Source organism: Tessaracoccus coleopterorum, assembly GCF_011174705.1.
GTDB lineage: Bacteria > Actinomycetota > Actinomycetes > Propionibacteriales > Propionibacteriaceae > Arachnia > Arachnia coleopterorum.
This window is the reverse complement of record NZ_JAANIJ010000002.1, coordinates 1-57,671: the sequence shown is the minus strand read 5'-3', so window position 1 is coordinate 57,671 and position 57,671 is coordinate 1. Positions and strand designations below refer to the sequence as shown.

The 57,671-nt window shown below is 63.4% G+C and carries 52 protein-coding genes, 16 pseudogenes and 1 other annotated feature (1 of these 69 running past the window's edge); of the genes and pseudogenes, 47 read left to right on the top strand and 21 right to left on the bottom strand.

What is annotated here, in order from left to right:
- On the top strand, positions 1-125 hold the 3' portion of the coding sequence (locus tag G7085_RS22760) for a hypothetical protein (protein WP_197513217.1). Its footprint begins 16 nt before the window's first position; only the last 125 of its 141 coding nucleotides appear in the window; its start codon lies beyond the left edge, outside the window; it ends in the stop codon at positions 123-125.
- 1,235 nt (positions 126-1,360) lie between these two features.
- Here the strand turns inward: G7085_RS22760 and G7085_RS22755 are convergent.
- Positions 1,361-1,612, bottom strand: coding sequence for a hypothetical protein (locus G7085_RS22755; RefSeq protein WP_197513216.1), 252 nt, complete (start codon positions 1,610-1,612; stop codon positions 1,361-1,363).
- Between the two features lie 133 nt (positions 1,613-1,745).
- Here G7085_RS22755 and G7085_RS36125 point away from each other — a divergent pair, with 133 nt between their 5' ends.
- Complete coding sequence (locus G7085_RS36125; protein ID WP_408647250.1) at positions 1,746-2,606, top strand: hypothetical protein; 861 nt, start codon at positions 1,746-1,748, stop codon at positions 2,604-2,606.
- A pseudogene (locus G7085_RS22740) lies at positions 2,536-3,098 on the top strand (hypothetical protein). The gene G7085_RS36125 and the pseudogene G7085_RS22740 overlap by 71 nt, the downstream one beginning before the upstream one ends.
- Before the next feature lie 607 nt (positions 3,099-3,705).
- Here G7085_RS22740 and G7085_RS36120 read toward each other — a convergent pair.
- Both G7085_RS36120 and G7085_RS22730 read right to left on the bottom strand, forming a co-directional pair.
- On the bottom strand, positions 3,706-4,329 hold the full coding sequence (locus G7085_RS36120; protein WP_197513212.1) for a radical SAM protein: 624 nt from the start codon (positions 4,327-4,329) through the stop codon (positions 3,706-3,708).
- A gap of 20 nt (positions 4,330-4,349) precedes the next feature.
- The gene (locus G7085_RS22730; RefSeq protein WP_331716067.1) at positions 4,350-5,420 is read right to left on the bottom strand and encodes a radical SAM/SPASM domain-containing protein; all 1,071 of its coding nucleotides are present in this window, start codon (positions 5,418-5,420) and stop codon (positions 4,350-4,352) included.
- A gap of 683 nt (positions 5,421-6,103) precedes the next feature.
- On the opposite strand from G7085_RS22730, the gene G7085_RS22725 reads away from it, so the two are divergent.
- Positions 6,104-6,283 carry a hypothetical protein gene (locus G7085_RS22725; RefSeq protein WP_197513210.1) on the top strand — a complete coding sequence of 60 codons (180 nt, stop codon included), beginning with the start codon at positions 6,104-6,106 and terminating at the stop codon, positions 6,281-6,283.
- A 191-nt stretch (positions 6,284-6,474) separates the two neighbouring features.
- Here G7085_RS22725 and G7085_RS22720 read toward each other — a convergent pair whose 3' ends face one another.
- The 8 genes and pseudogenes from G7085_RS22720 to G7085_RS28810 form a co-directional block, all read right to left on the bottom strand.
- Complete coding sequence (locus G7085_RS22720; protein WP_197513209.1) at positions 6,475-6,768, bottom strand: transposase; 294 nt, start codon at positions 6,766-6,768, stop codon at positions 6,475-6,477.
- A 325-nt stretch (positions 6,769-7,093) separates the two neighbouring features.
- A pseudogene (locus G7085_RS22715) lies at positions 7,094-8,211 on the bottom strand (type ISP restriction/modification enzyme); the annotation flags it as partial.
- 758 nt (positions 8,212-8,969) lie between these two features.
- Entirely contained in the window at positions 8,970-9,254 is a 285-nt protein-coding gene (locus tag G7085_RS22710) for a hypothetical protein (protein WP_197513285.1), read from the bottom strand.
- Positions 9,230-9,704 (bottom strand): annotated as a pseudogene (locus tag G7085_RS36115) (hypothetical protein). Before G7085_RS36115 ends, G7085_RS22710 begins: the two are co-directional and overlap by 25 nt.
- A 430-nt stretch (positions 9,705-10,134) precedes the next feature.
- Positions 10,135-10,269: pseudogene (locus tag G7085_RS33575) on the bottom strand (hypothetical protein); the annotation flags it as partial.
- A 170-nt stretch (positions 10,270-10,439) separates the two neighbouring features.
- On the bottom strand, positions 10,440-10,940 hold the full coding sequence (locus tag G7085_RS22690) for a DEAD/DEAH box helicase family protein (protein WP_197513205.1): 501 nt from the start codon (positions 10,938-10,940) through the stop codon (positions 10,440-10,442).
- Between the two features lie 41 nt (positions 10,941-10,981).
- Positions 10,982-11,209: a hypothetical protein gene (locus G7085_RS31660; RefSeq protein ID WP_269452277.1), complete on the bottom strand. Its 228-nt coding sequence runs from the start codon at positions 11,207-11,209 to the stop codon at positions 10,982-10,984.
- Positions 11,206-11,637, bottom strand: a complete 432-nt coding sequence (locus tag G7085_RS28810; RefSeq protein ID WP_331716061.1) for a restriction endonuclease — start codon at positions 11,635-11,637, stop codon at positions 11,206-11,208. The genes G7085_RS31660 and G7085_RS28810 overlap by 4 nt, the downstream gene beginning before the upstream one ends.
- A gap of 446 nt (positions 11,638-12,083) precedes the next feature.
- Between G7085_RS28810 and G7085_RS22680 the strand changes: the two genes are divergently transcribed.
- The 32 genes and pseudogenes from G7085_RS22680 (at position 12,084) to G7085_RS28800 (ending at position 36,874) form a co-directional block, all read left to right on the top strand.
- Positions 12,084-12,722 (top strand): hypothetical protein, encoded by a 639-nt coding sequence (locus G7085_RS22680; RefSeq protein WP_197513201.1) that lies wholly within the window; start codon positions 12,084-12,086, stop codon positions 12,720-12,722.
- A 146-nt stretch (positions 12,723-12,868) separates the two neighbouring features.
- Positions 12,869-13,042, top strand: a complete 174-nt coding sequence (locus G7085_RS22675) for a hypothetical protein (RefSeq protein WP_197513199.1) — start codon at positions 12,869-12,871, stop codon at positions 13,040-13,042.
- Between the two features lie 288 nt (positions 13,043-13,330).
- Positions 13,331-13,768: a conjugal transfer protein gene (locus G7085_RS22670; protein WP_197513197.1), complete on the top strand. Its 438-nt coding sequence runs from the start codon at positions 13,331-13,333 to the stop codon at positions 13,766-13,768.
- Positions 13,769-13,788: 20 nt separating this feature from the next.
- On the top strand, positions 13,789-14,067 hold the full coding sequence (locus G7085_RS22665) for a hypothetical protein (RefSeq protein ID WP_231980846.1): 279 nt from the start codon (positions 13,789-13,791) through the stop codon (positions 14,065-14,067).
- Between the two features lie 13 nt (positions 14,068-14,080).
- Complete coding sequence (locus G7085_RS22660) at positions 14,081-14,317, top strand: hypothetical protein (protein ID WP_197513196.1); 237 nt, start codon at positions 14,081-14,083, stop codon at positions 14,315-14,317.
- Between the two features lie 12 nt (positions 14,318-14,329).
- Entirely contained in the window at positions 14,330-14,800 is a 471-nt protein-coding gene (locus tag G7085_RS22655; RefSeq protein ID WP_197513194.1) for a hypothetical protein, read from the top strand.
- Between the two features lie 34 nt (positions 14,801-14,834).
- Positions 14,835-15,008, top strand: a complete 174-nt coding sequence (locus tag G7085_RS22650; protein ID WP_197513192.1) for a hypothetical protein — start codon at positions 14,835-14,837, stop codon at positions 15,006-15,008.
- Between the two features lie 47 nt (positions 15,009-15,055).
- Positions 15,056-15,382, top strand: a complete 327-nt coding sequence (locus tag G7085_RS22645; RefSeq protein ID WP_197513190.1) for a hypothetical protein — start codon at positions 15,056-15,058, stop codon at positions 15,380-15,382.
- The gene (locus tag G7085_RS22640; protein WP_197513188.1) at positions 15,379-16,206 is read left to right on the top strand and encodes a hypothetical protein; all 828 of its coding nucleotides are present in this window, start codon (positions 15,379-15,381) and stop codon (positions 16,204-16,206) included. Before G7085_RS22645 ends, G7085_RS22640 begins: the two co-directional genes overlap by 4 nt.
- Before the next feature lie 230 nt (positions 16,207-16,436).
- The gene (locus G7085_RS22635) at positions 16,437-17,330 is read left to right on the top strand and encodes an ATP-binding protein (protein ID WP_197513186.1); all 894 of its coding nucleotides are present in this window, start codon (positions 16,437-16,439) and stop codon (positions 17,328-17,330) included.
- A gap of 40 nt (positions 17,331-17,370) precedes the next feature.
- Complete coding sequence (locus G7085_RS22630) at positions 17,371-18,648, top strand: hypothetical protein (RefSeq protein ID WP_197513184.1); 1,278 nt, start codon at positions 17,371-17,373, stop codon at positions 18,646-18,648.
- Between the two features lie 735 nt (positions 18,649-19,383).
- Positions 19,384-19,959, top strand: coding sequence for a hypothetical protein (locus tag G7085_RS22625; RefSeq protein ID WP_197513182.1), 576 nt, complete (start codon positions 19,384-19,386; stop codon positions 19,957-19,959).
- A gap of 575 nt (positions 19,960-20,534) precedes the next feature.
- Complete coding sequence (locus G7085_RS22620; protein ID WP_197513180.1) at positions 20,535-20,924, top strand: M23 family metallopeptidase; 390 nt, start codon at positions 20,535-20,537, stop codon at positions 20,922-20,924.
- 280 nt (positions 20,925-21,204) lie between these two features.
- A complete protein-coding gene (locus tag G7085_RS22615) occupies positions 21,205-21,396 on the top strand; it encodes a hypothetical protein (protein ID WP_197513178.1) in 192 nt (63 codons plus the stop codon).
- 291 nt (positions 21,397-21,687) lie between these two features.
- Entirely contained in the window at positions 21,688-21,981 is a 294-nt protein-coding gene (locus G7085_RS22610; RefSeq protein ID WP_197513176.1) for a hypothetical protein, read from the top strand.
- A 95-nt stretch (positions 21,982-22,076) separates the two neighbouring features.
- Positions 22,077-23,375, top strand: coding sequence for a hypothetical protein (locus G7085_RS22605; RefSeq protein ID WP_231980845.1), 1,299 nt, complete (start codon positions 22,077-22,079; stop codon positions 23,373-23,375).
- 653 nt (positions 23,376-24,028) lie between these two features.
- On the top strand, positions 24,029-24,295 hold the full coding sequence (locus G7085_RS22600) for a hypothetical protein (protein ID WP_197513172.1): 267 nt from the start codon (positions 24,029-24,031) through the stop codon (positions 24,293-24,295).
- Between the two features lie 73 nt (positions 24,296-24,368).
- Positions 24,369-24,860: a hypothetical protein gene (locus tag G7085_RS22595; RefSeq protein ID WP_197513171.1), complete on the top strand. Its 492-nt coding sequence runs from the start codon at positions 24,369-24,371 to the stop codon at positions 24,858-24,860.
- 545 nt (positions 24,861-25,405) lie between these two features.
- Positions 25,406-25,636 (top strand): annotated as a pseudogene (locus tag G7085_RS22590) (transposase); the annotation flags it as partial.
- Between the two features lie 992 nt (positions 25,637-26,628).
- Entirely contained in the window at positions 26,629-26,946 is a 318-nt protein-coding gene (locus G7085_RS22585) for a hypothetical protein (RefSeq protein WP_197513169.1), read from the top strand.
- 667 nt (positions 26,947-27,613) lie between these two features.
- Positions 27,614-28,574 (top strand): annotated as a pseudogene (istA, locus tag G7085_RS28805) (IS21 family transposase); the annotation flags it as partial.
- 319 nt (positions 28,575-28,893) lie between these two features.
- Positions 28,894-29,657: pseudogene (locus G7085_RS22565) on the top strand (IS6-like element IS6100 family transposase).
- 321 nt (positions 29,658-29,978) lie between these two features.
- Positions 29,979-30,770: an ANT(3'')-Ia family aminoglycoside nucleotidyltransferase AadA2 gene (locus G7085_RS22555; RefSeq protein WP_001206356.1), complete on the top strand. Its 792-nt coding sequence runs from the start codon at positions 29,979-29,981 to the stop codon at positions 30,768-30,770.
- Positions 30,771-30,933: 163 nt separating this feature from the next.
- Entirely contained in the window at positions 30,934-31,281 is a 348-nt protein-coding gene (locus tag G7085_RS22550) for a quaternary ammonium compound efflux SMR transporter QacE delta 1 (protein WP_000679427.1), read from the top strand.
- Complete coding sequence (gene sul1 / locus G7085_RS22545; protein WP_197513275.1) at positions 31,275-32,114, top strand: sulfonamide-resistant dihydropteroate synthase Sul1; 840 nt, start codon at positions 31,275-31,277, stop codon at positions 32,112-32,114. Before G7085_RS22550 ends, sul1 begins: the two co-directional genes overlap by 7 nt.
- A gap of 187 nt (positions 32,115-32,301) precedes the next feature.
- Complete coding sequence (locus tag G7085_RS36545; RefSeq protein ID WP_456300424.1) at positions 32,302-32,571, top strand: hypothetical protein; 270 nt, start codon at positions 32,302-32,304, stop codon at positions 32,569-32,571.
- Complete coding sequence (locus G7085_RS36540) at positions 32,529-32,741, top strand: GNAT family N-acetyltransferase (protein ID WP_021598031.1); 213 nt, start codon at positions 32,529-32,531, stop codon at positions 32,739-32,741. The genes G7085_RS36545 and G7085_RS36540 overlap by 43 nt, the downstream gene beginning before the upstream one ends.
- 269 nt (positions 32,742-33,010) lie before the next feature.
- Positions 33,011-33,773, top strand: a pseudogene (locus G7085_RS22535) (IS6-like element IS6100 family transposase).
- 146 nt (positions 33,774-33,919) lie between these two features.
- Entirely contained in the window at positions 33,920-34,471 is a 552-nt protein-coding gene (locus G7085_RS22530) for a phage integrase N-terminal SAM-like domain-containing protein (RefSeq protein WP_197513161.1), read from the top strand.
- A complete protein-coding gene (locus G7085_RS22525; RefSeq protein ID WP_331716060.1) occupies positions 34,468-35,025 on the top strand; it encodes a tyrosine-type recombinase/integrase in 558 nt (185 codons plus the stop codon). The genes G7085_RS22530 and G7085_RS22525 overlap by 4 nt, the downstream gene beginning before the upstream one ends.
- The gene (locus tag G7085_RS22520; protein WP_064846257.1) at positions 35,022-35,354 is read left to right on the top strand and encodes a helix-turn-helix domain-containing protein; all 333 of its coding nucleotides are present in this window, start codon (positions 35,022-35,024) and stop codon (positions 35,352-35,354) included. Before G7085_RS22525 ends, G7085_RS22520 begins: the two co-directional genes overlap by 4 nt.
- Before the next feature lie 764 nt (positions 35,355-36,118).
- Complete coding sequence (locus tag G7085_RS28800; protein WP_231980844.1) at positions 36,119-36,874, top strand: hypothetical protein; 756 nt, start codon at positions 36,119-36,121, stop codon at positions 36,872-36,874.
- Positions 36,875-37,395: 521 nt separating this feature from the next.
- On the opposite strand, the gene G7085_RS22510 is transcribed toward G7085_RS28800, so the two are convergent.
- Both G7085_RS22510 and G7085_RS22505 read right to left on the bottom strand, forming a co-directional pair.
- Positions 37,396-38,343 carry an abortive infection family protein gene (locus tag G7085_RS22510; protein WP_081473272.1) on the bottom strand — a complete coding sequence of 316 codons (948 nt, stop codon included), beginning with the start codon at positions 38,341-38,343 and terminating at the stop codon, positions 37,396-37,398.
- A 3-nt stretch (positions 38,344-38,346) separates the two neighbouring features.
- Positions 38,347-39,357: a C-terminal helicase domain-containing protein gene (locus G7085_RS22505; protein WP_197513155.1), complete on the bottom strand. Its 1,011-nt coding sequence runs from the start codon at positions 39,355-39,357 to the stop codon at positions 38,347-38,349.
- 36 nt (positions 39,358-39,393) lie between these two features.
- On the opposite strand from G7085_RS22505, the pseudogene G7085_RS28795 reads away from it, so the two are divergent.
- Positions 39,394-39,858 (top strand): annotated as a pseudogene (locus G7085_RS28795) (recombinase family protein); the annotation flags it as partial.
- Between the two features lie 110 nt (positions 39,859-39,968).
- Positions 39,969-40,967, top strand: coding sequence for a recombinase family protein (locus G7085_RS22495; RefSeq protein WP_456300423.1), 999 nt, complete (start codon positions 39,969-39,971; stop codon positions 40,965-40,967).
- A gap of 700 nt (positions 40,968-41,667) precedes the next feature.
- Here the strand turns inward: G7085_RS22495 and G7085_RS22490 are convergent.
- Positions 41,668-42,258: a TetR/AcrR family transcriptional regulator gene (locus G7085_RS22490; protein WP_197513152.1), complete on the bottom strand. Its 591-nt coding sequence runs from the start codon at positions 42,256-42,258 to the stop codon at positions 41,668-41,670.
- A 566-nt stretch (positions 42,259-42,824) separates the two neighbouring features.
- Here G7085_RS22490 and G7085_RS22485 point away from each other — a divergent pair.
- The 6 genes and pseudogenes from G7085_RS22485 (at position 42,825) to erm (ending at position 50,189) form a co-directional block, all read left to right on the top strand.
- Positions 42,825-43,568: a GAP family protein gene (locus tag G7085_RS22485; RefSeq protein ID WP_197513151.1), complete on the top strand. Its 744-nt coding sequence runs from the start codon at positions 42,825-42,827 to the stop codon at positions 43,566-43,568.
- A gap of 793 nt (positions 43,569-44,361) precedes the next feature.
- Positions 44,362-44,643, top strand: coding sequence for a hypothetical protein (locus G7085_RS22480; RefSeq protein WP_231980843.1), 282 nt, complete (start codon positions 44,362-44,364; stop codon positions 44,641-44,643).
- A gap of 19 nt (positions 44,644-44,662) precedes the next feature.
- Positions 44,663-46,806 (top strand): annotated as a pseudogene (locus G7085_RS36110) (AAA family ATPase).
- Entirely contained in the window at positions 46,803-47,858 is a 1,056-nt protein-coding gene (locus G7085_RS31650) for a hypothetical protein (protein WP_197513148.1), read from the top strand. Before G7085_RS36110 ends, G7085_RS31650 begins: the two are co-directional and overlap by 4 nt.
- 249 nt (positions 47,859-48,107) lie before the next feature.
- Positions 48,108-49,370 (top strand): annotated as a pseudogene (locus G7085_RS22460) (IS3 family transposase).
- Positions 48,407-48,541, top strand: a sequence feature (AL1L pseudoknot). (Overlaps the previous pseudogene by 135 nt.)
- 60 nt (positions 49,371-49,430) lie before the next feature.
- A pseudogene (gene erm, locus G7085_RS36105) lies at positions 49,431-50,189 on the top strand (23S ribosomal RNA methyltransferase Erm).
- Positions 50,190-50,345: 156 nt separating this feature from the next.
- On the opposite strand, the gene G7085_RS22445 reads toward erm, so the two are convergent.
- From G7085_RS22445 to G7085_RS36100, 4 genes and pseudogenes are all read right to left on the bottom strand, one after another.
- On the bottom strand, positions 50,346-51,797 hold the full coding sequence (locus tag G7085_RS22445; protein ID WP_197513145.1) for an AAA family ATPase: 1,452 nt from the start codon (positions 51,795-51,797) through the stop codon (positions 50,346-50,348).
- Positions 51,787-52,698: a MobF family relaxase gene (mobF, locus tag G7085_RS22440; protein ID WP_197513143.1), complete on the bottom strand. Its 912-nt coding sequence runs from the start codon at positions 52,696-52,698 to the stop codon at positions 51,787-51,789. Before mobF ends, G7085_RS22445 begins: the two co-directional genes overlap by 11 nt.
- Positions 52,699-53,532: 834 nt before the next feature.
- Positions 53,533-53,733, bottom strand: a pseudogene (locus G7085_RS31645) (TetR/AcrR family transcriptional regulator C-terminal domain-containing protein); the annotation flags it as partial.
- Positions 53,637-53,861 (bottom strand): annotated as a pseudogene (locus G7085_RS36100) (TetR/AcrR family transcriptional regulator C-terminal domain-containing protein); the annotation flags it as partial. The pseudogenes G7085_RS36100 and G7085_RS31645, both read right to left, overlap by 97 nt.
- 276 nt (positions 53,862-54,137) lie before the next feature.
- On the opposite strand from G7085_RS36100, the pseudogene tet(33) reads away from it, so the two are divergent.
- Positions 54,138-55,360 (top strand): annotated as a pseudogene (tet(33), locus tag G7085_RS22430) (tetracycline efflux MFS transporter Tet(33)).
- A 226-nt stretch (positions 55,361-55,586) separates the two neighbouring features.
- Positions 55,587-55,892, top strand: a complete 306-nt coding sequence (locus tag G7085_RS22425; protein WP_197513141.1) for a hypothetical protein — start codon at positions 55,587-55,589, stop codon at positions 55,890-55,892.
- Positions 55,893-56,244: 352 nt separating this feature from the next.
- On the opposite strand, the gene G7085_RS28750 is transcribed toward G7085_RS22425, so the two are convergent.
- Positions 56,245-56,400: a response regulator transcription factor gene (locus G7085_RS28750; protein ID WP_331716064.1), complete on the bottom strand. Its 156-nt coding sequence runs from the start codon at positions 56,398-56,400 to the stop codon at positions 56,245-56,247.
- Between G7085_RS28750 and G7085_RS28745 the strand changes: the two genes are divergently transcribed.
- Positions 56,401-56,568 (top strand): hypothetical protein, encoded by a 168-nt coding sequence (locus tag G7085_RS28745; protein ID WP_231980861.1) that lies wholly within the window; start codon positions 56,401-56,403, stop codon positions 56,566-56,568.
- 38 nt (positions 56,569-56,606) lie between these two features.
- Here the strand turns inward: G7085_RS28745 and G7085_RS28740 are convergent.
- Both G7085_RS28740 and G7085_RS22415 read right to left on the bottom strand, forming a co-directional pair.
- A pseudogene (locus G7085_RS28740) lies at positions 56,607-56,834 on the bottom strand (response regulator); the annotation flags it as partial.
- An 82-nt stretch (positions 56,835-56,916) separates the two neighbouring features.
- Positions 56,917-57,087: a hypothetical protein gene (locus tag G7085_RS22415; RefSeq protein ID WP_197513278.1), complete on the bottom strand. Its 171-nt coding sequence runs from the start codon at positions 57,085-57,087 to the stop codon at positions 56,917-56,919.
- Positions 57,088-57,671: the final 584 nt, after the last annotated feature.

The following is a 57,671-nucleotide window of genomic DNA, read 5'->3' as shown; positions in this document are numbered from 1 at the left end:
TGCGCGACCCAGAGCTGAAGGACCTGACCGAGCTCCAGCACGTCACAACAGGCCAGGCAGCGACTGATGTCGTTGAGGTAGTCGTGAGACACAGGGATAACAACCAGGTCCGCCAGGGGACCTGATTCTCAGGGACGCGGTGATCTCGGATCCGGTCACCAACTCTGACGGAGTGACAACAGCTGAGGTCAACTACTGCTTCGACCCCCGACATCTTCGGATCGTCGATGCGACCACAGGGAACCTGCAGCCAATGCCATCAAGCCAGATCAGACCATGAAGGTCAAGGACCTCATGGAGAAGATGAAGGACGGCTCCTGGCGGGCCGCGCTGACTGACACCGAGCTGGCGAAATGTTGAAGCGACTCCTCACCGCTGCCGCGCTAATCATCCTTATCGGCGTCGTCTGGGCGCCGACAGCATCGGCGGCATGCCCACGGGAGGAATGCGATTTCGGTGGAAGCTGTTGGGTCGTCGAGTGTGAGCCTGGCGGAGGAAGCGACACCGGCGGTGGTGGTGCCGGTGACCCCAGCGGCGGTGGCGGCGCAGCGACGAAGTGCTTCTACCAGGGACGCGAGATCCCTGCTCAACGGCAGGCGGCGGCACATGGAGCACCGCAGTCAGCGCCTGGTGCTCACCCGCGAACCCCCAACCACCCCAGACCGATTCAGTCTGGGCAGGCAACACCGACGGATCCATCTACTACTGCGTACCACCACGCACAAACCAGGCCGACCCCGACTTCGGACTGGCCTTCTACCGGTGGCTCGCTGCTGCACCTGACCTTCCACCCCAGACCCAGAAGTCCTAGCCTGGCGCGCCATCGCGCAGGTGAACCTGCAGCCGATCGATCTAGGCATCGCACCCGAACCCCTCACCACCAACCCCAACTCGCTTGGCGCAGTGGGCCTGCCAGTGTGGCTATGGGCGGACTCAACGAGCCCCAACAGCACCGGTCCGATCTCAGACTCCGCGTCCGAACGCGGATACAGCGTCAGCATCACAGCCCGCCTGAAAGACATCACATGGAGTCTGGGGACGGCTCCGCGGCCATCACATGTGGCATCGGGCAGCGGTTCGACCCACGCTCAATGGGACCCCAAACACCGGTGGCCTGCGGCAGGCAAACGGGATACAGCAAACAGGGCGAGTACACCATCACCGCCACCTCCAACTGGGAAGTGACCTGGAACGGCATCGGTCGATCTGGGGTCATCCCCTTCCAACGAGAGATCAGCGGAACGGTCAGGATCGGCGAGATCCAAGTCGTTGTTAACCCGTAGACGGTTTGAGTGCCCCTACCAAGGGGGCCGGTTGTCAAGACGCAGTAGGGGTCCCGCGCTGTTGCGCGGGACCCCTACTAATGATGTGTTGGTTGTCTACTTGGGCTGGGTGGCCAAGGGTGGAGGGGCAGCGCGGCAACGGTGGCGAGCTCGGTGAGGCGCTTGGCGTCGATGGCCTCGAGACGGCGGTGGCGCTGCACGAGGACCTTGAGGTGGATGGGGTCAGTCTTGGGGATGCGGGAGTGGATCTTCCAGGTGTCGTTGGTCCTGGCCGGCGTGTTGATGATCGCGGCGAGCTCGTGCCGGGCCCGGCCATCGTCGCCGACCACGACGCAGAGTTCCCGTGGATGAGGGACGTGCCGGTGGGACAGGCACGATCCAGAGGAAGTCACAGCCAAAAAAGATCGAGGCTGGCCCCAACAACACCTCAGCTCCAAGAGGACAGCAGCATATGGTGGTTCCATGTCTGTGGAATTTGTCGCTATGGGGGCCAAACGGGCGGGGCACCTCCTACTAGGTTGGCTTGGGCCGTCACGAGGCTTGGGCACACTTCAATCCGCCTTTCTGGGTGAACTCGCAGGGCCAGTGCATGACCTATTGTCTGTGGATACAGACATGAGTCGAGCTGGCGTCATGCGCCGCCTCGATGTTCCTGCTGGCCCCTGGTCTTCCGTGAGTGCGATCTCCCTGAATGGAGGCGCGTCCCGCGGAGACATATGGCGAGCGATGGAGAAGGCATTGGGGACCTGCACTGGACGAGTGATGGTGACCGTTGCAGCGACATTGCCCGAGGACCAAGGCCTCCTCGAGGCGGTCTATACATCTGCGCTCTTGGCCGCATCGGCGCAGTCCGAGGAGAATCTGGGCTCTGTGTCGTTCCAGGTTTTGGTGGCGGACAACGTGCGGGCCTCAGGCACGGAACAGCACGACATGCGCACGCTCGCGAGAGCAATTGGTCGCGCACGCCTGTGGACGGACGCCCCTGGGAATCGCCTTGGGCCCACCGCCTTTGTTGACATGCTGAGGCAAGAAGCTGAGGCGGCGGGGTTGCACGTGGAGTGCGTGGGTGGTGAAGAGTTGGTCGCTCGCGGTTATGGAGGTCTAAGCGCGGTCGCTGGGGCATCGAGCGAATCGGGATGGCTTGTGCGGCTTGACTATTGCCCGACTGGCGTCGATTCCCTGGCGCCGGCGCTCGCATTGGTGGGGAAGGGGTCACCTTCGACTCCGGGGGTTGTCGTTGAAGAGTGCATCGATGATGTCCTCAATGAGGCGAGACATAGCCGGCGCCGCAGCGGTGGCGGCTGTTATGTTCGCGCTCCGTGACCTTCGCCTAGGCATCCCCGTTAGAGCGTACTTGCCAGTCGTAGAGAACATGCCTGGGGCTCGGCATACAGGCCTGGGGACGTGCTGGATTTGTTCGGAGGCCGAACTGTCGAGATCGACACGACTGATGCTGAGGGACGTCTGATTCTTGCCGAAGCACTGGCTACTGCGTTCAAGGATGGGGCGCAGACAGTTGTTGAAGTCTCGACCCTTAGTGGTGCCGGAGCACTAGGCAGATACGTCTCGGGCGTCATGGGCGAGGAGCAACTTGTTGGGAGACTCGCCGCCGCTGCGGCTGAAGTGGGGGAGGGACTTTGGCCATTGCCGATACCGGTGGAGGTTCGCGAGGGGTTGCGGGCCACGGTCGCGAATCTTCATCAGGTTTTGCCAGGACAGGAATGGGATTCACCGATGATCCAGGGCGGTGCCTTCTTGTCGCACTTCGTGCCTGATGGGTGTCATGGGCCCACATCGACATCGGTGGACAGGTAGCCCGCCCAACCGGAGAGAGGATGGCGGCCACTGGGATGCCAGTACGTACGCTCCTGCAGTTCCTCAAAGGCGAGGAAGAGTTGCGCCGTTTTGGGCACGAGTGACGCCCTCGAGGCTATCGGTGCAATACGTAGCTGTTTGACCCTTGGGAACTACCAGTAGCCTACTCACTCACCTCGATCCAAGGTGACTCCGAACAGATGTACCGTGCCGGGCATGTGACGCAGCGCACTGGAAGGTCCATGGTAGTCCCATACTGCCGCAAGCGCGCGCTCATCTGCACCGCTCCATCGGTCTCGATGTGGCCGAGGGGGCTCCGCTGAGCCCCGCCATCCACCAGCACTGGCCGTCGTAGGAGACGTAGCAGTAATGCTTCTCCAAGTTTCGGCAGCGCCTACCAGCCGGTGTGCCCCGCACCGCGTCGATCAGGTACCCATAGACCAGCAGTTTACGCGGCATGAGCGCGAATTCCTTGAGAGCAAATCTCGCCTCGGACAGAGATGGAACGAGAGAGGTGTCTGGTTCACGGTCCAAGTTAGGAAGCATCTCACGTAGCCGCCACCTGCGTACGCCAGCCGCCGCCAGTCGATCCTCGGTGGCCTCGAGTCTACCGAGCAGCCGACGGTGAGTACCGAACTTGCAGTAACCGTGATTGAGGTTCCAAGGGCGCCCACGAGTCGTTCAGCCGCTTCAATCCGTGCTCGAGCGTAGTCCGACCCCGTAGGTAGCTGTCGGCATCGTCCAGTGGGTCGTTGATACTCACGTCGATCTCGATGAGGCCGCGTGGTACGAGACGCGCAACCAAATCTGGGTCTGCCAACAGTCCGTTCGTGTTGATCTTAGACTCGATACCATGGGTTGCGAGTACGTCGTAGAGTGCCTCAATATTCTTGTGAAGGAAGGGCTCGCCGCCGGTTATGGACACCCGCGTTAGCCCGCGTGAAACCAAATCGGAAATCATGCGAGAGAAGCGTTTTGTGTCCCACTCCTGGCGCAGAGTTCCACTTGTCGTGACTGACACGGGGCAGTGCTTACAAGTCAGATTGCACACGTTGGTGATCGCGATTCCAGCGTAGAAGATCGGTTCACCCTTCACCACGCGCAGCCGAGCATTTCCTGGTAAGCGGTGTTGTGCGCTCTGCGGGCGCGGGCGGGGCTCATTCAGCGTCACTACGCTAGACGAGGCGAAGGAGTACAGGCGGTCTTCGTCGGTCACGTACACATGTTCCATGTGCGGCTCCTTCAGTCTCTTCAGCGGGTCGGTCGCGCTGCGATGGATCCGCAGAGCGACCGAGCGACGGGAAGGTACAAGCGTTCAGTGTGTAGGCGGCACGCACCTGGGTCTGGGCCGTCGAGGCCAGACCCGTCCCCTAATGCACCCACTCGGCAACCAGTGCCGCAGAACGATAGTAGGTTGCAGGATGAGCAGACGCCATTGGCTGAGGCGACATCAGAGATTGTGCGGGTCTTGAACGGTGCATAAGCCTCGTAGACATGGGCTAGGCCGTCCCGCAGCAGATTGCCGACAACAAACTCTCCCTCAGACAGGTCCTGGCACCATGACACGTCGGCGTTGGGCCAAATAGGGAAGGTCCGGCACGGACACACTGGGTCGTCTGGAGAGTAGGAGTCGAGGAAGTATAGGGTGTCGTCAAGGTACTTCAGTACATGCCCTGCCTCCAGTTCGAAAGGCATGCCCTGGCTGGCCCAGCGCCCCACAACCTCGGACAATAGGTCAATCGTGTATTCATCGGTAAGTGAGTCGCTTTCACGGTGGTCGATCCACGCCCCACCGTTGAACGGCGAATCCAACCGCCATCGCTCGAAGCCGTGACTTCCCACCACCTGGTGGAGCCGCTCAAGGCTATGCGTGTCCACGCCCGAGTGCAACATTGTGTTGATGAAGACCTGTTGGCCGAGTTTCTGAAGTCTGTCCGCTCCCTCTAACGCGGCACGGAAGGAGCCAGGACCGCGCAATTGATCGTGAGCCACTTCATCGCCGTCGAGGCTTACGTACCAACGCACTCGGCCGACGGCATCGATGATCTCATGCAGCGTACGATCACGGCGGCGAAGAAGAGTAGCGTTGGTGAACACACTCCCGATCGTGGCGCCCGCGGTCGTCAGCTCGCGTACTAAGTCCCCGAGATCACTCACCATGAATGGTTCGCCACCTGTCAGGTCGACAGGTTTGCCCATGGACGCCACGAGCGAGACCAGCCTGGATCGATCGACGGGAGCCAGACGGGATCCGGCGGGTGACCCGTCGATGTAGCAGTGTCGGCAGCGTAGATTGCACTTCAGGGTGACGTACAGGGCCACTCGCTGGACAAGAGGGTACTTGTCTTTCTCAAGCGCTTCTGCCCTCGCAGCCACGGGAGGGGCATCGGGTTCAGCCCCCGTTGTTTGAATTGATCGTAGGCTTGTGCGAAACGCTGACCGATCCGACTGACGCGAGAACGCCCGCGGTGTGGAGTTCGGAAAGCACAGCTTCGAGGTCGCTGCGCAACTCCTCCTCAGTGGCGGGAATGGTCAGCACAGCAGAGTCAGGGTCTGGAAGGAGTGGCGTTCGTGAATGCTGGAAGTCCATGGTTTCCTCCGGTGTGATGGTCCTGAGGGCAGATTATCAGGCAGCACTTCGTCGCGGTACCGCCCCACCGTTGCCTTGGTAGCACCCCGGAATTGGGGGCTCCTCTGACTTGAGCGTGGGTTTGATGCGTAGACCGCCGCCGATGAGGAGCATGCGGAGGCGGTACTTTGTCGGGTTCGCGGAACCCTCTGGCGATACGTCGGGCGAGTTCGATCAGGCCGTTGACCTGGAGTATTCACAGGGCGGGGTCAGAGGTGCACGTTTGGACGCGGAAAGGTGCTCTGACCTGGGAGAATACGAGTTGCTAAGGCTTGTAGTCGTCCAAGGATCGGAGCACCTCGTGGTGAAGCGTACCGCTGCTGGTGTGGTTCGGGGATCGGGCGTGCGGGATGCCGCGCTGGGATGGTCGAAACGGTTGAAGATCGGCACGGGCGGGCAGGGCCTGGTCGCTCATGCCGGGGTGGTGCTGCCTCGGCTGATGGCGAACCGGGTCGGGCTGACCGCGGGGCTGCGGGAGGTGGTTGGCCGACGCGATCTTCCATGCTGTCCGGTGCGACATCGCCTCACCGGCGTGGCGGGCCTCGTCGGCGAGTAGCCGGTGCCCGAACTCGGGGTCATCGCGGTGGGCGTCGAATAATGTGTTGGCCTCGCCGCGGACGGGATCCCCGTCACGGTGACGTGCCGGGTCCTGAAGCTCGCCCGCCAGCCCTACTACCGCTGGCTGAACACCCCGATCAGCAACGCCGACATCACAGCGGCATACCGGCTCTGTCACGAGCGGGTACATCATTTTCCCGGCAGGTTCGCCTGCGCGAGGTAGGCGGCGGCTTTCCGCAGGACCTCGTTTTCCTGCTCCAGCAGGCGGTTGCGTTTGCGGAGCTCGCGCAGTTCCGCAAGCTCAGAGCTGGTCCCGCCGGGACGGGTCCCGGAGTCGAACTCGGCTGCTTTGAGCCAGTTCTGCAGGCAGGTCTCGCTGATCCCGAAGTCGGTAGCGATCTGCCGGATCGTGACGCCGTCGTCGCGTTGACGGGCCACCCGCACGAGATCGTCGCGGAACTCACGCGGATAGGGCTTGGGCATGATGACATCCTTCTCTATTGGTACCACTTGGCACTACAAGTCAGTTGTCACTTATCCGTGCAGCAGTCCCCCTGTCTCCATGTTCGCCCTCGGTGCCCTGCGGCAGGAGGTGGGGAATCGGGAAGAGGCCGAACGCTGGCACAACCGAGCAGCAGAGGCCAACCACATCAAGAGTGTGCGTGCACTGGTCCACCTTCTAGAGCAGGCCGGGCGCTACGACGAGGCTCAGGTTTGGAGAGACCGCCTCAGCGAGCTGGAGGGTGATGGACGCCCATCACTTGCGCAAAGTGGTGGGCCGTCCCTGTCTGAACGGGTCAAGGGATACTTAGTCCAATGGGAGTTGAGGTAGGGCCGTAACGATCCTCACGGTCTCGACGGAGACTGTCACCACGCGCTTGATCAGGTCGACGATGTACCGCGGATCTCCCTGTTCACGGGGCCAGGCGTTGGGGTCGTTGACGATCCCAGAGGGCTTGTCGGGCTTGATGTAGTAGCGGTCGATGATCCATTCCAGGGCTGAGCGGGAGCCGAGCTGGTAGGTGTGGGCGTCGTCGGGGATGCCTCGCAGTGTGATGTGTGGGTTGTAGATGAGGGTGGACTTGTCGGTCTTCGAGGCGAACCTCATCTTCTTGTCCGTGACGGCAAACAGTTCGTACTCGTCCAGGCCGGCGGCCGGTGCCACCAGTTCCTCGAGCGGGTAGGGCTCGACCGTCTCATAGTTGATGTGCAGGTCCATGAGCTGCTGGCCGGCGGAGGCGAAGGCGTAGAAGTCGTCGGTGGTGGCGGCGAGCGGGATGCGGGGCAGCATCTTCTTCAGGTCGGCTTCGAAGCGTTCCCTGTACTGCGGGGAGTGGAGGACGCCGTAGACATAAGTGAAGATGTCGTTCTTGGTGACCTTGGGCCCGAAGGCTTCGCGGTACTGCAGCAGGGCGGTGTCAGTGATGTTGTCGATCCGGCGGTAGCCGTCGATCAGGTCGTCTTGTTCACCGCCGAAGAGCATGCCGGAGTCCTCCGCACGCTTTGCACCGGGCTCGTAGGTCCAGCGTGGGAAGAACTGCGATGTTATGACGAAGGTGGCACAATCCACGAGTTCACTTGAGGCCAAGACAGAGAAGTGGGCCTGCGAATGAGGACTGATAACTTGGAATCCGAAATTTTGTGTTACAGACGTGGGGAAGTACTGACGGTTCTTCCCGGGGCGGTGGTTGAAAACATCATCGAAGTAGAGCGCCTGCTTGGTAAATGGCCGGTAGAGGCTGGGACGGGCGCACCCGTGAAGGAATGCTGCTCGCCTCGTAGTGCCCGTGGTTTGAGACTGCTTGACCACTTGATCTGACGTGGGTCGTCAAGCAGGTCGGCTTCCGTGGTGAAGCGCTTGGCGGCTTGGGAGTTGTAGGTGTCGATCATGCGGCGCATGTTGCTCTCGACGGCGGTTGTGTCGAAGTTGTAGCACCAGGCATCGCGCGTCGTCTCCACCCCACGTCCGTGGGTGGTGAAGATCTCGCTGACCGGGGTGAACTGGGTGAAGGTGTCGTCGCGTTGGTTCAGCCAGTCGCCGTGGTTGTTGGGTTGCAGTTCGGTCCAGGGGTCGTCGTGGAGGGTGGCGGTGGTGAGGATGTTGAGTTTGGTGGTGCGGTCGAGGTAGTCGCCGATGTCGCGGTAGTGGATGGTGGCGGGGCCTGTGTGGGCCGGGTCTTTGATGCCGAGGGTGATGGCTACGGTGTTGCGGCTGCCGGAGTCGAAGATCTTGCCGCCTTCCTTGCGGGAGAGCTCTCCGGCTGTCCGCTGGTTTCCGCGGAGGTTGAAGATCCAGATGTGGCTGAACTCTTCTTGCAGGGTGAGGCGCATGCCGTCGGCGGTGTTGCCGTCGAGCCAGCCGCCGTTGGAGACGTAGGCCATGATTCCGCGTTGGCCGAGGCGGTCGGTGGCCCAGCGGTGGGCGCGGATGTAGGAGTCGTAGAGGCTGTTCTTGTTGGTTGCGGTGGAGCGGGCGGCGTAGGTGTCGCGGATGCTGGTGTCGAGGGTGGGGTAGCCCAGGTTGGCGTTGTTGTCGTTGGCGCTGGTCTGTCCGACGGAGTAGGGCGGGTTACCGATGATGACTGTGATGTCGGTGGCGAGCTGTTTGGTGATGCGTTCGTTGTTGGCGGGTAGCAGGCTGGTGTCTGACCGGTCGCCGTGCTCGCTGATCTGGAAGGTGTCGGTCAGCGTTGCGCCGGGGAACGGGATGTAGCTGCTGGTGCCGGTGACGGATTCGTAGGTGGCTTCGATGTTGACGCAGGCGATGTAGTAGGCCAGCAGCATGATCTCGTTACACAGCAGTTCGGAGGTGTATTTCCGGGCCAGGTCCTCGGGCGGATGATGCCTGATTCGAGGAGCCGGACGATGTAGGTGCCGGTGCCGGTGAACGGGTCGAGGATGGTGACGCCTTCGTCGGTGAGTCCCTGGTCGAAGTGGGCGCGGCTCAGTTCGTCGGCGGCGCGCAGCATGAAGTCGACGACCTCGACGGGGTGTAGACGATGCCGAGGGCTTCGGCTTGTTTGGGGAAGGCGTTCTTGAAGAACTTCTCGTACAGGTCGTGGATGACGGTCTGCCGGCCGGCGGCGTCGGTGACCTGGGCGGCGCGGGTCCGGACGGAGTCGTAGAACCGGACGAGGTGTTCGGTCTCGCTCTCGAGGCCTTGGCCTTCGAGGACGTCGAGCATGGCCTGCATGCCGATGGAGACGGGTTGGAGGCGGCGAACCCGGACCCGCCGAACAGGGCGTCGAAGACGGGTGCGGTGATCAGGTGCTGCGACAGCATGGAGATGGCGTCGTCGCGGGTGATGGAGTCGTTGAGGTTGGCGCGTAGCCCGCCAGGAACGCGTCGAACGTGTCGGTGACGTCTTTGCTGGAGTTGGCGAGGATCGTTTTGATGCGGGCGATCTGGGCGCCGGACATGGTGGCGACGTCGGCGGCCCACCGGTCCCAGTATTCGCGGGTGCCGACCCGGTCGACGATGCGGGAGTAGATCGCGTCGCGCCACTGCTCGAGCTGGAACAGTGGGAGCTGCACGGCCTTCGGATCGGAGGTGGTGCCGTCGCTGGAGGGGTGGTCGGGGGTGTCGATGATGAACCGGCCCGAGGGTCCTTGCCTGCGTTGAGGTTGATGGACTGGATGACCGCCTCGAAGCGGTCGTCGTGGGCGCGCAGCGCGTTGAGGACGTCCCAGACGACCTTGAAGCGCTTGTTGTCACGCAGCGCGTCGGCGGGGTCGACACCGACCGGGACCGCGACGGGAAGGATGATGTAGCCGTATTCCTTGCCGGGGCCTTGCGCATAACGCGGCCCACGGACTGGACCACGTCGACGGCCGAGTTCCGGGGTGAGAGGAACATCACCGCGTCGAGTGCGGGAACGTCGACGCCCTCGGACAGGCAGCGGGCGTTGGTCAGGATGCGGCAGTGCCGCTCCGGGACCGGGGCCTTCAACCAGGCCAGTTCCTCCGCGCGCACCAGCGCGTTCATCGTGCCGTCGACGTGATGTGCTTCGCAGTTCAGCTGTGCGGTTGCGTCCGCACCGCCGGTCGCTTCGACGACCAACTCGAACGCCTCAGCCACACGCTTCGAGCTCTTGATGTTCTCCAGGAACGCCACGGCGCGGCGCATGGGTGCGGCGTCGGGTGGGAACGCGGGGCTCAGGTCCCCTCCGTGGGTGCGCTTGGCGAGGGTGTTCCAGCAGCCCAGGATCTTCGCCGCGTCGTCGAGGGGATCTCGACGTTATCGTCGGCCATCATCGACTGCACCGGCGCTGCCATCTGTTCCTCGGTGACGACGAGCACCATCACCTTGTAGTCGGTCAGCAGTTCCTGTTCGACGGCCTCACCGAACCCGAGGCGGTGGAACACCGGGCCGAACGTGGCAAGGTCGTCCATCGACGTCAGCATCGCCGAGTGATCCTCAGCCTTCGCCACCACCGCATCGCCGAACATCCGCGGGGTCGCGGTCATGTAGAGCCGCTTGGTTCCCTTGAGGAACGTGTTGTCGTGGACGCGGACGAACGCTGACTCGTCTTCGCCTGCGAGGGTCACTCCGGTGGTGCGGTGGGCCTCGTCGCACAGGATCAGGTCGAACTCCGGTGCGCCGAGCTTCTGGGCCTGGGCGACGACGTCGATCGACTGGTAGGTGGAGAACACCACCGAGAGTCCCTGGGCGCGTTTGGCTGTCGCCAGTCGGTCCTTCAGCTCCGCTGGGTCCGTGGTGGCTGGCAGGGGATGTCGTGGGGTGAGATGTCCTCTGCGGCTCTGGATGCCTTCGTATCGGAGCAGACGACGAAAGCACGGAGATCGGTCTGACTCTGTGCGGTCCACTCACGCAGCGTCTGCGCAACGAGCTGGATCGACGGGGCGAGGAACAGCACGCGCAATGAGCCGCCGGCCTCCACGGCCATCTGCTCGGCGAGCTTCAGCGAGGTGAAGGTCTTGCCAGTGCCACACGCCGAGATCCACTGCCCCGCGTGCCTTGGGTGAAGCCGTCGCGGATGGCTGCGATTGCCTGGTCCTGATGGGGCCGGGTCGTGAACTTCGCTGCCCGGGAGAGATTTACCTCCAGCGGGTGTTTCGGGTCGGCGAAGGCCCAGTCGATGGGCGACTCGGCGATGTCGGCCAGTCCGATCCGCTGCACTGGGATGGTCTGATCCTCGAGCGCGGACTCTGCATGGGTGGACCACTTGTCGGTGGTCGAGATGATGATGCGGTTCGTGAAGGCGACCCCGTCCCACTTCTTCCCGGAAGCGGTGAAGAACGAGTCGATGTCCTCCTTGGCCAGGTACTGGTGCGGTGCGTAGAACTTGCACTGGATCGCGGTCCATTCACCCGATTCACGGTCCTGGGCCACCAGATCGATGCCGACGTCTGGTGACGTGCCGCGATGCTGCCAGTCACCCAGCGCGAGACCTTGGTGTAGCGGGCCGCCAGCGTCGGATCCAGGCGGAAGTAGTCGACCATCAACTCTTCGAACTTCGTACCACGCTCCGACTGCGAACCCGCAGCATCAAACGTCGCCATGATCTCGCCCACCGTGGCCATGCCACTCCTCCTACCACGCAGCCCTACAGCAAGAACCCGGTCACAGGCCCCACTCTCGTGCCGAGGTTATCGGTCAGGCTGCCGGGCCTGCGGTAGCCCAGTGAAATGAACAGGGTCCGGTCTCCCCTTGCAGCGTCAGCTCCTCCAAAAGATGGGCGGTTTACGCGTGCTCATGAGCCTTGCCAGGTTGGGCAAGGCTTTGGGCAAGGGGGCTGAGTTGAGTGGCTGGTGCCAACTCAACTGAAAGGGGCTGCCGTGCAGGTTTTCCGCTCCCACGACACCGTTCCCGCCTCCATCACCTCGCCAGCGCTGCGGTCGCTGGCGCAGGAGTGGGTGACGATCAACGCTACCGCTGAGCACCACCGTCAAGTCGCCCAGCTGGGGATCCCCGGCTGTAGCCGTCCGGGTGACGTGCTTGACCTGATCGACGCTGCCGACGATGTGGCCGCCAACGATCTGCTGTACCGGCTGGTCATGCACGACAGCTATCTGTCGTCTCGGATGGCCCTCCAGGCGGTCATGCCGCGAGTGCTCAAGGTGGCCCGCGGCCGCGCCACGTTCGACGGCCACTTCGAAGATCATCTGCAAGCGCTCATCTGCGAGGTGTGGGAGGCCATTGCCACCTATCCGGAACACCGCACCAACCATGTTGCTCTCAACCTCACCCGGACCAGGGCACTCGACCGCACCGGCGATTCCCTGTGCACACCAGTGGCTGACTTCTTCGACTCGGTCATAGGAACTGAAACCGACGACACCCCGGGACGTGAACTGGGCTGGGTCCTCCATGCAGGTCTGGACTCGGGTGCGGTGTCTGAGGCAGATGTCGAACTGCTCCTCGAGGTCTACGTCCAGGGTACAGCGCGACTGAAGCAGCAGCGCGGCGAAACATGACCTCTGCCGCTGTCCGTAAACGCTGCGAACGGACCCGCACACGCCTAGCCGCGGCGGGGCCTGAAGAAAGTTCCCGTAACCCTGTCACAGGAGGGCCTCAAGAACGTGCCTTCTATCTGTGAGGTGAAGGAGGAGAAGAAGTGGACATGAGAGGCATCGACCGGGCCACCCGCTATCGAGTAGGGGAGTTGGCCTCGAGCCCGCTCGACATCGCGTTGGCCGAGGAGATACGAGCCGTCCTCATCGCTGCTCGCCGCACCACCTCAACCAAGTCCGGCGGGACCGGCCGGTCCCGCCGGACGACCCGAAAGGAGGGCTAGAGGCATGAAGCTTCTCAACAAGCGCCACACCTCGGCCGCCCGGGACGTTGATGCCGAGCCGGTGAGGATCAGCGCCGCCAATTGGACGCGTGGGCAGCAGCTGACCACCACGGCAGCCCGCGTGGTGCTGTGGGCCTTGTCGCCTGTGCCCCGCTCGGCCTAGTGGTCGGTGCTGTTGCGTACACGGCATCTGCCCGTACCCTCCCTCCAGTGGTGTCGGCTGGTCCTACGGAAGCAGCCGGAAGGATCGAAGCAACCGGGATCGCCGAGCTCGTTGTCGTGGATTGGTTGAGCGCCACCCGGGACACTGAAGCTCAGGCTGAAGGAATCGCACCCAAGGCGGATCTCCCATCGAAGGCGCTCGACGTGTCTAACGCCAGTGCCGTCTCTTCCGAGTTCGACGGGTCGGCGTGGGTGGTCACCGTTGGCGTCACCGTCACCAGCATCCTGCCGGTTGATGATGGAACCAAGCCTCAGGCGCTCACGCAGCGCCGCTACTTCCAGATCCCGGTCGCCGTCGATGAGAGTGGCCAGGCCACTGTGCTGGCTCTGCCTGCAGAGGTGGCTGGTCCCAGCGTGGCCGCTGTGCCGGAGCCTGGCTACCGCGCAACCCTTCCAGCGACACATCCGGCTGCTGTCGCGGTGGGAGAGTTCCTGACCGCGCTACTGGCCGGCGGGGAGATATCACCCGCTACACCTCACCCGGCTCCCAGATCAGGGCCGTGAACCCAGCTCCGTACAGCCAAGTGGTCATCGAGCAGGTCACCACGGACACCGTTCCGGCCGAGGAACCCATCGAAGGCGACACCACCACCGTGGTGGTTCGCGCACGCGCCACCGACCCCACTGAAGCGACAACCCGGTTCGACTACGTCCTGCAGTTGACGGTTCGAGCATCCCGCTGGGAGATCACCCACATCAAGGGCACCCCACCCACCCCACAGAAGCAGGACAGCCCTGCGGCTGCCGCGCCGGCTGACACTGCCACCACTACCCACCCTAGAAAACCAACCCAATCTGAGTGAAAGGACTCGACCCATGAACCTTCTGGAAGGCGTCTTCGACTTTGTCAACGGTCTGGCCGCTGAACTTAAGAGCACCATCTCCGTCGTCGTCGTTGCCCTGGCCATCGTCTTCATCGTGGTCAACGCGATCGCATCGAAGCTGTCGGTGGCCAAGATCATCGGTGCGCTGGTCACGGCCGGCATCCTAATTGCTGGTGTGCTGGGTATCGACGTCGTCGCGAGCATGTTCACCACCGAACTCCAAAAGTGACCTGCGATGGCGTTGAAGTGGTACACGAGGGCACGCAAGTTCCCTCAACTGATCGGCAGGACACCTGACGGAACCCGAATCCCTGGCGGCCCCTACACCTACACCCAGGTTGCCGCTGGGGTGGGAACCGCGATCGTTATGGCGCAGACCACCTGGTTGTGGGCTCACGGCAGCCTGCTGCTCAACGCCACCATCTACATCGGCGCCGTCATCGGAGCAGTGATCGCCACAGGGAAGCTGCCCCCCGGGATGCGAAATCCACTGGTGCTGGCCACTGGCGCCCTGAACCTGCTCAAGCCCGGCTACCGAATCGGCGGCGCAGCCATCCCTCATCCCAAACCCACCACAGCAACCACCCTGGGCCGATCACAGTGTTCGAAGCCTCCCAGACTGGCCCTGACGATACCCAGCCCGCCGGCGACGATGGGCAGAGCGACGGCGTGGAGGTGCTCGAACTTCAACCCCGACAGGTACCAGAGCTGACCGGAGTGCAGCGCCTGCTACTAGGAAAACCATCATGAAGATCCCCACCGTCGCCCTCTACGAAAACCTGCGGTTCACCACCTCGGGCCAGGTATGGGCCGATTTCCTCCTCACCGGCGTCAACTACGGGCTGCGGGCCCCGATGAGAAGGAACGAGTCAGACTGCTTCACCAAGCACTACTCCGGGCGCTGCCTGGGGAGTCGCTAATGCTGGGACTATGTTCAACGCTGGACCCGCACCAGGTCGTCGAACGGATGCTTGACGGCCTCGATACCAACCAGTGCCCCGACTGGCTGGCCGAATGCGAAGCCACACTGGGCACCATCGAGCAGCTGCGCCCTGGCTACCGGATCTTCTGGCTATCAGTTCCACTGTCCACCGCCGGCACAGCCATCTCCTCGACCCTCACCGCAGCACGCACCAGCCTCGAAATCGCACTTGGCCTGCCAGCGGCTAAACCGTCGACGACGCAACTCAAGGCTGCGCAGATGAAAGCCAGGCAGGTGGCCGAATCAATCCCAGCACCTTTCCACCCCACCCGGCCACACCGGCACAGATGGTATGGCTGCACCAGCACATGATCGACCGCGGCCTCTATCTTGATGCCCTGCTCCCTGAACAGGGCCCGATCAACCTGCCCAAGCGCCGCTCCGCTTTGCTGGCGCCGCTGCTCGATGAAGGTGGCCGTACCGACGACGAGAAGAAGACCCCATTCAACCCACTCAAACGCCGCTACTTGAAGGTCCAGTCCCCAGCCCCGGGGATGAGGACGCGGCCGCCTACCAGTCGATGCTTGTCGTGGCTGACGTCCCTGACGGGAACTGCCGTTCCCGGGCGGGAGATCCTGGGGCGTCTCGACGAATGCGGACTGGCTGTCGACTGGGCCATGCGCCTGACCGTGCGGTCCTCAGCCGAAGTGCTGCGCTCCAACCAACGAGCACTCGAAACACTGAACGAACAGTTCAACCAACGCGAGGGAGAACTCTCCCACGGAGTCTCGGCGCTCGACCGTCACGCTGAAGACCTGTCCGAGTATGCAGCCGTCATGGAGGCCAACAAACTCGAGGTCGAATGCCAGGCCACGTTCATCCTCAGCGTGGCCGCCGCAGCTCCCGATGAGGTTCGCTCCCAAGCCAAGGCCCTCGCGGGCTGGTTCAGCGAAGCCGGATACAAACTGGCCCAGCCCGTTGGCTACCAGCAAGAACTGTGGTGGCAATGCCACCCAGGGGTCCCCAACTCACCCTTGAGCCGTGAGTACGCCCAGCTCGCCACCTCCGAAGCGCTATCTGCACTGGTGCCGCTGTCGACCGCCCTCGTCGGAGACAACGCCGGGACCCTACTGGCCATCAACATCAACAACGGCCCGATGCTCGACGAGAACACCCCTGCGGGTCCTCGCCGCTGATCTTCCACAACCCCGACGGAGCCACCGACCGCAACGTTTCCGGCTCAACCGCCTATATCGGCGACCTCGGATCTGGAAAGAGCTTCGCGCTGAAGAAGGAGGCTGGCGCCATCCTCGACCGCGGCGGCCGCATCATCGTTACCGACCGCACCAACATGGGGAGTGGGCGGTGTGGGCCGAGGCATTGACCGATCCGCGCATCGTCGACGTCTCCCAGCCAGCCTGGTCGCTTGACCCCTGCGGATCTTCGACCCGGCCACCGGATCGCGTGTGGCTCAGTCGTTCCTCACCCTCTACTAGACATCGCCCCGACCTCAGAACAAGGCGTCCTGCTGTCGGAGGTTCTCGAGGTCGACTACCTCACCCAACACTCGATCACCGGATTCGGAACCCTGGTCGACCACCTAGCAACCGCATGCAGCATCGCTGGGGCCAAGGAACTGGCACGTCTCATCCGCGTGTTCAGCCGCAAAGACCTGGGCCGCGTAGTCTTCGACGACTCGCTGCCTGCCCTCGACCTCGACCATCCCGCAATCGTCGTGCGCACCCATCAGCTGTCGCTGCCGAAACGCTCTGAGCTGGATCACGAGCACCTCTTCAGGCAGATGGGCATCGAGAAGCTGTTTGGACGGGCAGTCTTCGCGCTGATCACCTCAATCGCCAAGCACGAGTGCTTCCGAGACCGTGACCAACTGGCTGCGTTCGTCGTCGACGAAGCCCATGCGGTGACCAGCTCCACCGAAGGCACCAACGAACTGGTCGACTTCATCCGTGACGGCCGCAAGCACCGTGCCGTGGTCTACCTCGGCTCCCACGACCCCGACGAGGATTTCCCCTCCGAAACGATGAGAGGCCTGATCCCGTTCCGCGTCCTGATGCGCCACAAGGACAAGAAGCTGGCCCAGAACGGGTTGCGCTGGCTCGACCTAGACCACACAGACCCTGCCCTCATCGACCTCATCACCAAGGACACCTCCCCACAGGTCGGCGACGAAGTTCCCGTCCATCGCCGCGGCGAATGCCTCATCCGGGACGCCTCCGGAGCCATCGGCCGTGCCCGGATCCTGCCGCCGGCATTGGCCAGCCGCGACCAGGCAGGACGCACCGGGGCAGGAAGGACGTAGCCGCGTGAGCCTCACACCTCGACGACCTCGCTGGGTGAGGATGCTGATCCGCACCCTGATAGGTGCTGTCGTCCTGGTGGTGTTCGGCAACGTCGTGTTCGCCACCGCCGACGACGCCACGACGATGGGACAAACGATCCCCACCCTGTCGTGGATCCAGCTCACCGACGTCAAGGGAATTGGGCTGTGGAACTATGAGTTGGCCATCAACTTCAAGTCCGACATCTTCGAACCGGGCACCGCGATCTCGGCAATGTTCACCGAGTTCCTCTGGCGCGGCTACCTGGGCTGCACCGCGGTGGCGATCTGGTTCCTCGACTGGGTGCTGTCCTTCGACTGGCTCACCATGCTCACCGGCCCACTGATCGCCATCGGCGACGCGCTGCGCGACGTGATCGCGAGATTCGGGCTCGCGCCGATGTTCCTGATGATCGCTGGCCTGGCGGGTGGAATCTTCATCATGCGCGGCAAGACCGCCCGCGGCGTCTATGAGATCATCGTGGGCTGCCTGATCGTGGCGTTATCAGCCACCGCATTGAGCAACCCCATTCAGATGGTGGCCGGGCCCGGCGGCTGGATCTACCAGGCCCGGGACCACACCTTGGAGCTCGTCGCAGCAATGGGCGACCAAGCGCACACCGATCAGAATGCGATCACATCGGAACTGATAACCACGTTCGTGCGGCAGCCCGTACAGCTGATCTCCTTCGGCCAAATCCTCGACGGCACTGCCTGCGAAGCGGCCTACGACGACTCCATCCGTCAAGGCCCATATGGCTACACCGACGACGTGCGTAACGCAGTCAAGAGCTGCAACGACGCCGCCGGCGAGTACGCCAACACTCCCAACGGCGGCATGGTGTCCTCGGCCTTCATCCAAGCCCCGGCCGGTCTGATCGTGCTGCTGATCGCGATCATGATCGGCGGCACCGTGATGCTTGCGCTGGTCTCAACCGTCCTGGCCTCGCTGAAGGCGATCATCAACCTAGTCCTCGCCGTACTGCCTGGTGGAGCACGGCGTCCACTGGCCCACGCCTTCGCGGAGATGTTCATCGGGATCGCCGTATTCGTTTTCGCCATATTCTTCCTAGGCGTCTACCTGATGGTGATCCAAACTGTATTCCAAGCAAACGAGGGGCAGCCCTCCAAAGCCTTCGCCATCGTGATCATCGTCATGGTTCTGGGGCTGATCGCGTTCCTGCGCTACCGCAAAGGCCTCAAAGCCGCCACCAGCCGGCTCACAGACTGGATGGGGTCGCGTCCCGGCGCCGCCGCCCGCGCCCGTTGGCCCCTGCAGGGCAAGGAGCCCACTGGATGAAGGCCGCCGGCGTCTACGGAGCCGGGAAGGTACTAGCCTCGCCCCAAGGCCGCGCCGCCCTCAAGAACACAGCCATGGTGGGTGCCGCCGCACTGACCGGTAACCCGCGTTGGCTGGGCGGGTGGTACTCAACAACGCCGCCATGAAGCGGGCCAAGGGGCCCTGGCGGGCCGCGCCGCGACAGCAGCCAAACCTTCAGCCACCTCAGACGGCCACCTAGCTTTCAGCGGTCGAGCCGCCCCCGCACCTGGCCCGCCGCAGCCTCCTCTGCTCCAACGACCACCTCGACTAGCCGTGCCCGCAGCCACCCAACCGATGACGAGGTCATCGAAGGCGTGATCGTCGACTCCACTGAAGGTCCCCAGCCGACACCGCACCGACTGCCGATGCGACGCGTCATCGCACTGTCCCCGCCGCCGTCACGACCCCTCACCGTGCGACCCACCCGCCCGCGGCCCCGCTGCCACCTGGCTCGACACACACACCGAGACTCACCCGCCCGACGGCGGCAACGAAGAACCCGGCGAGCGGCCCGCCTCACATCGCCCGCCGCCCCAGCATGAGCCTCCGCCACGTACACCGGTCAACCCCGCCATGACAAAGACTGCCGCCGCTGCAGTTCCCGGGCGTTGCGCAGTCGACCCACGCAGCGCCGAGCACGATGAAGAAGTGGATCGCCCTGGCCGTCATCGTGACGCTCATGGGGGCACAGTACCGATGGCCGCCGTTATGGCGATGGTCACTGCGATCAGCGGAGCGCAACAGCATGTCTCGTCCAGCAACGCCTCGCTGTGCTCAGCCAGCTGGCAGGACAGCGGGCTCTCGGAGCAAAACCTCACGGCAGGACAGCTCAACGCAGCAGCCACCATCTACGCAGCGGCCACCGAAACAGGAGCCGGCCCAGAAGGTGCAGTAGTGGGAATCGCCACCGCCGCACAAGAATCAAACCTCGGTGCCGACCCGCGCACCCTCACACCTAACAGCGACGGCGACGTTGGACTATTCCAACAGCGCAGCCTGGTCGGCTGGTACGCCAATGGGGCCACCCAAGAAGCCAACATCGCCACTCTCAACGACCACGCCTACGCAGCCAGAACCTTCTTCCTCGGCAACACCACCCTCGCGGGCTATCACATCCCTGGCCTGACCGACATCGACGGCTGGCGCACGATGTCAGTGACCGCCGCTGCTCAAGCCGTGCAACGCTCGGCATTCCCCGATGCCTACGCCAAGCATGAAGCCTTCGCCCGTGCCTTGGTGCAGCGACTCAGCGGCGGGCAGCAGGACAGATCCTGTGCTCCGGCGCGGTAGGTAGCACTCTCGACTGTCCAGCAACCGGAATGAGCACGGAAGCAGGACTCACCCCGACGCGCTACGGGGCCTGCGCTGCATCAAGTACAACTGGCCCCAGATCACCGTCATCGGCGGGCTCCGCAACGACCCGGGCTCAGACCACCACGTCGGCAACGCTATCGACGCGATGGTCCCCGACTACAGATCCGCTGCCGGCATCGAACTGGGTACCCAGATTGCCGAATGGGCCAAGGCCAACGCGGAGGGTCTCGGCGTGACCTACATCATCTGGCGTAAGCAAATCTGGAGCATGCAGCGGGCCTCCGAAGGATGGCGCACCTGCGGGGTGAACGCCTCGTGTTACTCCGGCGTGGACCCCTCTGCCGCACACCTCGACCACGTCCACATCTCGTTCCTCGGCGCCATGGGCACAGGCGTCCCGGCCAACCCAACCGCCCTGTGGACTCCGCCGGGGTATCCCTGCCCGTCGACAGAGGTAGCTTCCGCATCACAGCCCGCTACAACCAAGCTGGATCTGCCTGGTCCTCCGGATACCACACAGGCTTGGACTTCGCCGCCGCAGAAGGCACCCCGTGCGCTCCATCACCGACGGCACCGTCACTAACGCCTCATGGCACTCTGCCTACGGCAACCTCACCCAGATCACCAACGACGACGGCACCGTCTTCTACTACGCCCACCAAGCAACGCGCACCATCCGCAATGGCCAACGAGTTACCGCCGGCCAGCAGATCGGCACAGTCGGTAACACCGGCAACTCCTACGGCGCCCACCTCCACCTCGAAGTCCGCGTTGCCGGGCGCACCGTCGACCCGCAACCTGGCTCGCCACACGAGGAATCACCCATGAAGAACATCAAGACCGCCGTCATCATCATGACCCTCATCATCGCTGCAGGGATCCTCCTCGGAGGCAACAAGCAACCGACGCCCACCCCTAGCCCACGACAACCGCACAAGTGAACCCCGCCCCGGCCGGTGCAACCGAGTCGCAGCCAGGAACCGCCGCCCCGCCCGCGAAGGGAGCCCGAAGAACCACATGAACCCACCGTCGCGACCCCCAATACGAAGGTGGTGAACAGCTCGACTGGACCGTGCCAGCAGCAGATCGTCAGCTCGCGATCGACACTGCCACGCAGTTCGTCGCAGCCTGGCTGCTACCTGACCCACAGCTGCGCACCCAGGCACTTGTGCCGGTTGCAGCTCAGGCGCTCATCGATGACCTGGCACACCCACTAAAGACATGGGACGCTACCGCACTCCGCTCCCGGACATCGTCGAGCTAGCCTCTACCAACGCAATGCTGCGCCAGGAGTTCAGCGATGGCCGGACAGTTGACATCCTCCTGATCGCTGAACCCGGCACCATCACCGGCTGGCTCGTCACCGACATTGCCCCACCCCGCCCCAGCCATGAACCACGCTACGGGTTGTAGCTAGCACGCAACACCTGAGCCTAGAGTGGACACCATGACAGAGACAGTCGAGCACGACGGCGTGGGATGGCGACTGACAGTTGCCCCGACCAGCACGGGCGGCGAGCTGGTGTTGACCATCGAGCAGCTACACACGGATGAGTGGCTGCCCACCCAACGCTGGGCCGAACCCGCACCGGAACCTCGGCACCGAAAGCAGGCCATCACCGAATCCGCCCGAGCCCACGGCTGGATCACCCCGACCGAACGGTGGCCCGTACCCGGAAAGATGGCATCCAGGTCCTCGAGGACATGTTCCCCTACGACTGGGAACGAATAGTCAAAGATGCCACCGCGCTGCGGGAAAGCGCCCTCACCTACGCCTCCCAAGTCGACCGCAGCTGGCGCCTGGCGATCAACGCTGCCAACACCACCGGAGGCCTGAAGGTCCACGAACTGGCCGAGATCTCCGGCCGCGGCCGCCACGCCATCTACCGGATGCGCACCGACGACCTGTCAGCAGATGACACCGCGCTTCTCACCGAGATCCGCCGCGGCAGGGACCCCAGTGAACCAGCGCCCAACGCCAGTGCGTCCACCCGATGAGGCCATCATCTGGCTTGACCTCAACACCGGCCAAGGACTCGACCCGCCGGCCAAGCCATCTCCCGATCATCGGCGGACGCAGGAAGAATCCGACGTTGTTTGATCTCCTCGAGACTGCCCGCTACGCCCGAGCTACCCGCCTCATGCTGTGTGGCACTGTCCCAACCGGATACGCCTGGCTGCTACCAACCGAAACCCAGATCGCCAAGGGCATCGACCCAACACCCGGTTGGACCGATGTCGGCCATTACCTTGGCGACCCGCCCCGTGGCCGGTTCCTGCACACAGAGACCCAACACCGCATCACCGTGACCACCACAGCCGAATGGTTTGGAGACCGGGTCCTGGCCCCGATCGAGGCCGAGTTCGCCTACAAAACCGTCGCACGAGTCGTCGCCCACGCCATCGACCGACCTGACTGGGGCCTCATGCGCAGCCCCTCAGCAACCGGCCTCAACGTGTGGAAACAACGCTTCGACGGGGTCCGTGAGTTCCTCATGGAGCCCATCGATCCCGACATCGGCCACCTCATCCAAGCCACCGAACCACAACACCGGTTTGAGCACTACGTGGCCGGGCCCGGTATGTGCGGCTGCGGCGACTGCGTCCCTCTGGTATCCGCTAGCGAACTGCCCGGCTTTGCCTACGCAGACGGCCGGTTCATGTATCACGGTGTGTGCCGCGGACTGCGTGGCTCAGCGCCAGCCACCATGCTCACCGCCGGCCAAGCCCAGGAACTGTGGGCCCGCGACCCATACCACCCAGCCCGCTACAAGATCCGCTACCGGATCTCCGACTGGTGGGACCACATCGGACTGTTCCCCATCAAGCTCGAAGGGGCTGGCCGTGGCTGGCACTGGCCTAACAAGCCCGGCTTCGTCGGAGAGACCTGGATCAACTCCACCGAACTGCGCACAGCCAGCCTCGAAAGCGACTGGCAAATCGAGATCCTTGAAGGGATCGCGTTCACCAAGAAATCCAACGCCATCGAACCCTTCGCCACTGCCACCGGCAAGATGCTCGAGGCCCTTGACCATGGGCTCCAGCGCGGCGCCATCGGCCCGGGAGCCCATTCAGCGGCCGCCTCGGCGATCAAGCACATGTTCCGCGTCACCGTCGGCTCGTTCTCGCGCCGCAGCCGAACCACCACCAGGTTCGCCACTACCTTCGAGAAGGTCTCCGACGCCGCCGTGGGCCGCGTCCAGCCCTCACCCAATGGTGGTTTCGTCTACCAGGTGCCATCGAAGTCACGCCCTGACGACGCCGAGACATGGCACCCGAGATCGCGGCGCTGGTGTGGGGAGCCGCCCGCGCGCGTGTCCTACGGGACAACCGCCCCACCAAGGCCAAGTCCGCCATCTACGGCGCCCTGCAGGTCGAGCCTTCAGAGTTGATCGGAATCCAGGGCGACGCCATCTACACCACGCGGATCCAGCCCTGGACCCTCCCGAATCACGGGGAGGAGCCGACGACGGCGCTAACGGCCGCATCAGGATCAAGGGCTACCTCCCGGCCCGCTCCCAGCTCCGCAGACGGTGGATGTGCGCCAGCAACTATCCAACCAAGCCGAGATAGCAGGCTGGGAGTAGCCCATGTCAACATCAAAAGACCTCATCCTCGAGCTCCAAACCCAAGGATTCTCCAACGCTGAGATTGGCCGCCGCCTCGGTCGTGACAGCTCCCTGATCGGCCAGATCGCCAACGGCCGCAAACCCGGCAACAACCTCAACCAGGCCCTCACCGAACTGGCCACCCGCGGCGAGGTCAAGACCCGCCCTTCCGTCGCACCTCATCCGACGGCACCCTGGCGAAGGTCCGAGCCACCAAGGGCCAGGAATCGGTGGTGCCAGCCGCTCCGCCCGGGCAGCGGATCCGCACAGTCACCAAGTCGACCGCCCAACCGCCGGCACTGCCCAAAAGGAAGCCGACCGGGACACGTAACCAGCTCTCCCACCAGGAGAACCGGCTGCCTAATGGGCGTGAGCTGCACCGAGTCACCGTCCCTAAGACCGACCGAGCCAACAACCGCTCCGCCGGCGGCAAGATCATGGCCGACGTCGTCGCCCGGGCCGCAGCAACCGGGAAACGGATCTCCGGCACGGTGTGGGCTGAAGTTCGCCGCAAGGACGGCAGCCGAGACAGGATCCCTGTCCAGCTCGGCGGGCACGGTGGCTACGCGGCCCAGTCGATCCATGATGCCCTGCAATCCAACCCGGAAACCGCGTTTGAATGGCTTGATGGGCAGATCCAAGGCCGCTACCCAGAGTTCGAAGGTGGGTTCATTGTCGTCGGGTTCGACGTCGATGTCTGGTGATCCCACACCACCGGCGCCATGCCCCGGGACCGACCCCTACAACCTCTTCACCGCTTTACTCTTGGCCTGGTGGGTGACGCGCGAGTATCTCCAGAAGCCATCCATCAACGGTTTGGTGATCGTCACTGCGCTCATGACCATGATCGCCGCGTGGCCACTGGGCGCGGGCGCGGCAACCCTTCTGGCGTGTACCGGCCTTGCGGCGTTCTACCTCTGCGTCGGCGCAGGCGTTGCCGCCGTACACCTGCTCGCCGTGCGGCGCTGGGCACGTGTGAGCTGGGTGGCTGGCTATTTCACGCCTGACGCCTCGCAGCTGGTGCATCCAGAGCGCGGTGCCTGGGTGCTCAGCGAGCACCACGCTCGACATCGTGGCCGTGGGCTCGGCGCTTCCCTGCGCGCTGTCGTGTGGCCACATCTGATGTCGGAGGCAGACCAGGCCGGTGTTGCTATCCGAATGGACACGAGAGTTCCTGCGCTGGCCGAGCAGTATGTGAGGGAGATGCCAGGGCTAGCAATCGTCGGGACTCGCCGGGGAGTGACACACCTCGCGCGTCAACCTTCCTAGAGCCGGCCCCCGGCGCCGACAGCGACACACCCAGACACTGACCTGGACACGGAAGCCCTCAACGTCGACAACGGAGCGGGAGGCTGGAGGGGTAACCTGGCTCTTCCCAATCGAGAGTGGGACGGTGCTGCGTGGGCGGGTAGACATGGGAGCCTTCTCGCTGAGAGGACGTGAGTGCCTAATCCACTCCTGCTCAACGTTCGCTCGGGTCGACGTCCTCGGGCTGGAGGTCGAAGTGCAGCAGAAAATGTGGCCCTCTGCGCGATCAAGCTGATCCATTGCCTGACCCAGGTCATGTTCATGGACTCTCATTCACGGTGCCAGAGGCCGTTACTATCCAGACATGAGGCACCGACACGACGGGTTCACAGCTGAGTTCGATAGCGGCGTGTGCACGCGATGCGACGAGCCGATCCAGGCGGGAGAGCAAATCGAGCAAACCCGAGGGGTAGGATCTCACGTTACGCCCACGTCGAGCCCTGTCCGGGAGCCGCACCGATCCAGTGCAGCATATGCGGAGACAACTGGTACCAGTGCGACTGCCCTTGACGAAGGAAGCCGGCTCTAAGGGGCTCGAGGAGCTCGCGCAGCTCGGCCGCACACGTCACAAGCGTCGCGATGATGTCCTGGCGTTCTTCGACCATCCCGGGACCTCGCACGGTCCTACCGAAGCTGTGAACGGCAGGCTGGAACATCTCCGCGGCATCGCGTTGGGGTTCAGGAACCTGGCCAACTACCGGCTCCGATCACTCCTCGAGGCCGGTGGGTTCGGACCCCAACCTCCACTCATCTGTGAGGAGCCGGTAACCCTGCCTCTGGCCTTGTCGCGCTTGTCAGCGGCGGGACGCGCCCCAAGCGGACAGCTCGCTCAACACTGGGACGGACGGTTCCCTAGACTGATATGGGACCTAAAGATGGAGGATGGACGTGGAGATCGCCGGGTACGGCGTGGCCGCGTGGGGATTTGTCTTCTTCTTGGTGACCTTCCCGGCGACCGCGGTGTGGTTGCTCCTACTAGCTGTGAGGTGGCTCCTCGGAGGAGGCGAGTTGGACGGCAACCACTGGCTCCGGGGCCGTTGGGGATACATCTTGGCCTACGTCATCACGCTCATCGGTGGTTATGCCGTATACGCCAACCAGGTGTGCGGCGGGCCAGCAGGGGAGACTTCTGCTTCTAGCCCATGCGGGCAATCCAGGCGCGCGACGTATCGCGAGGTTCCCCGCGCGCCTCATCCTCGAGCCGGACGATCTTCGCCGCCCGGGACTCCACCCTCCCAGCGTTGTGACACCGCGCCGGTTGTCGTCCCACGCGCTCTCACGCGCTACACCAAGCCAGCGTGCATCTAAACTTGGGATCAATCATCCGAGGTGGTCTAACCAGCCCCAAACTGAGGGAAACCAATGGACCTTCACCAACTTCGCAGCCTGCCAGCCGACCACATCGATCTACTGCTGACCGCAGCGATTGAGTTCGGCGTTATCTCTACCCAGCCAGGTACCCCTCGCCCCAGCAGGTGCTCACAGCAGTGGCGCAGCGCCTGGGCACTGGGCTGTTCCTGAGGAACCAGATCGTTGACCCTGCCGGCTACCGGTTCAGACCCGTAGCGGGACCACTCGACGTGCGTGATGTGCTCAAAGCCTGCCATGCGGCGCAGTTCGCCTATCGCGATACCAGGCTCTGGGCCGGATCAGCCGAGCAGCGGATCCTCGACGGCGTCGCGAAGGCAGCGGCCATGCGGATGCCTGGATACGAGTTGTCGCCATGGGTTTGGCAAAGACCGGTGGAGGAAGCGATCGGATACGCTCCGCCCGCTGGCTGGAAGCCCGAGGATCTGGGGGCATTGAGTGGCTCGACAGCGTCGACGACTTCACCGCCAGATGGGACGGGGCGAGGATCGTGGTGCTGACTGCACCAGCCCTCGAAGATCTGCCGGCGTTACCAACTAGGCCCAGAGTTTTCGTGCTCGTCGGCCATGACGAGGCTGCGGCTGTGATCGCTGAGGTGGATAGGCATCGGATCGTGGTGGAGAGCATCCTGGTGTTGCCTCAGGCAGCTGCGTGGCTACGAGAGCAGCTTCTGGTCTAGCATGTGAGGCGGCCGAAAGGCCCCAACGTCCTCGGGACTACCACGGCAGGGATGTCGTCGGCCGATGGCGTGTGGCGGGCGCGCGAAGGGTTGGTCCCGGAACGCGCCCCACCGGGGACCACGTGGTGACAACTGGTGGATATGCTGCGTCAAGGGGCGCCACCGTGGCGGACCCCACCGGTGTGCAGCCGCGGGAACTGGAAGTTCGGTCACGAGTACCGCAGCGAATCTCTCGGTGTTGTTGACCCGAGGGAGAGCAGCGTGCGCGACGGATCCTGGTACTTCCCAGCCAACGTCTCAACGACAGAGGACTTCATCGAGTTCTGGACTGAAGTCCCATCCCGGACGAGGCGCTGGTGAGGTTCTACAGCGAGCACCAAGCCAACCGAACTGACCATTATCCGATCAACCGCTGCCGGCCATGGGAATGCGCGATCACGTGGAGACCGACAAGCCCGACCAGGAGATCGCAGTGTCGGCAGTAGGCGTGGGCTTCAGGAAGTAAGTGAATATTCGCTTCTCTGAGCGCCACGAGTATTGCGGTTGAGCGCCACCTGCTCGTGGGCGCGTTCGCGTCGTTGAGCGCCACCGGGTATTCGGGTTCGGCGCCACCTTCCTAGGCTCCTTCTGCCGCGTGGCTGATCACGCGGCAGAAGGAGTAGTTCGGATGGTACGCAGGATCAAGGCGAAGCTGGTGTTGAGGCTTCGCGCGGAGGGGCTCACGGGTCGGCAGATCGCGGCGCAGGGTATGTCTCGGCACTCGGTGTCGGCGGTGCTCGACGCCGCCGACCGGGAGGGCGTCGGCTGGGACGACGTCGCGGAGCTCGACGAGGCGGACGTGTATGCGCGGCTGTTCCCGGGCGTGGTGAGCACGAGAGTGTTCACGCGCAGCCGGACTGGGACAAGGTACATCGGGAGCTCGCGAGGGTCGGGGTGACGTTGAAGCTGCTGCATGGCGAGTACGTCGATGCCTGCCGGGCCAAGGGCGAGACGGCGATGGGCTACGACCGGTTCTGCAAGACCTACCAGCGTCACGTGCTGGTGATCGGGGCGGCATCGCGGGTCGGTCACAAGGCCGGGCAGACGGTCGAGGTCGACTGGTCGGGCAAGACTATGCAGCTCAGCGACCCGGTCACCGGGCAGGCGACGAGGGTCTACCTGTTCGTCGCGACGCTGCCGTTCTCCCGCTACTCGTTCGTCGAGCCGACGCTGGATATGAAGCAGGACACCTGGCTGCGCGCGAACACGGCGATGTTCGACTGGTTCGGCGGCAGTGTCCCCGGATCGTCCCGGATAACCTGAAGGCGGGTGTGATCAAGCACCCTGCCGAGGGCGAGGTGGTGCTGAACGACGCGTATCGGGAGCTCGCGGCGCACTATTCGGCGGCGGTGCTGCCGGGACGGGTGAAGAAGCCGAAGGACAAGCCGAGTGTCGAGGGCACGGTCGGGAACGTTGCGACGGTGGTGATCGCGGCTCTCCGCGACCGCACCTTCGCGACGCTGCCGGAGTTGCGGGCCGCGGTCTACGAACGCGTCGCCGCTTACAACGCGAAGCCGTTTCAGAAACGCGCCGGGTCGAGGCTTTCGGTGTTCGAGGGTGAGGAGAAGCCGCTGCTGCGGCCGCTCCCGTGGTGTGAGCGTGGATCCGACGGTGGGCGTGTCGGCGGCAGGAGTGGAGTCGAGGCCCGCTAGCCTGTAAGCACGATTATGAACACACCTAGTCTGCGTATTGCATCAGATGAATCACCACGGTCCCCGGGCGACATGGTGCTGCGAGACGTCTGGCGAGGGCTCTGACCTGCGCAGATGCCTCTCCGTACACGATGTCGAGCAGCGGTAAGGCGCCCGGGGCTGTGCGTGGACGCGTTTGAGCCGGTTACGCAGACAGGCTCTGTTGCAAAAATCGTGAAGCTTGAGCATGCTTGGCGGAGATTGGACGGACGGAACGATGACGGATTTCAAGTGGCGCCATTTCCAGGGTGATGTGATCCTGTGGGCGGTGCGCTGGTATTGTCGCTATCCGATCAGCTATCGCGACCTTGAGGAAATGCTGGCGGAACGCGGCATTTCGGTCGACCATACGACGATCTATCGCTGGGTCCAGTGCTACGCCCGGAGATGGAGAAGCGGCTGCGCTGGTTCTGGCGGCGTGGCTTTGATCCGAGCTGGCGCCTGGATGAAACCTACGTCAAGGTGCGGGGCAAGTGGACCTACCTGTACCGGGCAGTCGACAAGCGGGGCGACACGATCGATTTCTACCTGTCGCCGACCCGCAGCGCCAAGGCAGCGAAGCGGTTCCTGGGCAAGGCCCTGCGAGGCCTGAAGCACTGGGAAAAGCCTGCCACGCTCAATACCGACAAAGCGCCGAGCTATGGTGCAGCGATCACCGAATTGAAGCGCGAAGGAAAGCTGGACCGGGAGACGGCCCACCGGCAGGTGAAGTATCTCAATAACGTGATCGAGGCCGATCACGGAAAGCTCAAGATACTGATCAAGCCGGTGCGCGGTTTCAAATCGATCCCCACGGCCTATGCCACGATCAAGGGATTCGAAGTCATGCGAGCCCTGCGCAAAGGACAGGCTCGCCCCTGGTGCCTGCAGCCCGGCATCAGGGGCGAGGTGCGCCTTGTGGAGAGAGCTTTTGGCATTGGGCCCTCGGCGCTGACGGAGGCCATGGGCATGCTCAACCACCATTTCGCAGCAGCCGCCTGATCGGCGCAGAGCGACAGCCTACCTCTGACTGCCGCCAATCTTTGCAACAGAGCCACCCAGTGGACATAAGCCTGTTCGGTTCGTAAGCTATAATGCAAGTAGCGTATGCGCTCACGCAACTGGTCCAGAACCTTGACCGAACGCAGCGGTGGTAACGGCGCAGTGGCGGTTTTCATGGCTTGTTATGACTGTTTTTTTGTACAGTCTATGCCTCGGGCATCCAAGCAGCAAGCGCGTTACGCCGTGGGTCGATGTTTGATGTTATGGAGCAGCAACGATGTTACGCAGCAGGGCAGTCGCCCTAAAACAAAGTTAGACATCATGAGGGAAGCGGTGACCATCGAAATTTCGAACCAACTATCAGAGGTGCTAAGCGTCATTGAGCGCCATCTGGAATCAACGTTGCTGGCCGTGCATTTGTACGGCTCCGCAGTGGATGGCGGCCTGAAGCCATACAGCGATATTGATTTGTTGGTTACTGTGGCCGTAAAGCTTGATGAAACGACGCGGCGAGCATTGCTCAATGATCTTATGGAGGCTTCGGCTTTCCCTGGCGAGAGCGAGACGCTCCGCGCTATAGAAGTCACCCTTGTCGTGCATGACGACATCATCCCGTGGCGTTATCCGGCTAAGCGCGAGCTGCAATTTGGAGAATGGCAGCGCAATGACATTCTTGCGGGTATCTTCGAGCCAGCCATGATCGACATTGATCTAGCTATCCTGCTTACAAAAGCAAGAGAACATAGCGTTGCCTTGGTAGGTCCGGCAGCGGAGGAATTCTTTGACCCGGTTCCTGAACAGGATCTATTCGAGGCGCTGAGGGAAACCTTGAAGCTATGGAACTCGCAGCCCGACTGGGCCGGCGATGAGCGAAATGTAGTGCTTACGTTGTCCCGCATTTGGTACAGCGCAATAACCGGCAAAATCGCGCCGAAGGATGTCGCTGCCGACTGGGCAATAAAACGCCTACCTGCCCAGTATCAGCCCGTCTTACTTGAAGCTAAGCAAGCTTATCTGGGACAAAAAGAAGATCACTTGGCCTCACGCGCAGATCACTTGGAAGAATTTATTCGCTTTGTGAAAGGCGAGATCATCAAGTCAGTTGGTAAATGATGTCTAACAATTCGTTCAAGCCGACCGCGCTACGCGCGGCGGCTTAACTCCGGCGTTAGATGCACTAAGCACATAATTGCTCACAGCCAAACTATCAGGTCAAGTCTGCTTTTATTATTTTTAAGCGTGCATAATAAGCCCTACACAAATTGGGAGATATATCATGAAAGGCTGGCTTTTTCTTGTTATCGCAATAGTTGGCGAAGTAATCGCAACATCCGCATTAAAATCTAGCGAGGGCTTTACTAAGCTTGCCCCTTCCGCCGTTGTCATAATCGGTTATGGCATCGCATTTTATTTTCTTTCTCTGGTTCTGAAATCCATCCCTGTCGGTGTTGCTTATGCAGTCTGGTCGGGACTCGGCGTCGTCATAATTACAGCCATTGCCTGGTTGCTTCATGGGCAAAAGCTTGATGCGTGGGGCTTTGTAGGTATGGGGCTCATAATTGCTGCCTTTTTGCTCGCCCGATCCCCATCGTGGAAGTCGCTGCGGAGGCCGACGCCATGGTGACGGTGTTCGGCATTCTGAATCTCACCGAGGACTCCTTCTTCGATGAGAGCCGGCGGCTAGACCCCGCCGGCGCTGTCACCGCGGCGATCGAAATGCTGCGAGTCGGATCAGACGTCGTGGATGTCGGACCGGCCGCCAGCCATCCGGACGCGAGGCCTGTATCGCCGGCCGATGAGATCAGACGTATTGCGCCGCTCTTAGGCGCCCTGTCCGATCAGATGCACCGTGTTTCAATCGACAGCTTCCAACCGGAAACCCAGCGCTATGCGCTCAAGCGCGGCGTGGGCTACCTGAACGATATCCAAGGATTTCCTGACCCTGCGCTCTATCCCGATATTGCTGAGGCGGACTGCAGGCTGGTGGTTATGCACTCAGCGCAGCGGGATGGCATCGCCACCCGCACCGGTCACCTTCGACCCGAAGACGCGCTCGACGAGATTGTGCGGTTCTTCGAGGCGCGGGTTTCCGCCTTGCGACGGAGCGGGGTCGCTGCCGACCGGCTCATCCTCGATCCGGGGATGGGATTTTTCTTGAGCCCCGCACCGGAAACATCGCTGCACGTGCTGTCGAACCTTCAAAAGCTGAAGTCGGCGTTGGGGCTTCCGCTATTGGTCTCGGTGTCGCGGAAATCCTTCTTGGGCGCCACCGTTGGCCTTCCTGTAAAGGATCTGGGTCCAGCGAGCCTTGCGGCGGAACTTCACGCGATCGGCAATGGCGCTGACTACGTCCGCACCCACGCGCCTGGAGATCTGCGAAGCGCAATCACCTTCTCGGAAACCCTCGCGAAATTTCGCAGTCGCGACGCCAGAGACCGAGGGTTAGATCATGCCTAGCATTCACCTTCCGGCCGCCCGCTAGCGGACCCTGGTCAGGTTCCGCGAAGGTGGGCGCAGACATGCTGGGCTCGTCAGGATCAAACTGCACTATGAGGCGGCGGTTCATACCGCGCCAGGGGAGCGAATGGACAGCGAGGAGCCTCCGAACGTTCGGGTCGCCTGCTCGGGTGATATCGACGAGGTTGTGCGGCTGATGCACGACGCTGCGGCGTGGATGTCCGCCAAGGGAACGCCCGCCTGGGACGTCGCGCGGATCGACCGGACATTCGCGGAGACCTTCGTCCTGAGATCCGAGCTCCTAGTCGCGAGTTGCAGCGACGGCATCGTCGGCTGTTGCACCTTGTCGGCCGAGGATCCCGAGTTCTGGCCCGACGCCCTCAAGGGGAGGCCGCATATCTGCACAAGCTCGCGGTGCGACGGACACATGCGGGCCGGGGTGTCAGCTCCGCGCTGATCGAGGCTTGCCGCCATGCCGCGCGAACGCAGGGGTGCGCCAAGCTGCGGCTCGACTGCCACCCGAACCTGCGTGGCCTATACGAGCGGCTCGGATTCACCCACGTCGACACTTTCAATCCCGGCTGGGATCCAACCTTCATCGCAGAACGCCTAGAACTCGAAATCTAACGTCCGTTCGGGCATCGAGGTCCATGTCGGGGTGGGACGGGCCCGTGGCTTCAAGATCACTTGCAGTCCGACCGCGATGTCTTGGTTGCGCGAGAGGTTGTCGATATGGCTCTGTTGCAAAAATCGTGAAGCTTGAGCATGCTTGGCGGAGATTGGACGGACGGAACGATGACGGATTTCAAGTGGCGCCATTTCCAGGGTGATGTGAGGCTCTGTTGCAAAAATCGTGAAGCTTGAGCATGCTTGGCGGAGATTGGACGGACGGAACGATGACGGATTTCAAGTGGCGCCATTTCCAGGGTGATGTGATCCTGTGGGCGGTGCGCTGGTATTGTCGCTATCCGATCAGCTATCGCGACCTTGAGGAAATGCTGGCGGAACGCGGCATTTCGGTCGACCATACGACGATCTATCGCTGGGTCCAGTGCTACGCCCGGAGATGGAGAAGCGGCTGCGCTGGTTCTGGCGGCGTGGCTTTGATCCGAGCTGGCGCCTGGATGAAACCTACGTCAAGGTGCGGGGCAAGTGGACCTACCTGTACCGGGCAGTCGACAAGCGGGGCGACACGATCGATTTCTACCTGTCGCCGACCCGCAGCGCCAAGGCAGCGAAGCGGTTCCTGGGCAAGGCCCTGCGAGGCCTGAAGCACTGGGAAAAGCCTGCCACGCTCAATACCGACAAAGCGCCGAGCTATGGTGCAGCGATCACCGAATTGAAGCGCGAAGGAAAGCTGGACCGGGAGACGGCCCACCGGCAGGTGAAGTATCTCAATAACGTGATCGAGGCCGATCACGGAAAGCTCAAGATACTGATCAAGCCGGTGCGCGGTTTCAAATCGATCCCCACGGCCTATGCCACGATCAAGGGATTCGAAGTCATGCGAGCCCTGCGCAAAGGACAGGCTCGCCCTGGTGCCTGCAGCCCGGCATCAGGGGCGAGGTGCGCCTTGTGGAGAGAGCTTTTGGCATTGGGCCCTCGGCGCTGACGGAGGCCATGGGCATGCTCAACCACCATTTCGCAGCAGCCGCCTGATCGGCGCAGAGCGACAGCCTACCTCTGACTGCCGCCAATCTTTGCAACAGAGCCCGCAGACACGCCGTTGACCAGCACGTATACCCTTGGCGTCTCATCGGATGCATCATTGACTCATTGGATGCAACCGCGGAACGAGGTGTCGGATGCACGTCGACGGTGTGGGTCGGGTCTCGGTGGTGCCCTCGCTGCCGGTCCTTCGGCCCGAGGAGCAGGTGCTCCAGCTCATGCTGGACGGCTGGCGCAACCAGCAGCTCTCCAGGAACCTGCAGTTCGCGACGATCGAGCAGCGGCTGCGCTGTGTGCGCCGGTTCGTTGAGCACATGAACGAGGATCCGTGGAACTGGACGCCGGCGATGGTCGAGGAGTTCTCGGCCGACCTGCGCACCGTCCGACACGTCTCTCGCTCCACGCTGCGCAGCTACCACTCTGCGCTTCGGGCGTTCACGAGCTACGTCAGCAACCCGACTACGGATGGGACCGGGTCTGCGAGCAGTACTTCGGCACCCACCCGGCGCAGGTCTTCTTCGACTGGAACTCCGCACCGCACGTCCAGGAGTACGACGGCGGACCCACGAAGCGTCCCTACACGCGGTCCGAGCTCGATCGACTCTTCGTCTACGCCGACGATGAGGTCGAACGCATGGGGCGGTCGGGACGCAAGGGCTGGCAGGCGGCCTATCGCGATGCGGTCATGATGAAGATCGCCTACGCCTACGGCCTCCGCTTCAACGAGTTGCGACACCTGCAGCTCGTCGACTTCGCCCGCAACCCGCATGCGCGCGAGTTCGGCCGGTTCGGCGTCTGCAAGGTCCGCTACGGCAAGTCAAAGCGCTCCTCGCCCTACAAACCCCGCAGCGTGCTCACCGTCTGGCGATGGACGCCTCCGATCCTCGAGGACTGGCTCGCCAACGGTCGCGGTGAGCCCGACACACTCGACCTGTTCCCCAGCGAACGCGGCGGCCTGGTCGGAGAACCGGCGCTGCTGCGCCGGCTACGCCGCTACTGCGACGAGCTCGGACTTTCGGACGGGCTCGATCTGCACTCGTTCCGACGCTCCTACGCTACGCATCTGTTGGAGGCTGGCTGGGACCCACGGTTCGTCCAGGACCAGATGGGGCACGAGTACGCCTCGACGACCGGCATCTACCAGTTCGTCGGCGACGAGTTCCGGCGCAGCACGCTCCGCAGCGCTCTCGACAGGACCGTCAACGAGGCCCTGGCCCGCACCACGAAGGATGGAACACCATGAAACGCAAGGTCGACTACCAGTGGCGCCTGGCCGAGCTGATGGCGGCCAGAGGTCTGCACAACACGACCGATCTCATCCCGCTGCTCGGCGAACGGGACATCACGCTCTCCCGACCGCAGGTCTACCGCCTCGTCAATCAGCGGCCGGAGCGCGTCTCGCTCCAAGTTATCGCCGCACTCTGCGACATCTTCGAGTGCACACCAGCCGATCTGGTCACGACAACCGCCGCGGACGTCCGGCGCCGGAAGACCGCGACCGAGCCCGGCTCCAACGTCGTCAGCCTCGACCGATCAGTTCGACCCCGGCGCGCGAACATTCTCGACGAGTAGGGATGGCTGCCGTGGCGAGTCGAGGACCAGCAGGCCTGTCCCCCGCTCCACCATCCAGGGTCGTCCACGCATCACCTCGACGACCGGGAACCCGTGCGCACGCTGCGGCCGCAAGATCCCGCGGGTCGCCGTCACATGGCCGGAGGGCCGGCTCTGCAACATCTGCTACTACAACGCCGTCCACACCCGAGGCGTCTGCCCGGAGTGCCTCCAAGACCGCCTGCTACCAGGACCCGCAAGCGCCGGCGGCGGTCCGATCTGCGCGACCTGCGCGGAGATCCCCCACGACTTCCATTGCGACAGCTGCGACACCGAAGCCGGGCATCACCGAGGGCGGCTCTGCGCCCGATGTGCGCTTCGCGCCGACCTCCACCAGGTCCTCGGCGGCGAGCCGGAACACCCCGCTCTGCGCGGTCTGGTCGACGCGCTATGCGCATCCGAGCGACCCGAGTCGATCCTCGTCTGGAAGCGATCCCCAAGGTCCAGACGCTCCTGCGTGGCCTTGGCGACGGCACGATCCCGATCTCCCACGAAGGCCTCGACGCCGTTCCCGGCAAGCCGACCGAACACATCCGAGCACTCCTGCAACATCACGGCCTACTCCCCTACCGCGATGCCTACCTGCACCGATTCGAGGAGTGGATCGCCGTCAAGTTAGAAGGGCTCCCGCCGAGGTCCGTCAGCCCGTCCAGCACTTCGCGACCTGGCACCACCTACGCAACATCCGCGCCAAATCCGAAGCAGGCGCCAACACGCGCGGCCCGGTGCACTCAGCGAAGCAAGAGATCACCGAGACAGTCAAGTTCCTGACCTGGCTGCACCAGACACACCACCGCACCGCCGCGACCTGCACCCAGCAAGACGCCGACGAGTGGCTGGCAGGCGGACCGACCACTCGCACCATGATCAGGAACTTCTTCCAGCTCGCCAAGAAGTCCCGCTTGAACACCGGTGTCACGGTCGCGCATCGCACTCCCCGATCGAGCCCGTCCCTGAGCCAGGAGCAGAGACTTGCCTGGATCCGCGAATTGCTCACCGGGACCAGCGAGTCACTCCCCTACCGCGTCGCCGGCATGCTCCTGCTCCTCTACGCGCAACCACTGGTCAAAGTCGTCACTCTGACGACCGAGGCCATCGCCGAGAGCCCTCACGGCATGAGAATCCAGCTCGGCCGCCATCCAGTGGACGTGCCTGAGCCGTTCGCCAACATGATCCGCCAGCACCGCGATGCTCGGCCCAACCTCCGGACAGCGGCAGGGACGGACAGCCCCTGGATGTTCCCAAGCATCCTCGCCGGACGACACCTCCACCCCAACACCGTGATGGACAGACTGCGAGCCCTCGGCGTGAACCTCCTCGGCGCCCGCAACAGCGCCCTCGGCGAGCTCGTCCTCCAATGCCCACCGTCGCTAGTCGCCGACGCACTCGGCTACAGCCACCACGTCGCCTTCCTCCACGCCGAAAAGTCCGCAGAACCGTGGGCCCGATATGCGGCCCGCCACGCGGGCGACCAGCGATAGCCGGCGACCACCACGATCTGCCCAGCCATGCTCGCGTTCAGTTACACCAGGATGGTCTGGCCGTCGGCCTGCTGGATGTCCAGCAACAGATGCCCGCGCCCGCGGCTCGTCCTCACCACGGAACCGAACCCAGGGCACGACATGCGCCCGGGCATGCCGCCGCGGTCAGCGCGCTCCGGTGGCACGAAGTGGTGGCCACCGGAGCGCACTGGGTCAGTGTCTGCTGTCCTCGATAGGTGTCAGCATGACAAGTACGGCTGCGGCGGCGCAGGAAGATGCGGGTGCGGACGCTGGCGTTCCACAGACGCTGCATGAGATTCATGATGGCCTCACTTTTCACACGGGAGCACTTCGATGTGGCTGGTCCTGTGTGGTGAGTGCCCCGAGGCTTCTTGGGGCGGTCTGCTCCGCCCGACGTCAGGCTTCGCGCGTGGTCTGTCCTGCCATTTCGCAGTCTACGCTGCTCGGTTGGAGTGCGGAAGAGCGGTGGAGTTCCGCTTGCGGATTGGAGTGGAGAAGCGTCAGAAGGAGGAGCCCAGCGCAGCCTTTTGCTCATGGGAGGTTTCGTGCCAGGTGTCGGCGATGAACTGCGCGACTGCAACAGTCGAGTTGAACACGAGGCGTGCATGTCGTGGAGTCGCGGGGCTCTCGTTGACGGAGCCATGCCCGTCGCCGATTGAGTTGCGTGCCTCCGCGACGGACTGCACGAGAGTGGAGAGGGCGCGCATCGCTTTGCGGAGGGCGTCGCTGCCGCGCTTGCTGCCGTCTACCGCGTCGGCATTGATCGCGAGTGCCGATGCGGTGCTTGCGAAAAGAGCCGGGAGCTCGTCTCGTTCGGAGAACTCGATATCCAGATCCGTGAGCACGATCTTGCACTGGCTCTCGAGGAGGTTCTTGCAGGAGGAGATCGCCGCAGCGGGATCTGAGCTGAGGTCGCGGTTGATTAGATCGAGGTGACGGCGCAGCACAGAGTTCTCGGTGAGGTCGGGCGTCTTGGCGAGCGTTAGCTCGGTTGGGGCGTAATACGCGGAAATCTGACGCCAGCCATAGATGATGCGATCTCCGAAACGGTCTGTCTCGATGAGCTCATACCCATCTCGGCGGAGGGTGTCATTGTAGGCAGCGACCATCGCGGCAGCGGCGTCTGGATCGTCGCGGACAATGGGATGGACTGTCTCGGCTAAGAAGTTGAGGAACGTCTCGTCGCTGCCGTTACGAAGCTGGAAACGGTCGTCGTTGAAGACCCAGTCATCCTCCCAGTCCCAGTTGTTCACCATGTGCTGGTAGATGTCGCCGCTGGCAGTGCGGTACCTGTGGTCTCTGCTCGGCAGCTCCTCCAAGTCGTAGAGCCGGGCGAGGAACTGCGGATGCTGCAGCCGCCCCGACCAGTCGTACTCGGAAAGCGAGAGCCAATCGAACACGTTTGAGCGCGTCTGGCGAGAGATCCGCGCGCGGTTCGTTGGCGTCATGCACTAAGAATATCGGCCGCATACATCAGGAAATCGACCGCCTCTGACTCCGTCTGGACCGCACTTCCTCCGGGAGTGCTCGGTCTGCTGAAGGCTCACGAGCACGCCCTGGGCGCGTTCGTAGTCGACGCGCTGAGCATCGTCGCCGGGCACCGCTCCGAGTGGGCTGCTCGAGGTGACGCCCCACCGGTCGCGGTACGCAATGACCGCCCGTGCCGCAGCCTCACCCTCTGCGGGAGCGGTCTCGTCGAGTCCCGTCAACCAGGGCTCTGGCTGCTTGAGGAGCTTCTCGACCAGGGCATCGATGCGCTGCTCCATGAGCTGCTCCCGCTCGTCGAGGGCTTGCCTCATCGCGGGATCGGTGATCCCGGTCGCGCGCGGGACCAGGCCGGCGATCATCCTGGCGGTCCGCTGCGGAGCAGGCTGGTAGGCCGCCGTGATGCGCTGGAGCCTGTAACGCAGCAGCGACCCGAGATCCTGCACCTCGTCCAGTCCTCCAACCTGGATGATGCGCGGGAGAAGACTGTCGATGTCGTGCCCGTCGGCTTCGAGCCTGCGCAGCTCGGTGGTGAGGATCCCGAAGGCGTCTGTCTCGACGAGCTCGTCGATCGTCTCCGCCGTGAGGCCTCCGGCGTGCAGGAGGGCGATCCAGCGTTCCTGTCCGGCGACTTGTGCGATGGTGTCGTACTCGGCCGCGAGTTGCTCGAGTGAGCCCCAGAAGTCCTGCTCCACGGTGATCGTGTCGTGTGCGGAGAGCTCTGCGCCAGGGTGCTGCAGGATCCCGTAGAGGATGCTCCGGGCGGTGTTCTGCAGGTCCTCACGGTGCTGATGCTCCTCGAGGTGATGCTCGTCGGTGGCGACGTAGACGCGGTTGGATTCGCGGCCGCGGGTCATCGCGACGTAGAGGGATTCTCGGGTCACTTCCGGTGAGTGGACGACCGCGTGTGCGGTGTCGACGGTGGCCCCTTGGGCACGGTGCGCGGTGACGGCGTAGCCGAGGTTCTGTAAACGCACCTACCTCTCATACGAGTAGGAAGGTGGAGCCGAGACATGGGCCACAACAAGCAGGAACAAACTACGGAGCCGTTGTTGCGGGCGGTGGTGTACGTCAGGATCAGTGATGACCCCGAGGGCGCGGAGCGTGGGGTTGATCGGCAGGAGGCGGATTGCCGTGCCTATGCTGCCGCGCATGGTTGGGAAGTCTCTGAAGTGTTTCGTGAGAATGATACGTCTGCGTTTAAGCAGCGCACGATCACGCTGCCCTCTGGTGAGCGGGTGCGGCGGGTGATCCGACCGCAGTTCCGTGCCATGCTCAAACATCTCACCGCTGGTCACCCTCAGGTAATGGTGGCGTATGACTTGGATCGGGCAGTGCGCGACCCAAGGGATTTAGAGGACTTGATCGACGCGAAAGTGCTCGGCGGGTTCTCGGTGCGTTCGGTAACCGGGTCGCTGCGGTTGGACACGGATTCGGATGTGGCGATGGCCAGGGTGCTGGTGGCGATGGCGAACAAGTCCTCAGCCGATACCGCCAGGCGCGTAGCCCGTGCTGCGAAGCAACAAGCCATCGAGGGGCCTGGCACGGTGGCCGAGTACCGTTCGGGTACCGGGCCAAGAACGGGGCACTGGTCATCGACCCCGAGACCGCTGAGTTGGTGCGCGAAGCCGTGCAGCGGGTATTGGCGGGTGAGTCACTGTATCGGATTCGCAAGGACTGGAACGAGCGTGGCGTCCTCACCACCCACGGGTGCGCGTGGTCGGACAGGACACTCAAGCTGATGCTGCGCAACCCCTCCAATAAGGGCGTGCGTGAGTACCGCCCGGTGCTGCCGGACGGGAGCCGTGCGAAGACCTCGCAGATGCAGGTGAAGGCGGCGTGGCCGGCGATTGTGGACGAGGACACCTGGCAGCAGGTTTCCGATGCGCTCGACGCGCGCAAGAAGGCCCGGAACTTCCATCAACCCGGCAGCGGCGCGGCGAAGCGCATGTATCCGTTCTCGGGGTTGATCCGTTGCTCTGCCTGCGTGCGCGCGATGGTTCACCGCGGCAACGTGTATCAGTGTGCGCAACCGAAGCCGGGCGGCTGTAACCGTTCGATCCGCTCCGCCGACATATCGAAGCTCGTGGAAGAGGCTGTGTTAGCGACATTCGAGCAGATCACGCTCAGCCCTGCGAAACGTGAAGCATCCGGTGCTGACCTGGCTGCGCGTGTCGGTCTGGCCGCGACGCTCGACACCGATCGGGGGCGTCTGGCACAGCTGGATGATGACCATTACGACGGGCTGATCGATAAGCCCATGTGGGTGCGGCAACGCGCGAGGATCGCGGAGCGCATCGAGCGAACGCGCCGCGAATACGCCGCCACGATGCCCGAACACCAGGACGGACCGGCCATCGATGTAACCACCGTTGCTGCCGAATGGAAAGACCGCACCCCACTGTGGCAGTACCAGGCGACAAGCCTGATCTTGGAAGCCGTCCTCGTCCATGCGCTCCCCGAGGGCATGAACGGCGCGGCCCCGGCCAGACGCCGCAATGAGAGCGTTGAGGCGTTCCATGTGCGCCGTGCCGCGCACCGGGCCGAGGTTCTCACCCACCGGGTCGAATTGATCTGGCGCGCCTGACCACCCAGCACAGCAGGTGTGATCGTTCCCTGCGCCCTGAATCACTCGACGGTTCAGGCGCGGGGCGTTCTCGCGTCTCGCCGACAGCACGGTTCGTCGTTCGAGGCGCGGCGCAGAGCCCCCGCAATTCGGCCAACACCACCGGGTCACGCACTCCCGCTGCCAGGCCCTGCGCGTGACGCGACGCAGCAGCCAGCCGCGCCCCGAGCGTGGCGGAAGCCTGCGCCCGCGGCGTCTGCGAGTACCGCGACCGGTCACCTGTTGGAATAGTTCTGCCGGGTGTGGTGTCGGTGATGGGGTCCATACCTGACAGGTACGCACCAGAAACCACAACATCTAGTAGTCACACAGCAATTCCGCTACTATATGTGGGAATATGATTGCATTGGGTTGAACGGTACGCAGCACCTGCGGTCTCGGTGAGTCACCGGCACCGGCATCAAACCCGCACAACAGGGGGCACGGTGACACTACTGGGCGGGAGGAGCGGTCCCGCCAAATTGGCATCACCATACGGTAATGAGCGGTGGTGCCGAATCGGCACCACCGCTCTCACCCCACTGACGTTGGCCACATAGGGCACGGCACCTCAGTCTCATTCGCAACATCACGTGAATGCAGAGAAGTTCATCACGAGAGAGGTGCGGGCTCATCCGCAGAATGCTGATGGACGGGCAAGTGTGCAGCGACGCACGAACGGTCAATGTGGAGTGTTGGAGATCTGAGTGATCTCTTCGCGCACGAGATCAAGCACGAGCTGGACGTCACCCGCTTTGGCGTGTAGGAGATGTAGCGAGAAACCATCAACGAGGGCATGCAGGCACCGTGCTTTCGCAAGCAGGGCCTCATCCCGCATAGTGCTGCCAGTGAGGAGTTCAACGAGCTTCGTGATTGCTTCCCGAAGTTGCAGGTGTGCGTAATCCCGGATAGCAACAAGTGAGGGTTCGGCCGGGCATTCACCCACGAGAGCCAGGTTCACTTCGAGTTCGGCTCGGCTGTCCGCATCCAGCGGTAAAAGCCGTTTGATGACGTTAAAGACATAGTCAATCACGTCGTCATTCCAAGGTGTGGAGAGCACGCGATCAGTAGCACGGGCGACCATGAGTTCCGCAGAGAATGCAAGCATTTCTGTGCGGGTGGGAAAGATGTACCGCAATGACCCGACAACCAGGCCCGCTTGTTGTGCGACAGTGCGGACAGAGACAGCGCCGATGCCCTTATCGAGGATCACCTGCCAGACCGCCTCCGCAAGCTGCTCCTTGCGAGCTTCTTTGTCGATGCTTCTGGCCACAAACAGGACTCTAGCACGACCGTGCTAGAGTCCTGTCTGTGGCACGATCGTGCTACAAGGGTGGTGGTTTCGGACTGCCTTGAGAAACGGACGGATCATGACTGTGAGAGAAAGGTTTCGTGTTGGCAGTCTCACTGCCGTGCTTGCGCTGGCGCTACTTGGCATGACCGGTTGCGGCGTGATCGCAGACACGGTCGACGGTATGACGACGGGTACTTCGACCCAGGAACAATCACCGGATGCCACGACCGCGGACGAAATCGTGATCGAGGTTCGTTTCGATAGCGACGGCGACACCGCTCGTGCTGTGGAGGTCAAGGTGGACTCCTCAACTAGCCCCAGAGTCTGCGTGAGGACGTCGTGGATATTCCGTACAGTCAAGAGTTCACGATTGAGACGGATGGCTTCTTCCCATTCCGGGGTGTGACCGCGTCGGCGGAAGTCGGAGACGGAGCAACGTTCATCAGCTGTGAGATCGTGATCGATGAGGAGGTCGTCGCGTCGCATCACAGTTCAGGCAGTAACGCTCTTGCGGAGTGCGAGCGTCGGATTCGGTTGGGGCCGTCATGATGGATTCGGCCTCTCTCGGGTCGCTCATCGTACTCGCGCTCGTGGATTCCGGGAGCTTCGGCACCCTGCTGATCCCGATCTGGCTGTTGGCCGCCCCGGGCAGGCTCCGCATCGGCAGACTTGTCATCTATCTCGGCACCGTCACTGCCTCCTACTTCGCCTTGGGAGTCATCTTGCTCCTGGGTGCGACCGCACTCGCAAACGCATACCGTGATCTCTTAGCATCCGATGGATTCCTCATCGCACAGTTCTCGCTCGGTGTCCTCCTACTCGTGGTCAGTCAGTTGATGGACACGAAGAAAGCTCGCTCGAAAGCAGTCGAACGTGCCGCGACTGGCGGCGGCAGGCTCCTCGGCTGGCGCAGCCGGATTATGCGCGATGACAACGGCGCAAGCTCATTTACTGCGTTGATGGGGTTGGCGTTGACTGCCGTAGCAATCGAGGCCGCATCAATGCTTCCGTATCTCGCCGGGATCGGAATCATCACGACCCAAGGCCCGGGCTGGCCGGGGTCCGTCCTAATCCTTGTCGGATACTGCATCGTCATGATCGCCCCCGCACTGACGCTCCTGACCCTGCGTCTCATCGCAACATCAGCATTGGAAACACCTCTACTGCGCATGGACGCCTGGCTGACCAAGCACGCCCAAGCAACAACGGCATGGGTGATCGGAATCATCGGATTCATCCTCGCCGCCCGCGCAGTCTACGACCTTGGTTGGTTCGGAATCGGTGCATGACAGCAGAGATACAGCACGGCCCGCAGGTTTCCGGCGGGACACGCGACTTGCTGGAGGAACGCAGTAATCTCGGTGTTCATTTCGTCGGGCTTCTGGGAGTTGAGTTCGTGCCCGCTACCGCCGATGACGCACCACTGTGCGGGCGGCATGCCCGCTGCAAGCGTGCGGGCGGCGGGCAGATTCGCGCGGTCCTTCGGGCCACACAGCACAAGCGTCGGAACGTTGATGCGTGCAAGATGCGGGCGAATGCGTGCAACTTCTCCGAGTACGGTGAGTGCCATCGGGTGCGACCACGCGTGCGGGCAGCACGCGCATGAGCGCGGACTGCATTGCCATGAGCACCCGCGGTGCCCCAAGCGATAACCCGCAAAGATGAGCCCGGTCGATCTCTCGGCCATCGAGATCACTGATCACGTCTGCCGCCGCGCCGCGGAGAGTGAATGTGCTGCGGTCGGTGTCGGTGAGTCCCGCGATTTGGGGTGCGATGCCGGTGAAGCCCTCAGGGAGCGCGGCGAGCTGCTCGTCCACGAGTCGGGTCCGACGCCGATGCCGTGGAGGAACACCACCTGCTGCGTATCTATACATCTAGCCTATCCAGGCATCATTACGACTTTGTGTATAGCTCTCCGGTCAAAGCGCACATATCACAGGCCTCGTTCGTCTCCGAGCGCGCCCACCCTCGTTTCCGCCGCTCTCGATTTCGGCATTCACATCTACAAAATCTATGCACGTATGCCACCGTGGGTGGGGCGTGCGCACCTCCCTCATGAGACAACTCATGAGGGAGGCCGAGATGAAGGGCGGGGTGATCCTGTTTCGCGGCAACGGTGCTGCCGCGCGCCGTTATATCGAAGCCGACCGTTCCCGCGCGGATGAGTATTACCTCGGCGCGGATGATGCCGTGGCCGAGTACGCGGTACTCGACGGGCGCGGCGAAGTCACCGCTACCCACGCTCTGTCGGCGGATGAGTACGAGGGGTGGGTGGACTGGATCAATCCCGGCACGGGCGAGTCGATGGGAACTCCGCGCGCGGCGGCCGTGGGTATGAAGGGTCGCCGTTGTTCGCGGAGATGACGATCAATGCCCCAAGAGCCTGTCGGTTGCCGCTGCACTCCACCCCGATGTATCGGTGGCACTCGACGCTGCGCAGCAGGACGCCCTTGCGGAGATTCGCCAGTGGCTGGGTCAGCACTCGGTCACTCGGGTCGGTCCGCGTGATGCGCGGGAAGTGTTGCCTATCGAGCGGATGCAGGTCGTCGGTATCCGTCATAAGACCTCGCGTGCGGGTGATCCGCATCGGCATATCCATATGCAGATCGGCATGCGGGTGTGGGCGGCTGGGAAGTGGCGGGCACTGGATACGGCAGCGTTGTTCAAGCAGCAGGGCGCGATCCGCGCCCTCGGTACGGCGGTGATCGCTGCGCACCCGCAGCTCGCGCAGACCCTTACCAGGCATGGCCTGGCTCTCGACCCGGCCAGCGGCGAAATCAGGGAGTTGGAGCCGTTCAACGCGATGATGTCGAAGCGGTCGGCGCAGATCAGGCGCAACCTCGACCGGCTCGAAGCCGAGTGGGAGGCCGCGCATCCGGGCGAGGAGCTGGGGCGGGTGATGACGGCGCGGTTGCAAGGCATCGCGTGGACGCACCAGCGGCCTGGCAAGAAGCCTGTCGACCTCAAGGATGAGCAATGGTGGGTGCAGGAACTCCGTGAGGCCGGATACGACCCCGCAACGTCTGAGCACCGCACCTCGCAACCAGCCGTCGCGGTGGATGAGCTATCAGTGCAGGAGGTTGCATCGCGGGCGCTGGATCGGAGCGCCGCCTCATCCTCGGCGTGGACGAGGCACACGCTCCAGGAGCACGTCACCCGCATCACCACCGAAGCAGGTGTGCAGGCAACCCCTGCCGAGTTACGGGAGTTCATCACCCTGGCGACCGAGCTTGCCGTCTCGGATTGCTTCTCGGTGCTGCCGCCTGGCGCGGCGACGCCGGAGCATGTCGCGCACCTGACCAGCCTCAGCGTGCTCACCGCAGAGGCCGCGCTCCGCGACCAACTCACCGCCACGAAGCCAAAGCGGAAGTCGGAGCACCCCGACGTGACAGAGGCGGCGATCGCCGCCGGACTCGATAGAGGGCAGACGGTCGCGGCAGCGGCCGTCGCATCTGCCGATGCGCTGGTGATCGTGGAAGGAGCAGCAGGCAGCGGAAAGACGACCATGCTCCGCACCGCCATCGACGTTGCCGCCGAGCATGGCAGACCGTCGCGGGTGGTTGCCCCGACGTTGCGCGCCGCGCAGGTCGCGCACGAAGAACTCGGGTGCCCGCAACCAGCGTCGCGGCGCTCGTGTATGCGCACGGGTGGCGCTGGAATGCTGACGGCGTATGGACACGCATCGCTGTGGGCGATACCGACCCCGAGAGTGGTCGCGCCTACACCGGCCCGCCGAAAGATACGCGCTTGTCGCGGGGTGAGCGGGTGATCGTGGACGAGGCCGGGATGCTCGACCAAGACACCGCTCACGCCCTCCTGGCCGTCACTGCCGAGGCAGGCGCGAACGTCGCGCTCGTCGGCGACCGCGCCCAACTCCCCGCCGTCGGCCGAGGCGGGGTGCTCGAAATGGCCGCGCAGATACGTGGCCGAACCTATGACATGACCGAACTACACAGGTTCGCCGATGCCGAGTACGCAGCACTCACGCTGGCGTTGCGCGATCGCGAGACCCCTGGCGACGTGTTCGACCAGCTTGCCGTGCTGGGGCTCGTGACGTTGCACGCCGATGATGAGCAAGCCTGCGAGCGTATCACCGAGACCGCTCACCATGGCGAGGCGATCACGGTCGTTACGAACGACGAGGCGGCGGAGTTGAATGAGCGCATGCGCACCGGCCGGGTTGAGCGTGGCGAGGTTGATGACGAGGTGACGGCAACCGGCAGCGACGGCCTGCCCATCGGGGCCGGTGACCTGATCCAGACCCGCAGAAATGACACCGCGCTCGGAGTCGCAAACCGACAGCAATGGATCGTCCAGCACATCGCCGACGACGGCACCGTCTATGCCCGCGAGGTTGGCAGCGGCCGCAAGAACCCCCGCACTGTCACCCTGCCGCCGGAGTATGTGGCCGGGCATGCGCACCTGTCCTATGCGGCGACCGCGTATGGCGTCCAAGGCGCAACCGTCACCACCTCCCACACAATCCTGTCGGAGGCGACCACCGCGGCCGGGTCTACGTCGGGATGACCAGAGGCCGCGAGACCAACCGGCTGCATGTCATCGCCGAAGACATGGCCGATGCCAGAGCACAGTTCATCGAGGCATTGGAACGCGACCCTGCAGACCGAGGCCTCGCCCACGTCACAGCCCAAGCAGCAGAAGCCGTACGCGGCCTCGTCGCCAATGGCCCGGTCAAGCTCGTCACCGAAGAACTCGCTCGCCTCGACCAGGTAGCCGAGCGCGCCAAGGAGCAGGCAGACCGGTGGGAGCAAAAAGCCGCGCGCCTCGACGCCCAACGAGACGCCCACCGTGCCGAAGATGAGCAAGCCGACGCCGTAATCCACGCTGCTGAGGACGCAGCCGAGCACGTCCGTACCGAAGTCACCAGGCCACTCGTCCAACGAGCAGAGCAGGACGGCGCGACCTACCTTGCCGCTGTCGAGGACGAAGCCGCCGCCAGCACCCGACTCTCGGCCGTCGGCAGGTTCGGTCGGCGCAAAGCCCGCGCCGAGCACCAGGCCGCGAAGGAACAGACGCAGACTCAACGGGCGCGAGTGCGCGACAACTGGGGCAGCGCACCGCCCCGTAATCACCAAGCACTCCCCGGATGGGCAGCCCAGACAGCGGCACAGAAAGCGAAAGGTGACCCCCGCGTGGCCGAAGCCGCCCGCGCCGCCGACGCTGCGCGCACCGACCGAGGAAAAACCTCGCGGCGACACAAGCAAGAACGGTTCGCATTGTTGGCTCGTGAAATTGGAACCGAGCAAGCACGCAGCGATCAGTTCGGAATGCGCACCGTCAACCCACAGCGTGCCGCCCGAGACGCCCTCACGCGAGCAACATTGGCGCGCGCCGAAGCCGACGAACTCCGCAACCTCTCAGTCAACGACGCTGCACGAATCATTGCAGCCAAGCGGGCCGAGCAGGAACAGACACGACGGCTGTTGGAGCAGCGAGAGCGGCAACTCAACCCGTTCCAGCGCACCACCCCGGCAGCGACCCAGGTCGTGACGGGCCAGCACGCGGCCTGTGATTCCCGGGTTTGCTGCTCCGATGAACTCTGTGCTGCGATCGGGTAAGATGATCGGCATGGGTAACTTGATTTGCGTGTTCGCTGTGACGCACACGCTTGCTGTTCGCGACCGCCGCGCCTGACGGCGCGCCTCGCTGAACGCTTCGCGCGTCGTCCATCCGAGAGACCATTCGCGTCTCGGAACGGCGATTTTGCGCATCCATTTTCTCCGTCTGCGCTCTGCCCTGTTTCCGAGGCGTTCTGAACCGCACTGAGTTTGTTGGAGACTCCTAACCTTGGAAACGAGGATGGGGTTATGCCGAAAGAGCAGACAGCAGGGAAGCCGACGACGCGTCGGTACTCGCCGGAGGAGAAGGCCGCCGCGGTCCGGATGGTGCGAACGTTGCGGGCCGAGCTGGGGACCGAGCATGGGACGGTGCAGCGCGTCGCGGCGCAACTCGGATACGGCGTCGAGTCGGTGCGGTCGTGGGTCAAGCAGGCCGACATCGATGAGGGTCACGTCGCCGGCGTGACGACCGTCGAGGCCCGGCGCGTGCGGGAGCTCGAGCAGGAGGTCCGCGAGCTTCGCCGAGCCAACGAAATACTCAAGCGCGCAGCGAGTTTCTTCGGGGCGGAGCTCGACCGCCAACACCGGAAGTAGTCGCATTCATCGACGCGAACAAGGACGACATGGTTGAGGGTCGCCCGCTCGGAGTCGAGCCCATCTGCAGCGTGTTGCAGGTGGCTCCGAGCACCTACTACGCCGCCAGGGATCGTGTCCCGTCGGCGCGGTCGATAAGCGACGCTGCCCTGGTCCCGGAGCTGGTGAGGCTGTGGGAGGACAACTATCGCGTCTACGGTGTCCGCAAGCTGTGGAAAGCCGCCCGTCGTGCCGGGATCGACATCGGCCGTGACCAGACCGGCCGGTTGATGCGTGCCGCCGGTATCGAGGGCGCCACGCGTTCTAGGCGAGTCACGACCACCAAGGCCGATCCAGCCGCCCCCAGGCACCCGGACCTGGTGCAGCGGGAGTTCACCGCGCCGGCACCGAACCGGCTCTGGGTGACCGATCTGACGTTCGTGGCGACGTGGGCCGGGGTGGCCTACGTGTGCTTCATCATCGACGCGTTCTCCCGGATGATCGTCGGCTGGCGATGCGCTTCACACATGCGCACCGAGATGATCCTCGACGCGATCGAGATGGCCCGCTGGGGTCGCGGCACCCACCACGACGACCTGCGCTGTCACAGCGACGCGGGCAGTCAATTCACATCGATCCGCTACGGCGAACGGCTCGCCGAGATCGGCGCCACCCCTCGATCGGGACCGTCGGCGACAGCTACGATAACGCCCTCGCCGAGACCGTGAACGGCTACTACAAGGCCGAACTCGTCCGCGGACCCGCCCGACCAGGCCCTGGAAGACCGCGGAGGACCTCGAACTCGCAACCCTGGGCTGGGTGCACTGGCACAACACGCAGCGCCTCCACGGCTACCTCGGCGACATCCCGCCCGCCGAGTTCGAGCAGGCGTTCTATGCTGGCCAAACCGACCGCAAACAGCTGGTCGGAATCAAATAGCACGAGTCTCCATCAGACCCAGTGCGGTTCATTCCATCCTTTCTTTCTTGGAGCGCGAACATGCCTCGTTCATCCCACGGTGGCCGCCACGAACTCGGCCAAAACTTCCTCATCCACACACCCACAATCAGCAAGATCACCGCTCTAGTCACCGCGACGAAAGGGCCGATACTCGAACTTGGCGCTGGAGACGGCGCACTCACGAGACCTCTCGCCCAGCTCGGCAGGCCGGTGACCGCGATTGACCTCGATGAGCACCGGATCGCTGGCCTCCGCCGCGCGCTGCCGGATGTGAAAATCAATCACGCCGACGCGCTCACCGTCCCTCTCGACCACCCGTGATCGTGGGAACATCCCCTTCCATCTCACCACCCCGATCCTGCGCCGACTTCTCCGCGTCGGCACCTGGACTCAGGCGGTGCTCCTTACGCAATGGGAGGTCGCCCGCAAACGCTGCGGGATCGGTGGCTCCACCATGTTGACCGCACAAACCGCGCCCTGGTTCACCTTCGACCTCCACGGCCGGGTTCCCTCCTGGGTTTCCGACCACGCCCCAGCGTCGATGGCGGCATCATCCAGATCAGCAGGCGCAAAGATCCGCTGATTCCCGGCTCGCAGCGCACCCGGTACCAACAGTTCGTACGCGCGGTATTCACCGGCCGAGGCAGAACCCTCGACCGTGTCATCGCGAACGCGAGCCACATCGACCCCGGCCGAGCCCGGCAACTCCTGAGGCAGTGCGGCGTCGATACACGCGCACTGCCGAGGGACCTGACACCGGAGCAGTGGGCCGGAATCTGGAACGCGATACCTGAGTAGCCACCCCAGAGCCACCATGCACGACACAACTTTCGCGATTCGTGGTCTCTCGGCCCGCGATGACGAGTCGGTCGCGTGAGCGTCCTCACGGCGACCGGTAGAATAGAACCGCGCGCACGCGCACGTTCACAGGTGAGTGTGTTTGGGGAACCTCGGCTAGCCGAGGTCGACGTGCTCGGCGACGTAGCTCACGGGCAGCGTGATCGTGGTGCGCCGCTTCGATCCTGCCCGCCGCACGGTGAGGGATCCGTCGTCGTTCGCATGGGCGACGTGCCAGCGGTCGCCGTTTTTCACCCAGCTTCGCCCGAGCGAGAGGCGCCGATTGTTCTCGCGGGTGATGATGAGATCTCCGCGGGAAACTTCGTTGCCGTCATGGAGTTTGACGCCGTCCACAGCGACGTCGCCCTGGAGGATTCGGTCGGTGCGGGCGCGGGTGTTGAGCGCAGAGACCGTGTCGAGGGTTTCCGCGATCAGCACCGTGCTCTTTCCCGCTGCGAGGTCTGTGCGCCAGGCTTGGTAGGCGGCTTCGAGAATCTCGTCATATCCGCCCGGCGTGACGCGCTGGTGCGCAATGTAGGTATCGATGACGTCGGTGTCGCCGATCCGCAACTGCAGGGACGCCTGCTTCTCCCAGTCGTTTCGGAAGCGACGCACATCGACCAGTTCCGGGGCGTCGCCGCGGTCACGCACGAGCATCCCGAACGCGCCGCCCGCGTCCACCGCTGCGAGTTGCGCCCAATCGCCCACGAGCAGCACTTTCGCGCCGACCTGCTGGGCGTGACTGGTGATGGCATCGAGCGCGAACGTGCCACCCAAGGAGGCTTCGTCGATGATGACGAGCTGTCCGCGCGTGAGGTTCCATTTCCCGAGGCGATGCTCATGCAGCCACTTCGCCGTGTTCTCCGTCCCGATCTCCAGATCCCCGGCGAGGACGTCGGCGGCAGCGGCCGAGGGCGCGAGCCCGGTCACCGAGCCTGGCCCGTAGCGTCGCTCCCAGGCTCGGCGCAGGGCACGCATCGTTGTGGTCTTCCCAGTCCCTGCGGGGCCGACGAGTACGTCGAGGACGCGGCCGGAGACGCCGATCTTCGCGATCGCCTGCTCCTGGTCCACCGACAGGGTGTGCCCGTCGCGGTTCTTCGTTCTGGCAGCGTCCTCGATCCATGCCAGCGGTACGGTCGGCGCCGACCGATCATTCGACGCGCCAAGGAGTCGGTCTTCTGCCGCGAGCACCTGCTCGGAGGAGAACACCGTTCCGGCTTTGGGTCGGAACACGCTCGACCCGTCCGCGCGACGAAACAGCGAGGGGCTCTTCGCGAGCTCGGGCGGAGTGAGGCGCAGCGAGACCCGTTCTGCGGCATCGACGATCTGCTGGGTGATGACGTCCCGGTCGTTCGCGGACGCGAAGCGGAGAGCCATCGTCTGTCGCACGGCCTCCGCGTGGAGGTTCCACCGTTTCCACGTCGCTCGCCGGTCACCGACCTGCTGCACCACGACCTCGGCGACCTCCTCGAGATCCTCCAACGGGATATCGTCTGCCCGCAGCAACGGTTCGTGCTCACTACCGGCGAGCAGTGCCGACGCCCAGGTTGGCGCGTCCTCACCCAGCAACGCGGTCGCGCGTTCTCGCCACTGGGAGGTGAGATCGCTGAGAGAGTGCTGCTGCTTCGGGGGCCGAGTCTCGAGCGTGGCCTGCTGCCGGAACTGCCACACCAGCTTCGGGACGGCTGCCTCCGTGCTTCGAGACGTAGTCGTCGACCAGCCGGTCTTTGACCTGCTCGATATCGCGAGTACGGGAAGAGAACTCGTCCATCAGCTCCTGCGGCACGCCAACGATCTCCCACGCCGTGGAGCGCCCCGCACCGCGCTCACGGGCTTCCCACCCGACGCCGAGGATCTGAGTGAGATGGTCCGAGAGGACCGCGTTGTAATGCTCCGATAGGCCGGTGACGGCGGCGTGGATAGCGCGAGAATCGAGCGTGCGCCACTTCCCGTCATGAGCTGCTTGCACGCGGTTGGCGACGACAATGTGCGTGTGGAGTTGTGGATCCGCGGCCCGAGAATCGTAATGATCGTAGGCAGTCGCAATCACACCCCGCACGTCGACTTGCGCGACGGCGCCACGCGCCCCTTTCGCGCCGACCCTGGTCATCGCGACGTCGCGCTCGAGTAGGGCGATCATGTCTCGGATCGCTGCGTGGTGAGCTTGGGCAATGAGTGCTTGCGTGCCGCCGTCGGCAACTGCCCAGAGGGTCGAGACGGACTTCGGGACCGAGAACGTGAGATCGAACCCTGCGACCGGCGCATTCGTTGGCTTCTGTGCTTCCTCCGCCTCGATCAGCGCTTGCTGCGCGGTACGCTCACCTGCGGTAAGGGACTTCGGGAGCTGATCGAGGCGGCGCTGCGTCCGCTCGCCCGCGGTGGCAAACTTTCGGTACGGACGCCCCAGTTGCTCGCCGCTGTTCGGATCCTGCCCGTGCCCCATGAGGCGCCGTAACTGCTCCTCGCTCACCGAGGCACCGACGGCGATCTCTCCGGCGAGTCCTGGGAGGCCGGCCCGAGCCAGATGCCGGGAGGCGTTCCTGCTTCAAGGTAGTACCTTGTCAGCGCTGACGACGCATCGCGATCCCCGTCGCCAGCGACAACTGCGTTCAGCAGGTACCGGTACCCGTCCCCAGCGGTCATGACCCTGATCGAGATCGTCACACTGGGCAGGTGCGCCGCAGATCTTGGGATCTACCCTCGGAAGGCGGAGAGCGCGATGTTTGCGTCAATGCAGGGAGATAGCGAAGAGCGCGCTTCAACGGAGATGCTCGAATGGGTCCACGACGGATTGGACTCCGTGGTCGCGGCAGACGTAGACGATTCACACGCCGTACCCGTCGGCGCCGCTCGGCTCGGGTCGCATTCTGCGCGGCAGACGTTACAGAGCCGGTGCTCGTTGCTCCCCAGACCGTGACCTCGATATCGTCGGGGATCTCCATTCCGTCGAACTCCATATGCGGAGGTTAGCTGTCGCGGATTGAGTCGTGTCAAGATGCGGCACCGATGCTAAACCGCCGTTACCTATGGTCATCGCGCCGGTCACGCACTCGACGCTTAGTTCTTGAGGTACTCGAGGACGGCGATGACGCGCTTGTTTCCTGTGCGCTCGTTAAGGTCGAGCATGGTGAAGATGCTGCTGATGTGCCGTTCCGCGATCGCGACGCGACATGCATACGGTCCCTGATTTGCTCGTTAGTGAGCTCCGTAGCCATGAGCAAAACGTCAGTATCGCGGAGGAGCTGCTGCGGGAGCGGGAAAGGATTGACCTTACTGACGCAGAGACCCAAAGCGCGAGCATCCCTCATCGCTTTGATGCCAGCCCTTCAACCATTGCAACTAACCCGAACTCGAAATCTAGGTCTTGATCGACAGGCTCACATCCGTTGTCGAGCGCTGTTTGTTCTTCTAGTACGAAACCGACCGTATAGCGGCTGATAGCCATGAGAGCTCGGACCGCAGAGACCTCAGCGAATCCTTCGGACACGAGAAACTCGATCTGACTTTCGGGGCATCCGAGCCCGCTGGCATCTGGTCACTCTTTTGACGGTGAAACTCTGCGTGCAGCCGTGCTCCATCCCGGACTGCCAGAAGCGCTGTCCGGAAGCTCCGCGCGTTGCGCAGGAGAAAGTCGTCCCAGCGCTCCCTGACTCTGGGAGTGAGGCGTGGTGTTCGCGATCAAGCACATCAGCTGCGAGCGATCCGAGCAGGTGGCCCTTTGTCCGAAAGTGCCAGTAGAGCGCTGGCTGCTGCACCCGCAGATGCGCAGCCAGCGCCCGCGTGGTGAAACCGTCGATCCCGTGTTATTGAGCACATGCCTCGCACCGCGCAAGACTGCTGCACGATCGAGTCGCGCTTGTTTCTGAGCCATGCTTGCACTTTATCATCGATAACTTTATCGTTGATAAGGTGTCATCTCTCACTTCCGCTCGTGGCTCGTTGGCCACGGTCCTCATCACGGCTAGCCTCGACGCCGCCGGCATGGGCCTGGTGATGCCGATTCTCCCCGCACTGCTACACGAGGCAGGGGTCACCGCTGATGCGGTTCCGCTGAACGTCGGAGTGCTGATCGCGCTCTACGCGGTAATGCAGTTCATCTTTGCCCCCGTACTGGGAACACTGTCGGACCGATTCGGCCGCCGCCGGGTGCTGCTTGTTTCCCTGGCCGGTGCGACCGTCGACTATCTCGTGCTCGCCACGACATCCGCTCTGTCGGTGTTCTATATCGCCCGTGCAGTGGCTGGGATAACCGGAGCGACCAATGCGGTCACCGCCACCGTGATCGCCGACATCACGCCACCCCACCAGCGCGCCAAGCGTTTCGGTTTACTCAGTGCCTGCTATGGCGGCGGAATGATCGCGGGCCAGCCATGGGTGGACTGTTCGGTGCCATCTCGCCACATCTGCCGTTTTTGCTCGCTGCTCTTCTCTCAGCGAGCAATCTGGCACTCACCTTTATCTTGTTACGCGAGACCCGTCCTGATTCCCCTGCGCGCTCTGCGTCGCTCGCTCAGCATCGTGGTCGCCCCGGCCTCAGCGCGGTGCCTGGGATTACCTTCCTATTAGTCGCATTCGGCCTTGTTCAATTCATTGGGCAGGCTCCAGGTGCGACCTGGGTGCTGTTTACTGAACACCGCCTCGACTGGAGTCCCGTCGAAGTTGGAATCTCCCTGTCCGTCTTCGGGATCGTACAGGTTCTCGTGCAGGCCCTCCTTACTGGCCGCATCGTGGAGTGGATCGGTGAGGCAAAAACAGTCATCATCGGGTGTGTTACCGACGCCTTGGGTCTCGTAGGCCTGGCGATTGTCACTGACGCATTTTCCATGGCGCCTATCTTGGCGGCACTGGGGATCGGTGGCATCGGCCTCCCCGCTCTGCAAACCCTTCTCTCCCAGCGCGTCGATGAACAGCACCAAGGGCGCCTCCAGGGTGTGCTCGCCAGCATCAACAGCGTCACATCGATCTTCGGACCGGTCGCTTTCACAACGATCTTCGCGCTCACTTACATCAACGCCGACGGCTTCCTCTGGCTCTGCGCCGCAGCACTCTACGTGCCCTGCGTGATTCTCATCATGCGTGGTACAGCAGCGTCCCCGAAGTTCGGCTCATGGGCGAGCGGCGACTCGATGTGAGTTGTGAGACGTGAGCAGGAGCAACACGGCGGCGACACTGCTTCGCCATGGCCGACTAGCGAGACGGCGCCACGGGAAACTCGGCATCATCTACCAAGGACAGGTCAGCTGGGAGCCTGATAGACCCATCGAAATGTGCGTGCCGATCGCGGAGAAAGGCCGGGCGCATCGGATCGAGCCATAGCACCATGAGTCTTCACGGAAGTGCGTTGACGGAGACTTCGTTGTGAACCGGGCCAAGGGAGAGCTGGAGGCCCTCTCCGAGTGGCTTGCCGATGACATGAGCTGGACGCTCATCGAGAAATCCACACACAGCGGCCCAGTGCAGCCCGAGAGGTGCGCCCGCCGTTCTCCCGAGCGGGTGGAGGTCATTTCTGTCGTCACCCACGGACGACGCGCTTCCTGCGACGGCTACCTCGAGGCTGGAGGAATGCGCGTCCGTTTCAGCCATGCGTTCCGCTTCGTCAGCACCCCCAAGACCGCGATGATCGCAGAACTGCGACGCTACTGCATCGAGACGCAGGTTGACTGAGGCCTGTGCGGACAGCACGAACGACCCTTAAGCCCGTAATCTGGGAACCGCAGAAACTACCCGATCGAAACGCAACTACTTTGCCGGCCCTACGGGGTTGGCTCGCGGTCGTCGTCCTTGGCCGCGACCGTGCGCAGGAGGTGCTTGTAGCCATCCCTCGCGATCATCACGCGCATCGAAACCGTCACGACGCTACTGCCTTCGACGATCAGGGGAGCGGGGACTGATCGCGGACGCGCTGTCCACTTTGGTTAAAAGATTGCGCCGCTGTAGACGACCGCCATCTAGATGCCGACGATGACCATGCTCTCGAGTGCGCCACTACCCACCATTAGTGTGGTCAGGGTCGGCTTCAGGTGATGAGTCCATGTCGGTAGGCGGTGATGGCGGCGTGGACACGGTTGTCGATGCCGAGGGTGTTGAAGAGCTGGGAGACGTATTGCTTGACGGTGCCTTCGGACAGATGCATGGCCCTGCCGATCTGGGCGTTGGAGAGTCCGCGAGCGATGTGGGTGAGGAGCTCGATCTGGCGCTCGGTGAGCAGGGCAGTGAGTTCGTCTCGCGCGGTTCGGGTGCGGTGGCCCGCTCGTTGCTCGGCGGCGAGCCAGCGGGCGACTCGAGGGGAGAACGCGCCTCCGCCGTGCGCGAGGCCCTGACGCCGGCAATGAGTTGCTGAGGTTCGTCGGACTTGAGGAGGAAACCGAGGGCGCCGGCGTTGATCGCATCGGCGATGAGATGGTCGTCGGAAAAGGTGGTGAGCATGGCGATCGGAAGCTCGGGCAGTCGGTGCCGGATCTCACGGAGAGCTCCGATGCCGTCGAGTCGTGGCATCTGGATATCCAGCAGTGCGACGTCAACGCGGTGTGTTGCCGCGGCGTCGACGGCCTCGTGGCCGTTGCTGGCGAGGGCGGTGATGTCAAGGTCAGTGGCGGAGGCGAGAATAGCGGCGACGCCGGTGCGGACGAGCTGGTCGTCATCCGCGATCAGGACACGGATCGGCGGGGTGTCGGTGCGATCCTCCGGGTCATGGCGCGGGAACCGTTCCGATCCTGCTGACCTGGTCGGAGGCGAAGCAGACGACGTGGACGTCGACTCGTTCGAAGAAGCTGATTTCCGCCTCGTAATAGTGACAGGTCTCGTCGGGGCGAGGCGGGAACTCATCGCGTGGAGGATCGAGCATCTCCAGGGCGGCCACCGCGTCCTGTCCGGCGACTCGAGGGCAATGGCAGTCTGTGTGGTCTCGGTGACGACCGTAGTGGTGCCGACTAACCCAGCGACCAGGTACAAGTGGACCATGGTCAGCGAGTCCAGTGCCAGGGCAGTGATCACCGTCGCCAGCAGCATTGCTCGGACCAGGCCAGAGCCAGCGAGCAGCCGCACCGTGGGCGAGCGGTCGACCAGGACCCCAATCGGGATCCCCAGCACGAGGAATGCCAGTGTTCCGATGGCGTTGAGCAAACCCATCTGCGCAGCACTGGCTCCAAGAACCAGTACCGCCAAGACATCAGTTACGAAGTCGACACCCCGACGCCCAGCGGCATCCAAGGCATTGGACAATAGCAATGGCCACCTGGGCCGTGGTAGCGAGGATCGCAGAGAAGAAGAGGAATCGGTAGAAGACATGAACTTCCCTCAGGAATGAGCGGGCGAGTGGGCAGAACAAAGGACCGCGCGACGTTCCAGCGCGGTCCTGTTACTCGCCACTTACAGGCTGGCCCGAGCCCTGAAGAACATGTCCCAACCTTCCTGGATGGATCGACCAGGAGCGTGGACAACCGT

Excerpts from the sequence above, each read along its gene's own strand:
- G7085_RS36125 (WP_408647250.1), top strand. The coding sequence starts at position 1,746 with ATGTCTGTGGAATTTGTCGCTATGGGGGCCAAACGGGCGGGGCACCTC.
- G7085_RS36120 (WP_197513212.1), bottom strand. The coding sequence starts at position 4,329 with ATGGAACATGTGTACGTGACCGACGAAGACCGCCTGTACTCCTTCGCC.
- G7085_RS22720 (WP_197513209.1), bottom strand. The coding sequence starts at position 6,768 with ATGCCCAAGCCCTATCCGCGTGAGTTCCGCGACGATCTCGTGCGGGTG.
- G7085_RS22710 (WP_197513285.1), bottom strand. The coding sequence starts at position 9,254 with ATGCTGCGCGCCGCCGACGAACTGAGCCGCGCCCACTTCGACCAGGGA.
- G7085_RS22675 (WP_197513199.1), top strand. The coding sequence starts at position 12,869 with ATGAGAGGCATCGACCGGGCCACCCGCTATCGAGTAGGGGAGTTGGCC.
- G7085_RS22660 (WP_197513196.1), top strand. The coding sequence starts at position 14,081 with ATGAACCTTCTGGAAGGCGTCTTCGACTTTGTCAACGGTCTGGCCGCT.
- G7085_RS22650 (WP_197513192.1), top strand. The coding sequence starts at position 14,835 with ATGAAGATCCCCACCGTCGCCCTCTACGAAAACCTGCGGTTCACCACC.
- G7085_RS22645 (WP_197513190.1), top strand. The coding sequence starts at position 15,056 with ATGCTTGACGGCCTCGATACCAACCAGTGCCCCGACTGGCTGGCCGAA.
- G7085_RS22640 (WP_197513188.1), top strand. The coding sequence starts at position 15,379 with ATGATCGACCGCGGCCTCTATCTTGATGCCCTGCTCCCTGAACAGGGC.
- G7085_RS22630 (WP_197513184.1), top strand. The coding sequence starts at position 17,371 with ATGCTGATCCGCACCCTGATAGGTGCTGTCGTCCTGGTGGTGTTCGGC.
- G7085_RS22625 (WP_197513182.1), top strand. The coding sequence starts at position 19,384 with ATGGTCACTGCGATCAGCGGAGCGCAACAGCATGTCTCGTCCAGCAAC.
- G7085_RS22615 (WP_197513178.1), top strand. The coding sequence starts at position 21,205 with ATGGGACGCTACCGCACTCCGCTCCCGGACATCGTCGAGCTAGCCTCT.
- G7085_RS22610 (WP_197513176.1), top strand. The coding sequence starts at position 21,688 with ATGTTCCCCTACGACTGGGAACGAATAGTCAAAGATGCCACCGCGCTG.
- G7085_RS22600 (WP_197513172.1), top strand. The coding sequence starts at position 24,029 with ATGGCCGACGTCGTCGCCCGGGCCGCAGCAACCGGGAAACGGATCTCC.
- G7085_RS22555 (WP_001206356.1), top strand. The coding sequence starts at position 29,979 with ATGAGGGAAGCGGTGACCATCGAAATTTCGAACCAACTATCAGAGGTG.
- G7085_RS22550 (WP_000679427.1), top strand. The coding sequence starts at position 30,934 with ATGAAAGGCTGGCTTTTTCTTGTTATCGCAATAGTTGGCGAAGTAATC.
- sul1 (WP_197513275.1), top strand. The coding sequence starts at position 31,275 with ATGGTGACGGTGTTCGGCATTCTGAATCTCACCGAGGACTCCTTCTTC.
- G7085_RS22530 (WP_197513161.1), top strand. The coding sequence starts at position 33,920 with ATGCACGTCGACGGTGTGGGTCGGGTCTCGGTGGTGCCCTCGCTGCCG.
- G7085_RS22525 (WP_331716060.1), top strand. The coding sequence starts at position 34,468 with ATGATGAAGATCGCCTACGCCTACGGCCTCCGCTTCAACGAGTTGCGA.
- G7085_RS22520 (WP_064846257.1), top strand. The coding sequence starts at position 35,022 with ATGAAACGCAAGGTCGACTACCAGTGGCGCCTGGCCGAGCTGATGGCG.
- G7085_RS22510 (WP_081473272.1), bottom strand. The coding sequence starts at position 38,343 with ATGACGCCAACGAACCGCGCGCGGATCTCTCGCCAGACGCGCTCAAAC.
- G7085_RS22485 (WP_197513151.1), top strand. The coding sequence starts at position 42,825 with ATGATGGATTCGGCCTCTCTCGGGTCGCTCATCGTACTCGCGCTCGTG.
- G7085_RS22480 (WP_231980843.1), top strand. The coding sequence starts at position 44,362 with ATGAAGGGCGGGGTGATCCTGTTTCGCGGCAACGGTGCTGCCGCGCGC.
- G7085_RS31650 (WP_197513148.1), top strand. The coding sequence starts at position 46,803 with ATGACCAGAGGCCGCGAGACCAACCGGCTGCATGTCATCGCCGAAGAC.